This is a genomic window from Chromobacterium indicum (genome assembly GCF_039708975.1).
GTDB classification, from domain to species: domain Bacteria; phylum Pseudomonadota; class Gammaproteobacteria; order Burkholderiales; family Chromobacteriaceae; genus Chromobacterium; species Chromobacterium piscinae.
This window is the reverse complement of the sequence record NZ_JAYFSJ010000002.1, coordinates 389,260-446,930: the sequence shown is the minus strand read 5'-3', so window position 1 is coordinate 446,930 and position 57,671 is coordinate 389,260. Positions and strand designations below refer to the sequence as shown.

Genomic DNA, 57,671 nt, shown 5'->3' with positions numbered 1-57,671 from the left:
GTCCGCCTGATTCCACTACGCAATCCAGCCGACGGCCCGCCGAGAAGCGGGCCGTTGTCGTTGGCGCGCTCAGGCGGGCATCGGCGCGATGCGCTGGCGCAGCGCGCGCAAGGCCGGCGCCACGCGCTCGCGCATCGCCGGCTCGTCGAAGGCGAAGGCCGGGCCGCTGGCATTGAGCGCCATCGCCGGTTGGCCGGGCAGCAGCGCCGGCAGATGGATGCCCACCGCCATCACGTCGGGCTCGTATTCGCCGAAGGACGCGGTGTAGCCGTGGACGCCGTAGTCGGCGCAGGCCTGCAGCAGCCGCGAGTGCAGCGCCGGCCAGTCGCCGCGGTAGCGCTCGGCCAGGAGCGGCAGCAGCGCCTCGCGCTCCTGCGGCGGCAGGCCGGCGAAGTAGGCGCGGCCGATCGCCGTGGTGGCCAGCGGCACCCGAGAGCCGGTGGACAGCTGCACCGACACCCGGGCCTGGCTGCGGCAGGTTTCCAGATACACCATGTCGCTGCCGTCGCGCAGCGCCAGGCTGACCGACACATTGTTGGCCAGCGCGAACTCGCGCATCAGCGGCGCGGCCGCCGCGCGCGCGTCGTAGCCGGCCAGCGCCGCCGATCCCAGCGCCAGCAGCGCCAGCCCCAGCTTGTATTGGCCGCCTTCCCCTTCCTGTTGCAGATAGCCCAGCTTAGTCAGGGTGTAGCTCAGTCTCGACACGGTGGACTTGGGCAGCCCGGTGCGGCGCGCCAGTTCCTGGTTGGACAGCGCGCCCTCGCCGGGGCGGAACGCCGCCAGCACCTCCAGGCCGCGCGCCAGCGCGGTGACGAATTGGCGGTCTTCTTCCTGTTGCATCCTGTTCCCCATTGCGGCAAAGAATTTGCCGCATGACAGGTAAATCGCTTTACAAGCGCGCGGCAGAGTGTTTAGTCTATTCTGCATGGTGAAATCTAATTCCGCAATGCGGAACTAAGTGGGAGAAAGCAGATGGCAGCATCCACGCAGCGCGCCTCGTTCGCTTGGGAAGATCCCTTGCTGTTGCAGAACCAGTTGACCGATGAGGAGCGGCTGGTGCAGCAGAGCGCGCACGAGTATTGCCAGGAGCGGCTGCTGCCGCGGGTGCTGACCGCCAACCGCGAAGAGCGCTTCGATCGCGAAATCATCAACGAGATGGGCGAGCTGGGCTTCCTCGGCTGCACGATAGAAGGCTACGGCTGCGCCGGCCTGTCGCATGTCGCCTACGGCCTGGTGGCGCGCGAGGTGGAGCGGGTGGATTCCGGCTACCGCTCGGCGATGAGCGTGCAGTCGTCCTTGGTGATGCACCCGATCTGGGCCTACGGCTCCGACGCGCAGAAGGACAAGTATCTGCCCAAGCTCGCCAGCGGCGAATGGCTGGGCTGTTTCGGCCTGACCGAGCCGGATTCCGGCTCCGACCCCGCCAGCATGAAGGCCCGCGCCCGCAAGGTGGATGGCGGCTATCTGCTGTCCGGCAGCAAGATGTGGATCACCAACAGCCCGGCCGCCGACGTGTTCGTGGTCTGGGCCAAGGATGACGACGACGAGATTCGCGGCTTCATCCTGGAGAAGGGCATGAAGGGCCTGTCCGCTCCGGCTATCCACGGCAAGTTTTCCCTGCGCGCGTCCATCACCGGCGAAATCGTGATGGACGACGTGCTGGTGGCGGACGAGCAGCAGCTGCCCGGCGTCAAGGGACTGAAGGGACCGTTCGGCTGCCTGAACAAGGCGCGCTACGGCATCGCCTGGGGCGCGATGGGCGCAGCGGAGTTCTGCTGGCACGCCGCCCGCCAGTACACGCTGGACCGCCGGCAGTTCGGCCGGCCGCTGGCAGCCAACCAGCTGATCCAGCTGAAGCTGGCGAATATGCAGACCGAGATCGCGCTGGGCCTGCAGGCCGCGCTGCAGGTGGGCAGGCTGATGGACGAAGGCCGCGCCGCGCCGGAAATGATCTCGCTGATCAAGCGCAACAACTGCGGCAAGGCGCTGGATATCGCCCGCGTTGCCCGCGACATGCATGGCGGCAACGGCATCAGCGACGAATTCCATGTGATCCGCCATGTGATGAATCTGGAGGCGGTCAACACTTACGAGGGCACGCATGACGTGCATGCCCTGATTCTGGGCCGAGCCCAGACCGGTATTCAGGCATTTGCCTGATAAGCCGGTGCGGCCGGAGGGCCGGCCGCGCCGTTGATTCCTGTCTGTCCTTTGTTGGCCCGGCCTCGCCGGGCCACTTTTTTTGCCGGAACGCATTGCGAGCCGGATAAGGGACGGTGTCTGGAATATCAGCGATTGCTACACTGAAAGCGCCGTGCGGCGGCGAGCGCCGCGAACGGGCGGCATCATCGACATCCGAGCGGGGGAGGGAAGCGCGATGGCAGGAGCGTTGTCGGGTATCAAGGTGGTGGATCTGAGCCGGGTGCTGGCGGGGCCGTGGGCGAGCCAGCTGTTGGCCGATCTGGGCGCGGAAGTGATCAAGATAGAGAAGCCGGGCAGCGGCGACGACACCCGGCAATGGGCGCCGCCCAGCCTGCCGGACGGCAAGGCCGCCTATTTCCTGTGCACCAACCGCGGCAAGCGCTCGCTGACGGTGGACATCTCCCAGCCGGCCGGCCAGGATATCGTGCGCAAGCTGGTGGCCGACGCCGACGTGGTGCTGGAGAACTACAAGGTGGGCGGGCTGAAGAAGTACCGGCTGGATTACGACAGCCTGAAGACCGTCAATCCCAAGCTGGTGTACTGCTCGATCACCGGTTTCGGCCAGACCGGTCCTTACGCCAGCCTGGCCGGCTACGACTACATCGTGCAGGGCATGTCCGGCCTGATGAGCATCACCGGCCCGGCCGACGGCGAGCCGCACAAGGTGGGCGTGGCGGTGTCGGACCTGTTCACCGGCCTGTACGCCGCCAACGCGGTGCAGGCGGCGCTGATCGCCCGCGAGCGCAGCGGCGCCGGCCAGCACATCGACATGGCCTTGTTCGACTGCTCGCTGGCGATGCTGGCCAATGTCGCCTCCAACTGGCTGGTCGGGCATAATGTGCCGCCTCGGCTGGGCAACGCCCACGCCAACATCGTGCCCTACCAGGTGTTCGCCGCCTCCGACGGCCACTTCATCCTGGCCTGCGGCAACGACAAGCAGTTCGCCGAAGTCTGCCGGCTGGTCGGCCAGGCGCAGTGGGCGCGCGATCCGCGCTACGCGACCAATCCGCAGCGCGTGGCCCATCGCGTGCAACTGGTGCCGTTGTTGGCTCAGGCCTTCCGCCACCATGGACGCGACTACTGGCTGTCGGCGCTGGACAAGGCCGGCGTGCCCTGCGGCCCGATCAACAACGTGGCCGAGGCATTCGCCGACCCGCAGGCGCAGGCGCGGGAAATGGAACTGGAAATGCGCGACGCCGCCGGACAGCAAGTGCCGCTGGTAGGGTGTCCGATCAAACTTTCCGGCACGCCGGTCGAGTACAATCTAGCCCCTCCCGCTCTGGGAGAACATACTGAGCAGATCTTGCGCGCGCTGGGTTATGTGGATTCGGACATTGTCGCATTGCGCAACAATGGCACCGTTTAAACGCTTGTTTGATTTTGACGACGTGACATCTTCATAGCATGATGTCCGGAAAATCAAACCCGTCCCAGCGGGCGCAAAGGAGAAACGGTGCAACGCGAATACATGGAATACGACGTGGTGATCGTCGGCGGCGGCCCTTCCGGCCTGTCCGCGGCGATCCGTCTGAAACAACTGGCGGCCGAGCAGGGCCGCGACATCAGCGTCTGTCTGCTGGAGAAGGGTTCCGAGATCGGCGCCCACATCCTGTCCGGCGCGGTGATCGAAACCGGCGCGCTGGCCGAACTGCTGCCCAACTGGAAGGAACTGGACGCGCCGCTGAACACGCCGGCGCTGTCGGACCGTTTCCTCTACCTGACCGAGACCGAGTCCATCCAGCTGCCCACCCCGCCGCAGATGCACAACAAGGGCAACTACATCGTCAGCCTGGGCAACTTCTGCCGCTGGCTGGGCCAGCAGGCCGAGAGCCTGGGCGTGGAGATCTACCCGGGCTTCGCCGCCGCCGAAGTGCTGTACCACGCGGACGGCTCGGTCAAGGGCGTGGCCACCGGCAATGTCGGTACCGGCAAGAACGGCGACCAGGAAGGCGAGCCGGGCATGGAGCTGTGGGCCAAGCAGACCATCTTCGCCGAAGGCTGTAGAGGCTCGCTGACCAAGGGGCTGTTGTCGCGCTTCCGTCTGACCGACGGAGCCGATCCGCAGACTTTCGGCATCGGCATCAAGGAATTGTGGGAAGTGAAGCCGGAAAACCACCAGCCCGGCCACATCACCCACACCGTCGGCTGGCCGATGGATACCGCCACCTACGGCGGCTCCTTCCTCTACCATCTGGAAGACAATCTGGTGGCGGTCGGCTTCGTCGTCGGCCTGGATTACCAGAATCCCTATCTGTCGCCGTTCGAGGAGTTCCAGCGCTTCAAGACTCATCCGGCGATCAAGAAGACCTTCGAAGGCGGCCGCCGCGTGTCCTACGGCGCGCGAGCGCTGACCGAGGGCGGCCTGCAGAGCCTGCCCAAGCTGACCTTCCCCGGCGGCGTGCTGGTCGGCGACACCGCCGGCTTCCTCAATGTGCCCAAGATCAAGGGCACCCACACCGCGATGAAGTCGGCGATGCTGGCGGCGGAGGCGGTGTTCGAGTTGCTGGGCGACGACGCGCAGGCGCAGGGCGGCGAGGCCAAGGCCTACTCGGCCAAGTTCCAGAAGAGCTGGGTCCGCGACGAGTTGCACAAGGTGCGCAATATCCGCCCGTCGTTCCGCTGGGGCCTGTGGCCGGCGATGATCTACTCGGCTCTGGACACCTTCCTGTTCCGCGGCCGCGCGCCGTGGACGCTGCATCACAAGCACGCCGACAACGAGGCGCTGCGCCCGGCCTACGAATTCAGCCCGATCGCCTATCCCAAGCCGGACGGCGTGCTGACCTTCGACCGCCTGTCGTCGGTGTTCATCTCCAACGCCAATCACAGCGAAGACCAGCCGGCGCACTTGACGCTGAAGGACGCGTCGGTGCCGATCGCGGTCAACCTGGCCAAGTACGACGCCCCAGAACAGCGCTACTGCCCGGCCGGCGTGTACGAGATTGTCGGTCAGGACGAAGGCGCGCCGCGGCTGCAGATCAACGCGCAGAACTGCGTGCACTGCAAGACTTGCGACATCAAGGACCCGACCCAGAACATCAACTGGGTGACGCCGGAAGGCGGCGGCGGGCCGAACTACCCGAACATGTGATCGGGCGTTTGATGCCGCCAGGGGCCGGGTTTTCCGTCGGGAAACCCGGCTTTTTGTTTTGATCGCCGCCAAGTCTTGCGAAACAACGGCTTGACGGCGGCGGCCATCGTTGGCAGCATGGACGGCATGCTAGAAAAAACCGTGTTTTTCGCCCACGCCTATTATTGGTACCGCCCCTCCCGGCGGCGCCAGGGATAGGCTCGGCAGCGAGATACGCGAAGCCGTCGAGCAGATTACCGACCATGCCGCCGAATACCGGCGGCATTTGTCATTTCAGTCTCAAACAGCAAATGGTCTCCGGAGCGGCGGCAAGCTTTTATCCAGGAGACAGTGCCATGAACGAAGTCAGCGACGCCCTTTCACTCGCCACCAGCCGCAGCCTGACCCAGGCGGACCTGCCGCTGTACCCGGTCGCCCTGGCGACCGACGGCGAGGCGCTGGCTTATCGTCCCGGACCGCCGCCGCGGCTGCCGGCCGGCGGCTGCCTGTCCGAAGCGCTGCTGCCGGAAATCCGCGAGCTGGCATTGCGCCTGGCGCTGGCGCGAGGCTGGCCGCAAGGGCGGACGCCGGACCGCGTCGCCGAGCCCGCCGACTGGCTGGCGGCGCGCATTCTGCTGCTGGAGTGGCAGCAGGTGGAGCTGGCGCTGGACGAGCTGGCGCTGCTGGACGAAGCCAACCGCCGCGCGGGCGGGCTGGCCAAGGCGCGGAGCGTGGCGTTTTCCCCGGCGCTGCCGGTGCTGTTACCGGCGGGCCGCGAGCCTGGCGCGCTGCGCGGCTGGCGCGCGCATCCGTTGCCGCGGGGCGGGGTGGCCGAAGCCAGCCGGCGTTGCCGCGAACGATTGGCGGCGCGGTTTGCCGAACTGTCTGAACAATGAACAGGAGCATGCCCATGGAGCTGGAGCTTCACGACGAGAATGAACGCAAGCTGAACAATCTGACGTTGGCGGTGTACATCCTGCAGGCGGTCAGCCTGCTGGTCGGCGTCACCGCGCTGGTCGGCGTCATCATCAACTACGTGAAGCGCGACGATGTGCGCGGCACGCTGTATGAAAGCCATTTCGAATGGCAGATCCGCACCTTCTGGCTGGCTTTGCTGGGCTATGTGGTCGGTTTCGCCACGCTGTGGATGCTGGTGGGCGGCGTGGTGCTGTTCGCGGTGTGGGTGTGGTACATCTACCGCGTGGTGAAGGGATTCTTGTACTTCAACGACCGCAAGGTCATGCCGGCGAAATGAAAAGGCGGGCGCCGAAGCGCCCGCAAACGGCTCTGCGCGAACCGGGAAAAGCGGCCGATGATCGGCGCGGATTGCTGTGACGCCATGCTAAACCGCCGGCGACGGCGGCGCAGCGAAACCCGGCGGCTGCTTGTCCCCGGTCAAGCCTGGCAGCAAGCCGCCGTCTTTGGCACAATGCCCAACCTCATCTATACCTGCCATCATGCAAGCCGAAGACCTGCTCTCCCTGACCACCCGCTCGATGCCCTTCGGCAAACACAAGGGCATGCTGATCTGCGATCTGCCGGGTAACTACCTGAACTGGTTCGCCCGCGAGGGTTTCCCGCCGGGCGAGATCGGCCGCTTGCTGCAACTGATGCACGAACTGGACCACAATGGTCTGACTTTTCTGCTGGACCCGATTAGAAAGCGTTGAACAATGGCAATCCAATGGTTCCCCGGCCATATGAACAAGGCGCGCAAGGATGTCACCGAGCGCCTGAAGGATATCGACGTCGTCATCGAGCTGCTGGATGCCCGCCTGCCGGCGTCCAGCGCCAACCCGATGCTGGCGCGCATGGCCAAGGGCAAGCCCAGGCTGATGATACTGAACAAGCAGGATCTGGCCGACCCGGCCATCACCGAGCAGTGGCTGGCCTGGTACCGCGCCAAGAAGCAGACCGAAGCGCTGGGCATGGATGCCGGCGAGCGCGCGCCGGCGCAGCGGCTGATCGCCGCCTGCCGCGCGCTGGCGCCCAACCGCAGCGGGTTGGAGAAGCCGTTGCGGGTGCTGATCTGCGGCATTCCCAACGTCGGCAAGTCCACGCTGATCAACAGCATGTCCAGCCGCAAGATCGCCAAGACCGGCAATATGCCGGGGGTCACCAAGAACGAGCAGCGCATCATCCTGGCCGACGACTTCGAGCTGTACGACACCCCCGGCATGTTGTGGCCGAAGATCGAAGTGGAAGAAGGCGGCTACAACCTGGCCGCCAGCGGCGCGGTCGGCCGCAACGCGATGGATGAGGAAGAAGTGGCGCTGGAGCTGCTGAAATACCTGCTGCTCCATTACCGCGCCGAACTGGCCGCCCGCTACAAGTTCGATGTCGAGGCGCTGGACGGCATGCAGGACTGGCAGGCGCTGGAGCTGATCGGCAAGCGCCGCGGCGCGGTGCTGTCCGGCGGCCGCATCAATATGCAGAAGGCGGCCGAGATCGTGCTGACCGATTTCCGCGACGGCCAGACCGGCCGCATCACGCTGGAGCGGCCGGCGGAATGGTTGGAGTGGGAGAAGCGCGCCAAGGTGCTTGCCGCCGAGCGGGCCATTCTGCGGGAAGAGAAGCTGAAAGAGAAAGAAGGCCGCAAGCAAGGCAGCCGCTGATGTTGAAAAGCCCGGAGCATCCGGGCTTTTTTATTGGCGGCGCGATGGGTCAGGCGATGGTGTCGACGATGCTGCCGTTGGCGCTGTCGGCCACCGCTTCGCCGGCCAGCGCCGGATTGCTCTGCAGGATCGTCGCCCAGTTGCCGTTCAGGCTGGAGCCGGCGCTGCCGGCGGCGCCCAGCGTTTGCGACACGATCTGCTGATCGGTGCTGTCCTGCGCCGACTCCCCGTCGCTTGGACTCAGAAGGCTGCCCTGCAGCGTGCCGGCGGCGGCGAAGCCGTTGAGCAGGCCGGCTGCGTCGTAGGTGGAGACGTCGCTGCCGCTGCCGCCGCCCAGCAGCACGATGGCGCTGGAGTCCTGGGACAGCTGGGCCGCTTCGCTGGCGAGCGCGGGCGTGGCATTGCCGTTTTGCACCACGGGGGATGGCACGACGCCGCCGTTGAGCAGCGCGGCGCTGGCCAGGGAAATCTGCGCGGTTTGACTGATGCTCATGGCGGGGCCTCCGGTGAATCTGCCTTCGCTGTCAGTATCGGCAGTTTGTTTCCGGGACTCAATGGCGCTTAATAGCTTCTAACAAAACAAAGACTTGCAGGGAACTTCAGCGGGAATGAGGGCGGAGGCGCCCAGGCTGGGGAAGGGGTTCACCCCCGGATCAGCAGGGCGATGCCGGCGGCGGCGAACAGCAGCGTCAGCAGCTGGCCAGCTCGCACGCTCCAGTGCGCGCCGGCTTCCAGGCAGGCCTGCCGAGGGTTGGCCGGGTTGTAGCGCACCTGCACCGCGGCGCCCGTGGGGTAGCGGTTGGCGGTGTCCTGCGCCAGCGTCTGGCTGCCGCCGAAGCCGGCGTCGGGAATGCGGATGTTGCCGGCGCGATAGGTCTGGCCGTTTGCTTGATAGCGGTAGACGACGTCGGCGCGGTATTCGCGCTGGTCGCTGTGATCGCCGCCGCGGCGCTGCCGCCATTCCACTTCGCTGCGCTCGACCGCGCCGGTCGCGATCGGCCAGTCCTGCGCCGCGTTGGCCAGCTGCGCCTGGCGCCACAGCCAGCAGAAGCCGGCGATGCCGATGGCGATCAACAGCAAGGAGATGAGCTTTAACGGCATCAGACGGCAGTGCCCGGCTGTTCGAACCAGCCGGCGAGAATGGCCTGGGCGGCCACCTGGTCCAGCGCCGGTTTCTGCTTGCGGCCTTTCTTGACGCCGGCCTCTTCCAGCAGCTGCTCGGCGATTACAGAAGTGTAGCGCTCGTCCACCAGCCATACCGGCAGGCCGAAGCGGCCCTTCAGACGGTTGGCGAAGCGGCGCGACAGCGCGGACAGCTGATGCTCTTCGCCGTCCGGGTGCATGGGCAGGCCCACCACCAGCTGCTTGGGCTGCCACTCTTCTATCAGCTTGGCGATGGCGGCGAAGCGCTCGTCGGTGACGGCGGTGTCTATCGTGGCCAGGGGATGGGGAATGCCGAGAATCGTATCGCCGACGGCGACGCCGATGCGGCGCTCGCCGAAATCGAAAGCCAATGCGCAACCTTCAGGCATGGCCGACATCCGACGACAGCAGGGAGGGGTCGAAGCCCAGCAGCGCCATGGCGGCGTCGTAGCGTTCTTCGTAGGGCAGGTCGAACACGATGGACGGCTCGGCCGGCACCGTCAGCCAGCCGTTGTCGGCGATTTCCTTTTCCAGCTGCCCCGCCGACCAGCCGGCGTAGCCGAGCGAGATCAGCAGCTTTTCCGGCTTCTTGCCCTCGGACACCGCCACCAGCACGTCCTTGGACGTGGTCAGCGCGATGTCGTCGGTGACCATCAGGCTGGACTGCCAGTTGTCGGCCGGCTGATGCAGCACGAAGCCGCGGTCCGGCTGCACCGGGCCGCCGAAGTAGACCAGGCCGGTGCGGGTGTCTTCGTCGTCCAGCGGCAGGTCGATCTGATCAAACAGCTGGGCCATGGCGATGCCGGATGGCTTGTTGATGATCAGGCCCATGGCGCCGTGCTCGCCGTGCTCGCACAGATAGACCAGCGACTTGGCGAACAGCGGGTCGCCCATGCCGGGCATGGCGATCAGGAAATGATGGGACAGCGATAAGGATTCCATACGGCCATTATGGCACAACTGCCATGCCGGCTGGCTAGCGGCATTTTGCCGTTTTCTCCGGCGCGAGCGTCGCCGGCGGCGGCCTGATAAAATGAACAATTCGCCCTAATCTCGCAGCGAGGATGTTTTGCGCCTGACCCATATCAAGCTCGCCGGCTTCAAGTCGTTTGTCGATCCCACCAGCATCGCGGTGCCGGGCCAACTGGTGGCGGTGATCGGCCCCAACGGCTGCGGCAAGTCGAACGTGATCGACGCGGTGCGCTGGGTGTTGGGCGAGTCGTCGGCCAAGCAACTGCGCGGCGAATCCATGCAGGACGTGATTTTCAACGGTTCGTCCAGCCGCAAGCCGGTGTCGCGCGCCTCGGTGGAGCTGGTGTTCGACAACGGCGACGGCCAGCTGACCGGGCCCTGGGGCCAGTACGCCGAAGTGGCGATCAAGCGGGTGCTGACGCGGCAGGGCGAATCCAGCTACTACATCAACAATCAGCAGGTGCGGCGGCGCGACATCACCGACCTGTTCCTCGGCACCGGCGTCGGCGCGCGCGGCTACGCGGTGATCGAGCAGGGCATGATCTCGCGCATCATCGAGGCGCGGCCGGAAGAGCTGCGCGCCTATCTGGAAGAGGCGGCCGGCGTGTCCAAGTACAAGGAGCGCCGCCGCGAGACCGAAAACCGCTTGGGCGACACCCGCGCCAACCTGGAACGCATCGCCGACCTGCGGCAGGAGCTGGAGCGCCAGGTGGAGCGGTTGTCCGAGCAGGCCGAGGTGGCCTCGCAATACCACGACATGCGCGGCGCGCTGACCCACAAGCAGAATCTGCTGGCGCTGGCGCGGCGCGAGGAGGCGGCCCGCAACGAGGCGAATGCCCGCGGCGAACTGGCGCGGATCGAAACCGAAGAGGCCGCTTTCGAGGCGGCGGTCACCCATCTGGAAACCGAGCAGGAAACGGTGCGCGAGCAGCATTTCGCCGCCAGCGACGCGGTGCACGAGGCGCAGCAGCGGCTGTTCGAGGCCAACGCGCAGCTGGCGCGGCTGGAAGAGGCGCAGCGCCACCGCGAGCAGAGCCGGCAGCGGCTGGAGCGCGACCTGTTGGCCGCCCGCGGCGAGCGCCAGCAACTGGCCGACAACCGCCAGCAGGTGGAGGCCGAGCTGGATGACTGGCTGCCCAGGCTGGAGGAGGCGCAGCTGCGGCAGGAAGAGGCGCAGATGGCGCTGGAGGACGGCGCCGACGAGCTGCCGACCGCCGAGGCCGCGTTCCGCCAGCTGGACCAGCGGCAGTCGCAGCTGGTCGCGCAGCAAGCCAACCTGACCCGCGAGCGCGACCTGTCGCGGCAAAAGATCGAGCATTGGCAGCGCGGCATGCAGCAATTGGACGGCCGCGACGCCGCGTTGACGCGCGAATTGTCCGATCTGAACCTGCCCGAGCACCATGCGCTGGAGGCGGCGCAACAGGAGGTCGGCAAGGCCAAGGCAGCGTTGGACGCGGTGCGCGCGCGGCTGGTGGCCGACGAGGCCAAGCAGGCGGACCTGGCTTCTGAACGCGAGAAACTGGACCAGCAGCTGGCCGCCAAGCGCACCGAGCTGGCGCGCGCCGAGGCCGAAGCCGCCGCGCTGGCGGCGCTGCTGCAGCGCGAAGCGGCGGACGAGCAGCTGGCTGGCTGGCTGGACAAGCATGGCCTGGCCGACGCGCCGCAGCTATGGCAATCGCTGCAGGTGGACGCGCGTTGGCAGCAGGCGCTGGAAGCGGCGCTGGGCGAGCGCCTGTCCGCCCGCGCGGCGAGCCTGCCGAATGCGCAGCCGCCGGCGGCGCTGGCCCTGGTGGATGGCCGTCGCGCCGCGGCGGCCGGACTGCCCGCGCGCGGCTGGCCGGCGCTGCTGGCCGAGGTGAAGGCGCAAGCGCCGTTCGACGCGGCCCTGGCCGACTGGCTGTCGGGCGTGTATCTGGCTGATACGCTGGATGTCGCCCTGGCCCACCGCGGCGAGCTGGCCGCCGGCGAGTGCTGGCTGACGCCGGAAGGCCACCGCGTCGACGCCGCCAGCGTGCGTTACCACGCCGAGGCCAGCGGCGACGGCCTGATGGCCCGCAAGCGGCAATTGGACGAGGCTTCGGCCCGCGCCGACGCCTTGCGGCCGGAAATCGACGCCATGCAAAAGAAGCGCGACAGCCTGCAGAGCATGGGCAATATGCTGGCCGAGGCGGTGCGCGGCCAGAAGGGTTCGCTGACCCGGCTGGAGGCGGAGCTGAACGCCGCCACGCTGGAGCACGTCAAGCTCGACCAGGCGGCGCGCCAGGGCGCGGCGCGGCTGTCGGCGATCGAGGCCGAGCGTAGCCGCATCGCTGAGGAACGCCAGCATGCCGATGACGGCATCGCCGAGGCCGAGCTGATGGGCGAAGAGGCGGCGCTGACCCTGGAAGAGCTGGCGCTGCAATTGGAAGAGGCGAGGCTGGAGCGGCTGAACGCCGAAACCCGGCTGGAGCTGACGCGCAATAAGGCGCGCGACGCCGAGCGCGTGCTGCACGAGATCAAGCTGGCCTTGCACAGCGCCGAGCAGAAGGTGGCCGAGCTGTCTCGCCGCGGCCGCGAGCTGGCCGATCGCGACGAGCAATTGCAGGAGCGGCTGGAAACGCTGGCGGTCGAGTCCGAGACGGTGGATGAGGCGGTGCCGGAGGAGGCGCTGCAGCAGGCGCTGGCCGAGCGCGAGGCGCGCGAGGGCGAGCTGTCCGCCGCGCGCGACCGGCTCAACCAACTGACCGAGCGGATGCGCGAAATCAGCCAGCGCCAGCACGAGGCCAACGCCGCGCTGCCGGCGCTGCGCGAGGCGCGCTCCGATTGGCTGCTCAAGCATCAGGAAGCCAGGCTGGCGATGGAGCGTTTCGCCGAGGAGCTGGCCCAGGCCGAGGCCGACGAAACCGCCTTGTTGGCCGATCTGAACGAAGGCGTGAAGCCGAACGCGCTGGCGGCGGAAATCGCCCGGTTGGCGCGCGCGCTGGAAGGCCTGGGCGCGGTCAACCTGGCGGCGCTGCAGGAGCTGGAAGAGGCGAAGAAGCGCGGCGAATACTTGCAGACCCAGTCCGATGACCTGAACCAGGCGATGGCGACGCTGGAAGAGGCGATCGCCAAGATAGACGGCGAAACCCGCGAGATGCTGCAGGCCACCTACGACGCGGTCAACGCCAAGATGCGCGAATTCTTCCCCACCTTGTTTGGCGGCGGCCGCGCCGAACTGGTGCTGACCGGCGAGGACCTGCTGGATGCCGGCGTGCAGATCATCGCCCAGCCGCCGGGCAAGAAGAACAGCACCATCCATCTGCTGTCCGGCGGCGAGAAGGCGCTGACGGCGATGAGCCTGGTGTTCTCGCTATTCAGCCTGAATCCGGCGCCGTTCTGCCTGCTTGACGAGGTGGACGCGCCGCTGGACGACGCCAATACCAGCCGCTTCTGCGATCTGGTCAAGCAAATGTCCGAGCGCACCCAGTTCCTCTATATTTCCCATAACCGGCTGACGATGGAGATGGCCGAGCAACTGGTGGGGGTGACGATGCAGGAGCAGGGCGTCAGCCGCATTGTCGCGGTGGACATCGTCGAAGCGCTGAAGATGCGCGAGACCGCCTAGGCTTGTTTTCGGCAGCCTGCGCGCGGCTTTCCCGCAGCGGATGCGCTGCAGCGCAGGCAAGGCTGGTTTCTCGCAAGCCCGGCTCAAAAGCCCTGAAAAGATCGTGGACAGGCGCATTGGCCGGTATTGACGCGGAGCAAGGCCGGGCTGGAACGGCGGATGGCATACTGCGTCGCCGGCCTGTCGGACTGATCGAAATTGTTCGGCCGCGCCGTTCCGTCACCGTGGAATCCGTTCATGACCGTAAGCATCAAACGTTGGGAGCCGGAGAACGTCATTTTCTGGCTGAGCCGCGGCCGCGGCATCGCCCGGCGCAATCTGTGGCTGTCCATCTTTTCACTGCATCTGAACTTCAACATCTGGATGATGTGGAGCATGGTGGTGGTCAACCTGCCGGCGGTCGGTTTCCTGATTTCCGGCCAGCAGCAGTTCCTGCTGGTGTCGATTCCGCCGCTGGTCGGCGCGCTGATGCGTTTGATCTACTCGTGGATCTGGAGCTGGGTGGGCGGAGGCCTGTGGCTTGGGTTGTCGACCTTGCTGCTGTTGCTGCCGGCCTGGGGCGTGGGCCGGGTGGTGCAGGATATTTCCTCGCCGTTTTGGCAATTGCTGCTGGTGGCAGGCTTGTGCGGCATCGGCGGCGGAGCCAGCGCCTCGCATTTGTCCAATACCAGCTTCTTCTTTCCCAAGTCGGAGAAGGGCCTGGCGATGGGCCTCAATGCCGGCCTCGGCAATCTGGGCGTGTCGGTGGCGCAGTTGCTGATTCCGCTGTGCATCCTGTATCCGTTGTTCGGCGCGAGGGCCGGCGAGCCGCAGGTGTGGGGGCGGGGCGGGGAGGTGCATTTCGTCTGGCTGCAGAACGCCGCCTACATCTGGCTGCCGCTGGTCGTGCTGATCGCGCTGGCCTGCCTGCTGTATGCGCACGATCTGCCCAAGCTGAGGATCACGCCGCGCGACCAGCTGGACGCGATGCGCGACGCCCACACCTGGTATATCTGCTTGCTGTACATGGGCAGCTACGGCACCTTCCTCGGCTTCTCAGCCGCCTTTCCGCTGCTGGCCCGCGCGATGTTCCCCCTGGTGGACGCCAGTCCCTATCTGTTCGTCGGGCCGATGGTTTGCGCGTTGTCGCGGCCGCTGGGCGGCTGGATGGGAGACCGCATCGGCGGGGGCATTGCCACGGTGGCCAGCAATCTGCTGATGGCGCTGGGCACCGTCGGCGTTTATCTGAGCCTGCCGTCGGCGGCCAGCGGCGGTTCGTTCTGGCTGTTTCTGGCGATGTTCCAGCTGATTTTCTTCGCCGCCGGAGTCGGCAACGGCTCTTCCTACCAGCTGGCGCCCAAGGTTTTCCTGATCCAGGCCGGCCGCGACGCGCAGCGCGATGGCGAGAGTCTGGCGCAGACCTATGCGCGGGGAGGCCGGCGCGGGGCGTCGGCGATGAATGTCAGCTCGGTGATGGCGGCGTTCGGCGGTTTCGTGATTCCCAAGGCCTTCGGCTCGGCCTTGAGCTGGTTCGGCAGCTTTCTGCCGGCGTTCGCGATGTTCTTCCTGTTCTATCTGCTGTGCTGCGCGGTGGCGTGGTGGCAGTACAGCCGCACTGGGGCGGCGATGCGTTGCTGAGCGGGGAAGACAAGCGCTTGTGCCGGATGCTGCTGTTGTCCGCGGCCATCCATTTGTCGGCCTTGGCCGCCTGGTGGGCGCTGGACGGCGGATCCGTCCCTCTGCCGGCGCGCGCGTCGGCGTTGGCGCTTGAATTGCAACCGGCCAGTCCGGCGGCACGGAGCGGTGCGGCAGTCGCAGGTCGGCGGTCCGGGATGGACGATGGCGCTGCGAGGCAGGATCGGACGGTTGAAACCAGAGAGCGACCGCAGTCCGGCGGAAAGGTCGCGACAGATGCGCCAAGCAAGACACCTGCGTTGCGGGAAGCGATTGGATCGGAAATGGCAGAACGGCAGCCAGTGGAGCAGGCGATTGCAAGCATTGGCGGAGCTGCGGTTTCAGGCGGAGCGAGCGGAGCCGGCAAAGTCGATGGTTCGGGAAAAAGCCAAGTTCAGTCCGAGGGCGACAGCGAGGCCTTGTATGCGCCGTCGTATTTGCGGAATCCCAAGCCGGTTTATCCGGAACGTTCGCGCCAACTGGGAGAAGAGGGCGTTGCGACGCTAAGCGTCAGGGTCGGCGCGGATGGGCGCGCGCTGGAGGTGTCCGTGGCGCGCGGCAGCGGCTACCGACGCTTGGACCAAGCCGCGGTGGACGCGGTTTCGCGCTGGCGTTTCGTTCCCGCGAAGCGCAACGGCAAACCGGTGGAGTCGGATCTGACTGTGCCGGTGCGCTTCGAGGGGGAAGGGCGCTAGCGGCCCTGCCGGCACGGCGGCTCAGGCCGGCGTGTTTTCCTGCTGTTCCAGCGCTTGGCTGAAGCTGGCGCGCAGGCGTCCCAGCTCGCTGCAGAATCCTGAGAGGTCCTGCTCGCCGAATTGCTGGAAGGCGTTGTGCATATAGTCCAGATGCGCAGGGAAGGCGTCATTGAACAATTGCTGTCCGTAAGGAGTCAAAGCGACGAAGACGCTGCGGCGGTCGTTGGGCTGCATGCTGCGGGTGACGATGCCCTTGTCTTCCAGACGGTCCAGCACGCCGGTCAGCGTGCCCTTGGTGATCAGCGTGTGATCGGACAGCTCCTTGCAGTTCATCCCCTGGCTGTTGCCCAGCGTGGTGACGACGTCGAATTGAGGTGGTGTCAGTCCCAGCCGGCGAATATTGTAGCTGGCGAACTGTTCAAAGGCCTGATAGGTGCGCGACAGTTCGCGCACGACAGGGAGGAAACTGGCTTGATCGGATTTTTTCATCGAAAGAGTCCCCGTGCTGTTCTAGCAAAAAGTGGTACAGAAGAAGGCCCTATGACAGAGTCACCTACAATTCTGACACGCGCTTTGGATAAATTCGCCTGTCTGAAATGTCATGTTCATCCTGACAAAATTTTCTAGATCGGCCTGTCCTGACTGACAGTAAATCGAGCGGTTGGGACGACGGGGGCAGGGGAGGGACTGGAATCCGGCATGACGCCAGTCTGGGATCGGTTTTTGTCAAGCCTTAAAGCATTGCCAAATGGTGCGCCGGGGCGGGCTTTCGTTATAATGAGCGTGAAATGCCCGCGAAGAGCGGGCCGGCCGAGAAAGGAAACGGCGGCCGGGCGGGAACAGGACAATAGCGGGAAGCTGCCTGAAGAGCATTGCCGCAAAAGTGGCCGGCGGTCGAGGCGCGTGGCGCGGATTCAAGGAGGCGCGGCGTCGGGACGTGAACGGCTCTTGAAGGTTTTTGGAATAGGCGGCTTCGATTATTCGCCTTAATGCGGACTGGCTAATGAGCGAATTGCAGATTGGTGTATTGATATTGGGCGGCGGCGTGATCGCCCTGGTTGTCGGTTTCAACGTGTTCCAGGAATGGCGTTTCCGCAAGCGGACGCAGCAGGCGTTCGCGCGCGCCCATGACGACGTTTTGCTCGGCGTCCCCAAGAACAATGTTCGCGACGGCGTTCGCGCGGACCGGATGGAGCCGGTGCTGGTGGACGCGGAGCTGGAGCCGGAGGATGACGAGCCGATGTTCGAGCCGCAACTGCCCGAGCAGACGCCCTTTGTCCGCGAGCAGGCGCTTCCGCCGCGGCAGGAGCCGGCCGCGCAGCAGCTGGATGTGCCGGTGATAGACGAAGAGGACGAGGCCGAGCTGGCGATGGACTCCGCCGACCACCAGGCGCTGGTGGTGGCGATGCTGGACCCCTCGCTCGACTTCATCGCCGAGGTGGTGTTCCACGAGCCGCACGAACTGGCGGCGATGCCGCGCTTCAATGTCGGCAAGCGCACCCAGCTGATCGGCCGCACCGAGCGCGGCCTGTGGAAGGTGGCCGAGGCGCTGCCCGGCACCCGCTACAAGCAGATCAACATCAGCATGCAGATGGTGGACCGCTCCGGCGCGGTGACCGAACAGGAACTGGCCGCTTTCTGCCAGCAAGTGTCGCGCTTCGCCGAAGACCACGACGCTGCGGTCAGCTTCCCGCAGCGCCAGCAGAAGCTGGTGGCCGCGCGCGAGCTGGACCGTTTCTGCGCCGACGTCGACGTGCTGATCGGCATCAACATCGTGCCCAAGTCGTCGATCGAAGGCGCGCGGCTGCGCAGCTTCGTAGAGGCCGCCGGCCTGCAGCTGGAGCCGGACGGCGCCTTCCATTATCTGGCCGATTCCGGCAACACCCTTTATTCGCTGGTGGCGGCGGACCAGATGCCGTTCACCTTCCATACGCTGCTGGACAAATCCTTCCCGGCGCTGACGCTGCTGTTCGACGTGCCGCGCGTGGCCGGCGGCGTCGACGTGTTCGACCGCGCCGTGTATTTCGCGCGCCAGCTGGCGCAGGAGTTCGACGCGCAGCTGGTGGACGACAACCGCCGCGTGCTGAGCGAAACCGGCCTGACCCGCATCCGCGACCAGCTGCTGCATATTTACGGCAGCATGGACGACCGCGGCATCGCGCCGGGCAGCGTGGCTGCCTTGCGCCTGTTCGCCTGAGCGATGAATTTATGATGACAGGGCCGGCCTTGCCGGCCCTTTTGCCGTTCGAGAGTTTCCGATGACCGCAAACCAACTGCGCGCAGCCGAGCTGCGCGAGCTGCTGAACCGCTACGGCCACGAATACTACGTGCTGGACGCGCCGACGGTGCCCGACGCCGAATACGACCGCCTGTTCCGCGAACTGCAGGCGCTGGAGGAGGCAAGCCCCGAACTGGCCGTCCCCGACTCCCCGACCCGCCGCGTCGGCGGCGCGCCGCTGGCCGAGTTCGACAGCGTCGTGCACGCGGTGCCGATGCTGTCCTTGTCCAACGCCTTTTCCGACATGCAGCTGGCCGACCCGGCCGAGCGCCACGCCGAGCTGATCCAGTTCGACGAGCGGGTGCGCAAGGGATTGGATCTGGCCGAGGTGGAGTACGCCACCGAGCCCAAGTTCGACGGTCTGGCCATTTCGCTGGTGTATGAGCATGGCGTCCTGGCTCGCGCCGCCACCCGCGGCGACGGCGTGGCCGGCGAGCAGGTGACCGAGAATGTGCGCACCATACGCGCCATTCCGCTGAAGCTGGATGGCGCGAATCCGCCGGCGCTGCTGGAGGTGCGAGGCGAGGTGCTGATGCTGAAGCGCGACTTCGAGCGCCTGAACGCCGACCAGATCGAACGCGGCGACAAGACCTTCGCCAATCCGCGCAATGCCGCCGCCGGCAGCCTGCGTCAGCTCGATTCGCGCATCACCGCGCAGCGCCGGCTGTCGTTCTTCGCATATTCCATCGCCCGGGTAGAGGGCGCCGACTGGCCGGCCACCCATGCCGGCGAGATGGTATGGCTGAAGACGCTGGGCTTCCCGGTGGTGGAGGAAAGCCTGCGGCCGGTAGTGAGCGGCGTGGCGGGCTTGTCCGGCTATTACGAGGGCGTGCAGGCCAGGCGCGCCGGCCTGCCGTTCGAGATCGACGGCGTGGTGTACAAGGTGAACCGGCGAGACCTGCAGGACGCGCTGGGCTTTGTGTCTCGCGCGCCGCGCTGGGCCATCGCCCACAAGTTCCCGGCCGAGGAGGCGCTGACGGTGGTCGAGGCCATCGAGGAGCAGGTGGGCCGCACCGGCGCCATCACGCCGGTGGCGCGGCTCAAGCCGGTCTTCGTCGGCGGCGTCACCGTCACCAACGCCACGCTGCACAACGAGGACGAGGTGCGGCGCAAGGATGTGCGCGTCGGCGATACCGTGATCGTGCGCCGCGCGGGCGACGTGATTCCCGAGGTGGTGTCGGTGGTGCTGGCGCAGCGGCCGATGCAGCCGGCCGAGGGCGGCGATCTGTTCAGCGCCGGCGAAGAGCCGCGATACCCGGCTTATAGCTTGCCGACAGCCTGCCCGGTGTGCGGCAGCCACGTGGTGCGCGAGGAGGGCGAGGCGATCGCCCGCTGCTCGGGCGGGCTGTCCTGCCGCGCCCAGCGCAGCCAGGCGATCCAGCATTTCGCCGGCCGGCGGATGATGGACATCGACGGCCTGGGCGAGCGCTACATCGACAAGCTGGTCGAGTACGGTTACGTCAAGAGCGTGGCCGACCTGTACCGGCTGAAGCTGGAAGACCTGCTGGAGATGAAACGCCGCGCCGACGAGGATGAGGGCGCGACGCCGGAGACGGTCAAGGCCGGCAAGGTGGCCAGCAAGTGGGCGGAAAACCTGATCGAGGCGATAGACGCCAGCCGGACGCCGCCGCTGGCCCGGCTCCTGTTCGCGCTGGGTATCCGCCATGTCGGCGAATCCACCGCCAAGACGCTGGCCGACTGGCTGGGCGCCATGGCGCTGACCCGCCGTTGCCCGGCGGCGCTGTTCGCCGCGCTGCCGGACATCGGCGGCGTGGTGGCCGATTCGCTGGCCGACTTTTTCGCCGAAGACAACAATGAAAAAGCGCTGGACGCCTTGCTGGCCGAAGTGAGGCCGGCAGACGAACATGCGCCGTCTCCCAAGCTGCGCGAGCGGCTGGACGACGCGTCGCTGCTGGCGCGGCTGGCCATCCCCCGGCTGACCGAGGTGCGCAGCCAGCAACTGGCCGCGCAGCGCAGCCTGGCCTGGCTGGCCCAGAGCGAGCGTCGCGCGCTGCTGGAGCTGGAACTGCCGGCCGAAGTCGTCAACGCGCTGGCCGACTGGCTGGACGAGCCGGACCGCCGCGCGGCGCTGGGCCGCCTGGCCGGCCTGAGGGACGAGATCCTGTCCAGCCTGCCGGCCGCAGCCGAGCTGGCGGCGCTGCCGCTGGACGGCAAGACGCTGGTGCTGACCGGCACGCTGCCCACGCTGAGCCGCGACCAGGCCAAGGCCATGATCGAGGCGGCCGGCGGCAAGGTGTCCGGCAGCGTGTCCAAGAAGACGCATTACGTGGTGGCGGGCGAGGAGGCGGGCAGCAAGCTCGCCAAGGCGCAGGAGCTGGGCGTCGAAATACTGGACGAAGCCGGTCTGCAGGCGCTGCTGGCGGCAAGTTGACGGAGATTCTCATGGCCTTGAAGACAGTGGTGACGGCGGATTTCGACGAAGGCAACCGCCGGGTGGCGGCCGGGGACTGGCAAGGCGCGATCGCGGCGTTCGATCGCTGCCTGCTCGTCAATCCGCGCGATTGGCAGGCGCTGGCCAACAGGGCGAGCGCCCGTCTGCAAGCCGGAGACAGCTCGCGCGCGCTGGACGATTACATGGCCGCGGCGGCGCTGAATCCGGCCTCGGCCAACATCAAGAGCAATCTGGCGGTATTGTTGAAGGAACTGGGCGAACTGGAGCTGGCCGGCAAGCTGCTGGAAGAAGCGCTGGCGTCGGAACCCGGCCACGTGGACGCCTGGAGCAATCTGGGCGTGGTGCGCCAGCATCAATTGCGCTACCAGGACGCCATCGCATGCTTTTTGAAGGCGATCGAGCTGGACGGTTTGACGCCGGCCCGCTGCAACAACCTGGGCAACGTCTGCACCAGCGCGCTGTTGCTGGACGACGCCATCGCCGTGCTGCAGGGCGGGCTGGGGCTGGCGCCGAACGACGCCAACCTGCAGTTTAGCCTGTCCATCGCGCTGTTGCTGGCTGGCCATTATGCGGAGGCCTGGCCGTTGTACGAGGCGCGCTGGCGCAGCATCCTCAAGCCGCGCCATGCCGGCCGTCTCTGGGACGGCGGGCCGCTGGGCGGCCGCGCGCTGCTGCTGTGGGCCGAGCAAGGCTTGGGCGACAGCCTGCAGATGGCGCGCTTTCTGCCGCGCCTGCGCGCCGAGCATCCGGATGCCCGGCTGCTGCTGGCGTGCCCGGAAACCTTCCACCGCCTGTTTGCCCAATTCGACGGCGTTGAATTGTTGCCGCTGGACGCCGCGCCGGCGTTCGACTGCCAGCTGCCGCTGATGTCGCTGCCGGGCCTGCTCGGCGCGACGCTGGATAATCTGCCTGTAGAGCCGTACCTGCATCCTGTGGCCGCGGATACGCCGCCGCTGCCGGACGCCGGGCGCCTGAAGGTGGGGGTGGTATGGGAGAGCGGCCGCTGGGGCGTCGGCATCGCCGATGCCTGGCGCCAGCATAAATCGGTGCCGCCGGAGCTGTTCGCCGAAATCTGCCGCGTGCCGGACATCGACTTCTTCGCCCTGCAGCCGGGAGAATTGCCGGAGCCACTGCGGGGATTGGTGGCGCAGCCGGCGATAGGCGATTTCGCCGATACCGCCGCGCTGGCGGCGCAGATGAATCTGGTGATCTGCGTCGACACCGCCATCCTGCATCTGGCCGGCGCGATGGGCCGGCCGGTGTGGGCGCTGCTGCGGGCCGAGAGCGCGCCGTTTTTCCTCTCGGACGCGGAAACCGCGCCGTGGTATCCATCGGTGAAATTATGGCGGCAGCCGTCGCCAGGCGCCTGGGAGCCGGTGCTGCGGGACGTGGCGCAGGCGCTGGCGGGGCAACAGACATTTTGACCTTGAGCGAAGTCGGGCTAGAATGCGGCGCTGTTATCGAGCCTGATCGACATTGATTTCGGAGTGGATATGAAGAAAATCACCAAGGCGGTATTCCCGGTCGCGGGTCTGGGCACCCGTTTTCTGCCGGCCACCAAGGCCAGCCCCAAGGAAATGCTGCCCGTTGTCGACAAGCCGCTGATCCAGTACGCGGTGGAAGAGGCGATCGCCGCCGGCATGACCGAGCTGATCTTCATCACCGGCCGTAACAAGCGCTCGATCGAGGATCATTTCGACAAGGCCTACGAGCTGGAGACCGAGCTCGAGTACAAGAACAAGCAGAAGTTGCTGCAACTGGTGCAGGAAATCATCCCGCCGTCGGTCAGCTGCATCTACATCCGCCAGACTGAGGCCCTGGGTCTGGGCCACGCCGTGCTGTGCGCGCGGCCGGTGGTGGGCGACGAGCCGTTCGCCGTCATCCTGGCCGACGACCTGATCGAAGGCGCGCCGGGCGCGATGGAGCAGATGGTGCGCCTGTTCGATGAGACGCACTCGTCCATCCTGGGGGTGGAGACGGTGGCACCGGAAGAGACCGGCTCCTACGGCATCGTAAAAGTGGCGCAAAACGCGCAGGGCCACCAGAGCGTGGAGCACATCGTCGAGAAGCCACGTCCGGAAGAGGCGCCGTCCAATCTGGCCGTCGTCGGCCGCTATATCCTCACCCCGCGCATTTTCGACAAGCTGGTCAACACCGCCGCCGGCGCCGGCGGCGAGATCCAGCTGACCGACGGCATCGCCGCGCTGATGAAGAGCGAGCCGGTGCTGGCGCTGCCGTTCCAGGGCACCCGCTACGATTGCGGCTCCAAGCTGGGATATCTGAAGGCCACGGTCAACTATGGTCTGAAGCACAATGAGGTGGCTGGAGAATTCGCCGCCTTCCTGCGCGAGCTGAAGCTCGACTGACAGTTTTTTCATTCGCGCCGCTTTCCGGCGGCGCAACCTGTTCTGTTCAAGGAGTCATCATGCCTAATATTGCCGAAGCCCGCGGCCTGATCAACAGCGCCGACGTGCTGTTCAGCGCGGAGGAAGTCAGCGCCGCCGTCGACCGCATGGCGGTGGAGATCACCGCAAAGCTGGGCGAGGAATACCCGCTGGTGCTGTCCGTGATGGGCGGAGCCGTGGTGTTCACCGGCCAACTGTTGCCGCGACTGGAGTTCCCGCTGGACTTCGACTACGTCCACGTTTCCCGCTACGGCGACAAGACCCACGGCGGCGAGCTGGTGTGGAAGCAAGCGCCGAAGGAAGACGTGCGCGACCGCGTGGTGCTGGTGCTGGACGACATCCTGGACGAAGGCCACACCATGGCCGCGATCCGCGACAAGGTGATGGCCATGGGCGCCAAGGCTTTCTACAGCGGCGTGTTCGCCAACAAGCTGATCAGCAAGGAAAAACCGATGCAGGCGGACTTCGTCGGCCTGGATGTGCCGGACCGCTACGTATTCGGCTACGGCATGGACGTGCGCGGCGCCTGGCGCAATCTGCCGGCGATCTACGCGCTGAAGTAACACGGCGAGCCGTCGATGAAAAAGCCGCCCCCGGCATCCGGGAGGCGGCTTTTGTTTTTCAGGCGGCCTGCCTGTCCGGGGCGGGGTGGTTGAGCCGCACCGGCCAGCGGTAGACCTCGAGCAGGCGCTCCGGCGTCAGCACCGCGCGCGGCGAGCCTTCCGCCACCAGCCGGCCGCCTTCCAGCAGCGCCGCTCGGTCGGCGTATTCGGCGGCCAGTTGCAGATCGTGCAGCACCTGGACGACGGTTTTGCCCCGGGCCGCGAGCTCGCGCAGCAGCAACTGCAGCTTGTGCTGGTGGCGCAGGTCCAGGTGGTTGGTCGGCTCGTCCAGCAGGATCACCGGCGCTTGCTGCGCCAGCGCGCGGGCGATGGCCACCCGCTGCCGCTCGCCGCCGGACAGCATGTCCAGCCGCTTGGACGCGTAGCCGCCCATCTCCACGATGGCCAGCGCTTCGGCCACCGCGGCGCGGTCCTGGGGAGAGGGGCGGGTAAAGGCGCCCAGATAGGGCATGCGGCCCAGCGCGGCGAATTCGGCCACCGTCAGCGGAATGTCGGCCGGCAGATGCTGCGGCACCCAGGCGATGCGGCGGGCGCGCTGCAGCGCATCCATCCTGCACACGCACTGGCCGGCCAGGCGCACCGCGCCATGGCTGGGAACGGCCAGGCCGGCCAGCAGGCGCAGCAGCGTGGTCTTGCCGGCGCCGTTGGGGCCGAGCAGCGCGCTGACCTGTCCGGCCGGGAGATCCAGGCGGATGTCGCGCAGCAGCGCGCGGCCGGCTATGTCGTAGCCGAGCTCGCGCGCTTTCAGGGTGTGGGTGTCAGGCATCGCGGGGACTCCCTTGTTGACGGCGGAAAAGCCAGATGAAGAAGGGCGGACCGGCGAAGGCGGCCATCAGGCCCACTGGCAGGTCCAGCGGCCAGGCGATATTGCGCGCCAGGGTGTCGACCGCCAGCAGGAACAGCGCGCCGGCCCAGGCCGACGTCAGGATCAGCTTGCGGCGGCAGCCGCCGATCAGCAGCGACAGCGCGTTGGGGATCATCATGCCGACGAAGCCGATCACGCCGGACATCGCCACCGCGCCGCCGGTGGCCAGCGCCGCGCCGACGGCGGCGAGCCGGCGGGTGCGCCGGGTATCGATGCCCAGCGAGCGCGCGGTTTCCTCGCCCAGCAGCAGGCAATCCAGATCGCGGCCTATCGCGCACAGCAACGCGACGCCGAGACCGGCCGCCAGCAGGCACGCCCATTGGCTTCCGGGCAGCGACGCGCCCAGATTGCCGGCCAGCCAGCTGCTGGCCGCGCGCAGCGTCAGGTCGTCGGATAGAAACAGGATCAGGCTGGAGACGGCGCCGCAGAAGGCGCCCACCACCAGCCCCATCAGCAGCAGGCCGGCCAGGCCGCCCTTGGCCAGCCGCGCCAGCGCCAGGATCAGCCAGGTGGCGGCCAGGCCGCCGCCGAAGGCCGCCAGCGGCAGCGACAGGCCGGACAGGCCCAATGCCAGCACCGCGATCACCGCCAGGGCGGCGCCGCCAGAGGTGCCGATCAGGCCAGGGTCGGCCAGCGGATTGCGGAACAGCGCTTGCAGCGCCGCGCCGCTGGCGGACAGCGCCGCGCCGACGCCCAGCGCGGCGATCACGCGCGGCAGGCGCAGCTCGGCGACCAGCGGATCGGCCAGGTTCGGCCATGACATCTGGCCGGCGGAACTGGACAGCGCCAGCAATGGCAGCGCCACGCTGGCGACGGCCAGACCGGGCCATAGCAGTCGAGCCCCGCTCACATCTTCACCATCCGTTCGACCACCTCCGGGCTGCCCAGGCCGATCAGCATGCCTTGCTGCGGCGGCAGCAGATAGATGCGTCCCTGTTTGCCTGCCGGCGTGGCGGCGATCTCGGGGCGTTTGGCGAAGGCATCCTTGCCGCCGTAAGCGGCGGCGGTGTGGCTGCCCAGGATGATCACGTCCGGCTTCAGCGCCAGCCAGGCGTCGCGGGCCAACGGTTTGAAGCCGTTCAGCCCGGCCGCGGCGTTGACGCCGCCGGCGGCGCGGATCAGCGTGTCGGACGCGGTTTCGCTGCCGGCGACCAGGCTGCCGTCGTAGCTGACCAGGTAACGCAGCGCGCGGCCGGCGCGCGGCTGCATGCCGCGCTGCCAGTCGGACGCCAGCTTGGCGGCGGCGGCGTCGCGGCCCAGCAGCGAGCCCACCTTGCGGATGGCCTCGGCGAAGTCGCGGCCATCCTCGCGGGCGCTGACTTCCTCGGCGCGCAGCTTCAGCTTCTTCAGCTGCGGCCAAAGCGTAGGCGGCTGGGCGGCGGCGCTGCCCAGCACCAGGGAGGGCTTGAGCTTGGCGATGGCTTCGGCGTTCAGCGCGCGCGAGAAGCCCACTACCTGGGCGTGGGCCAGTTCGGCCTCCTTGCTGCCGCGGTCGCGGCCCACCACCTCGCCGGCCGCGCCCAGCGCGACGACGATTTCGGCGATGTCGGGCGTCACCACCACCAGCCGCTCGGCGGCGGAGGCGATCAGCGGCAGCGCCGCCAGCAGCAGGCCGGCCAGCAGGGGCTTACGCGACATCGGCTTTCTCCAGCGGCGGCAGTTCTCCCAGCAGCTTCACCCATTCGGCGCGCTCCGGGCGGCCCGGCTTGCGCTCGCCGAAGAAGGTGGCCAGCGATTCTCCCCGCTCGTCGAACAGCTCCAGCGAACTGACTACGCCGTTGTCGCCCGGCTTGCGGGTGACCCAGGCTTCGGCGATCAGGTCGGTGCGCAGGTGCAGGTTGAAGTCGGGGTCGAGCACGTTCAGCCAATCGCCGACTACCTGGATGTTGCGCACCGGGCCGGTGTGGATCTGGATCATGCCGCCGTTGCCGGCGAACACCATGATGGGCGCCTCGATGGCGGCGGCGCGGCGCAGCAGCTGCTCCACCGCGTCTTCGCGCACGCGCCAGGCTTGTCCCTGCGGCGCCAGGCGGAAGCCCTGACGGCGCGACACCTGCCAGCGGCGCAGGAAGGGGTGGAAGGCGTGCACGTCGCTGAGGCTATGCCACTCGGCCTGGAAGGCGTCGCGGTCGATGGACTCGTCGGGCTGCTCGGCGGCCGGCGCGGCGGCAGGCTCCAGCTCCAGCGCGGCGGCGGGCGCGGAGAAGCGCGCCGCCAGTTCGTCGTAGGCGGCGACGTCGCTGTCGGCGGTCAGGTACACCTTGTGCACCGCTTCGCCGTGGTGGTCGAAGAACTGCAGGCTGCGCTGCGTGCCGCGCGGCGTCTCGCTGCGCACCGCGAAGGCATGGCGCCAGTGGAACAGGAAGATGCGCAGGTCGATCACCGGGTTGATGGCGAGGCCGACCTTGCCGTTGAACTCGACATTGGCGTAGTCGCCCTTGGTCTCGTGGACGCAGGCATGGTTGCGCGTCAGCGCCATCACCCGGCCCAGCGGGGCGAGGGCGGCGAGAATGGCCTGCCATTCCGGCTGCAGCGGGGTGGAAGCCGGATCGGCGGCCACCAGCTCGCATTCGCTGATGTCCAGCGCGATGGCGGCGTCTCGGGCGCGCAGCTTGGGCTGGCTGGCTTTGAGGGCTTGGTAGCGGTCCCATAGCTGGCTCATGGTGTTCTCCTGTCGGTGGGTGCGGCGGGCGGCGCGGCCGCCCGCGTGGTGGATCAGAATTGGTATTCGACGCTGGCGCTGAAGTTGCGGCCGGGCTGGGTGTACAGATCGATCGGGTCGCTGCCGGACACATTCCGCACGTCGGCGTCTTTCCAGTACTTCTTGTCGAACAGGTTGAAGACGCCGGCGCGGATAACGGTCTGTTTCGCCGGCTTCCAGTAGGCGGTCAGGTCCAGGGTGCCGTAGCCCGGCGCGCCGAACTGGCCCGGCTGGTCGGTCTTTTTGGCGGCAGCCGCCCGCAGCAGCGCTTCGCCGCCGAAGCGGTCCGAGTCATAGCGGGCTCCCCAAACCGCAGTCAGCGGGGCCACTTCGCGCAGATGGGTGTTGTCCTGCAGATTGCGGCCATGAGCGTAGGCCAGCGAGGCGTTGGTGCTCCAGCCCGGGGCGAAGCGCCAGTTGATCCTGCCCTCCACCCCCTTGATGTCGGTTCGGCCGATGTTCTGGTATTGGCTAGTCATCAGGCCGTTGGCGGGGGGCAGGGTGACCAGGGAGATGAAGTCGCGATAGCGGTTGTAGAACGTGGTCGCGGCAAAGTCGAAGCTGTTCCACTTGCCTTTCAGACCAAGTTCGATGCCGCGGCTGGTTTCCGATTTCAGGTTCGGGTTGGCTATCACTTGGTAGCCATAGCCCATGCCGCGATTGACGAAGACCATATTGGCCTGGTCGAACGGCGGCGCGCGGAAACCGGAGCTGAGCTGGGCGAAAGCGGTGTAGTTGTCGGCCAGCGGCAGGCTGATGCCGAGCTTGGGCGAGAACGCCTGGTCGCTGAACGACGGCACGGCTTGCGGATTGGGGTTGTTCAGCAGGTAGGCGGCGTCCATCTCCGGACGCATCTTGTAGCGGTCCCAGCGCAAGGACGGCGAAACCACGATGCCGTTGGCGAACTTGATATCGTCGCTGACGAACAAGCCCAGGCGGTCGGATTTGCTGTCCGGGAACAGCTTGCTCGGATAGCCCGGCATCAGCGAGGACGCGTTGTTCGCAGTGATCGCGTATTTGCTGCGCGGGCGCGAGGTGTCGCTGCTGCTGAGATCGACGCCCCACAGCAGCTGATGTTGCGCGTTCAGAGCCTGGAAGCTCTGCACCGCGTCCAGGCTCAGGCCCACGGTTTTCTGCTCGAAGCTGTAGTCGTTGAAGGTGCGGTTGCCGTTGGCGACGCCGCTGATGTCGGTATCGCTGTTTTCCAGACGCTGTCCATAAACCTTGAGCGTCAGCTCATCCAGCGGCCCCAGTTGCTTGGCTTTCCAGGCGACGGTTCCGCGGGTGCGCTTGGTGTGGTCCTGGGCCTGGCTGTAAGGCGCGCGCGCGGTGATCTGGTTCAATAGATCGGCATCGGCGGAGCGCTGGTATTGCTCCAGCGTGAATTCCAGCCGGTTGCTCGCACTGGCGTTGGCGCCGAATTTGGCGAGGAAATTGTCGCTGTGCCAGTCTTTGGGATTGGGTTCGGTCCGGCCGGGACCCTGAATGGCGTTTTGGCCCTGGTTTTGCGTTTCGTGGCCATTGCGGCGGGTGTAGTGCAGCAGCAGGTCGCCGCGCTCCGACTTGGCGGCGACGGCGCCTGCCGCGCCCCAGCTGTGGTCTGCGGACGCGCCGAAGGTTTTGATGCTGCCGCCCACGCCTTTCTCTTCCGGGACAAAATCATCTGCCGTCAGGGTGCGGTAGCCGATCACGCCGCCAATGGCGTCCGAGCCGTAAAGGCTGGAAGTCGGGCCTTTGACGATGTCGATCGCGCGCAGGGTTTCCAGTTCGACGGCGTCGCGTCCCGATTCGTATATGCCTGGCCGGCCGCTGTAGCCCTCTGGCAGGCGCACGCCGTCGATCAGCATCAGGATGCGGTTGCCGTCGATGCCGCGTATGGTCCAGCCGGCGTTGCCGCGGCGGCTGGGATCCGTCGCCACGTCGACGCCCGGTTCGTATTTCGCCACGTCGGCGATGTCGCGTATCAGGCGGTCGTCCAGCTTGTGCCGCGATACCACGGTGGCGTTGGGCGCGGTTTCCGCCAGCGGCTTCTCGCTGCGGTGGGCGGTGACCTGAACGGTCTCCATCGTCGATGCGGTGTCGGCGAAAGCGGGCCAGGCGGCAGCCAGGCTCAATACCAGCGGGGTGGCTCGGAACAGGGCCATGGAAACTCCAATGTCGTTGTTGTTTCCGCTGGCTGGCTGTCGGCTGGCTTGCGGTTGTTTATTTGATCAGTATCAGTTTGCCGTTGCGGGTGAGCTGCAGGCGGTAGATCTCGCCTTGATGCTCGATCAGCACTTCGCGGCCGTCGCCGAACAGCTGGCGGCTGTGCAGCAACGGCGGTGACGCGGGAGGAGCCGCTTTCACCGGGATGGTCTGAGGAGGATATGTGTTCATTTGCTAATGATAACTATTATCATTCTTATCGGCAAGGCGTGACTTATGTATTCTTCATGGATTGGATTTGCTGTTTAAAATGCCGATTGGCATGGGGCATGGGTGGCGCGCGCCGATAATATTCCGCGCCAGATGCGGGATTCCGTGGCGGTGATCCTGCCCGCGCTTGCAATGGGAGCATGCGCTTAGGCGGGGGCATCGTCTTTTATCGGTCTGTTTGCGATGGCGATGAAAGCCCGGCTGAGCGCGCGCCGCGCACTATCCTGAAACAGCGGGATTCAGACATAATCAAGCAGACGGCAAGTGAAAGAAAGCGGGTGAAACCGTCTCTCGATCTGGAGCGATCCAGTCGATGCCCGCGCGGGAAAACAAGGGGAACGAATATGTTGGCTATCATCGGCGGCAGCGGGTTGGCCCAGCTGCCGGTATTGGACGTCACGCATCGCCAGGTAGTGCGCACACCGTACGGCGATCCTTCCTGCGCGCTGACCTTCGGCAAATTGTCCGGTCAGAATGTGGTTTTCATCGCCCGCCACGGCTATGGCCATTCGCTGGCGCCGCATGAAATCAATTACCGGGCCAATCTCTGGGCGCTGCACAATCAGGGCGCCAAAGGCGTGATCGCCATCGGCACGGTTGGCGGCATTCGCCCGGACATGGCGCCGGGCCGCCTGGTGGTGCCCCACGACATCATCGATTACAGCTCGGGGCGCAAGCATACTTTCTTCGAAGGCCCGGAGCGTCCGGTGGTGCACGCCGAGTTCACCAGCCCCTATGACGCCGACCTGCGTCGCCGGCTGCGCGAGGCGATTCAGCGTTCCGGCATCAGCGGCGTGCATGACGGCGTTTATGCCTGCACCCAGGGGCCGAGGCTGGAGAGCGCGGCGGAAGTCCTCAAGCTGGAACGGGACGGCGCGGACATCGTCGGCATGACCGGCATGCCGGAGGCGGCGCTGGCGCGCGAGCTGGAGCTGCCTTACGCCCACTTGTGCCTGGTCAGCAACTGGGCGGCCGGCAAGGGCCACCAGCGCAAGGTTGAGTTCGACCCGGCCGTGGCCGCCAAGAGCGTGCAGGATATGATGAATACGCTGCAATCCCTTTTTTCCAACTGAGCTTAACGGCGATCGTGGGGCGGGCGTGTCAACCGCGGCTGTCCAGATGGCGTTTAGAAGCGGCACTCCGCTCCGCGAGGCCGCGGGGCGGCAGCAGGGCTGGCGGCGGCGCTTGCCCTCAAGCCCTGCGAGATTTGCGCCGATAGATAAATGGGAGCAGCCCGCGCAGTCGGGGCGGATTGCTGTAGGCAGGAAAACCAAATAACGGCGCTGCCTTCTCCCGACAGGGAGAGGGAATCGTGCAATCCATGCTTGTGCCTGGGAAGTCGTTGGGCGCGATAAGAGAGACGATGTATGAAAGCTGTGATTTTGGCCGGTGGTCTTGGCACGCGCATCAGCGAAGAGTCCCATCTTCGTCCCAAGCCGATGATAGAGATCGGCGGCAAGCCCATCATCTGGCATATCCTGAAGATCTACTCCGCGCATGGCATCAATGATTTCATCATCTGCCTGGGGTACAAGGGATATGTGATCAAAGAGTATTTCGCCAACTACTTCCTCCACACCTCAGACGTCACGCTGGATCTGAGCAACAACCAGATGTTCGTGCACGAGCGCCACGCCGAGCCGTGGCGGGTGACGCTGGTCGATACCGGCGAGAGCACGCAAACCGGCGGCCGGCTGGGCCGCGTGCGCAAGCATCTGGAAAACGAGCAGGATTTCTGCTTCACCTACGGCGACGGGGTCAGCGACATCGACATCACCGCCGCCATCGAATACCACCGCAGCCAGGGCGTGGAAGCCACCGTGACGGCCGTGCATCCGCCCGGCCGTTTCGGCGCGCTGGAGATCCGCAACGATAGGGTCGAGTTTTTCAAGGAAAAGCCGCGCGGCGACGGCGGCATGATCAACGGCGGCTTCTTCGTGCTGAAGCCGTCGGTGCTGGATCTGATAGACAACGACGATTGCGTGTGGGAGTCGGAGCCGCTGGAGACGCTGGCCAGCAAAGGCCAATTGGCCGCCTACGAGCATAATGGCTTCTGGCAGCCGATGGACACGCTGCGCGACAAGACCCAGCTCGAAGAGCTGTGGCTGAGCGGGGAAGCGCCGTGGAAACTGTGGTGAACCCGGCTTTCTGGCGCGGGCGGCGCGTTTTCCTGACTGGCCATACCGGCTTCAAGGGCAGTTGGCTCAGCCTGTGGCTCGCTTCCATGGGGGCCGAGGTGCATGGCTATTCGCTGGCGCCGGAGCAGTCGCCGGCTTTGTTCGACATCGCCAAGGTCGGCGGCCGGACCGCGACGGCGCTGGCCGATATCCGCGACGCGGCGGCGCTGGCCGACGCCGTCCGCTCCTGTCGACCCTCCATCGTGTTCCACCTTGCCGCCCAGCCTCTGGTGCGGCACAGCTACGCCGACCCGCTGGGCACCTTCTCCACCAATGTGATGGGCACCGCCAACCTGCTGGAAGCCGTGCGCGGCTGCCCGGGCGTCGAGGCGGTGGTGGCCGTCACCACCGACAAGTGCTACGAAAACCACGAATGGCCGTGGGCCTACCGCGAGAGCGACGCGCTGGGCGGCCACGATCCCTACAGCAGCAGCAAGGCCTGCGCCGAGCTGGCGTGCGCGGCGTATCGCCGCTCCTACCCCGGCATCGCCCCCATCGCCACCGCCCGCGCCGGCAATGTGATCGGCGGCGGCGACTGGTCGGCCAACCGCTTGGTGCCCGACCTGCTGCAGGCTTTCGCCGAGGGCCGCTCCCTCGCCATCCGCAGCCCCGAAGCCATCCGCCCCTGGCAGCACGTGCTGGAGTCGCTGGCTGGCTACCTGAGGCTGGCCGAGCGGCTGGCCGCGGGGCAGGAGGACGCCGCGTCGGCTTGGAATTTCGGCCCGGCCGACGACAGCAACCGCCCGGTGGCCTGGATCGCCGACACGCTGGCCCGCCAATGGGGCGGCGACGCCGGTTGGCATCGCGACGGCGGCGGCCATCCGCATGAGGCCCAGACTTTGAGGCTGGACAGCGCCAAAGCCCGCCAGCGGTTGGGATGGACTCCGCGCTGGAGCCTGGAGCAGGCCTTGTCCGCCACCCTGGACTGGCACCGCGCCTGGTTGCGCGGCGAGGACATGCAGGCCTTCACCTTAGAGCAGATCTCAGCCTATGCGCGCGGCTGAGCAGAGAGAGCAAGACATGACTGACACAAGCCGAGAGGCCATCCTCGCCCTGGTGCGTCAATACGCCGAAGCGCGTCTGGCCCAGGCCGATTTCATCCCCGGCCAGACCGCGGTGCCGCCGTCCGGCAAAGTGGTCGGCGCCGCCGAGGTGGCCAATATGGTGGACGCGGCGCTGGACGCCTGGCTGACCACCGGCCGTTTCAACGCTTCCTTCGAAACCCGGCTGGGCGAATTCATCGGCCTGCCGCATGTGCTGACCGTCAATTCCGGCTCGTCGGCCAATCTGGTGGCTTTCACCGCGCTGACTTCGCCCAAGCTGGGAGCGCGCGCGATCAAGCCGGGCGACGAAGTGATCACCGTGGCGGCGGGCTTCCCCACCACGGTCAATCCCATCATCCAGAATGGCGCGGTGCCGGTGTTCGTCGACGTGCAGCTGCCGACTTACAACATCGACGCCGATCTGCTGGAGGCCGCGCTGTCGCCGCGCACCAAGGCCATCATGATCGCCCACACGCTGGGCAACCCGTTCGATCTGGACAAGGTGGCCGCCTTCGCCCGCAAGCACGGCCTGTGGCTGGTGGAGGACTGCTGCGATGCGTTGGGCTCCACCTTCAACGGCCAGAAAGTCGGCACCTTCGGCGACATCGGCACGCTCAGCTTCTATCCGGCCCACCACATCACCATGGGCGAGGGCGGCGCGGTGTTCACCCGCGATCCGCAGCTGCGGCTGATCATGGAGTCGGTGCGCGACTGGGGCCGCGACTGCTACTGCGCGCCGGGCAAGGACAATACCTGCGGCAAGCGTTTTGGATGGCAATTAGGTCAATTGCCCTGTGGCTATGACCACAAGTACACCTATTCCCACATGGGGTACAACCTGAAGATCAGCGATATGCAGGCGGCCTGCGGCCTGGCCCAGCTGGACCGGCTGGAAGGCTTCATCGCCGCGCGCAAGCAGAACTTCGCCTACTTGAGCGAGCGGCTGCGAAGCTGCGCCGAATTCCTGGTGCTGCCGGAGGCGACGCCGGGCTCTGACCCGTCCTGGTTCGGTTTCCCGCTGACGCTGAAGCCGGAGGCGCAGGTCAGCCGCGTCGATCTGCTGCATTACCTGGACCAGCACCGGATCGGCACCCGGCTGCTGTTCGCCGGCAACCTGACCCGGCAGCCTTATATGCAGGGCCGGAACTACCGCTGCGCGACGCCGCTGCCGGTGACCGACCGCATCATGAACGACACCTTCTGGATCGGCCTCTATCCGGGCCTGAGCCGGGAAATGCTGGATTTCACCGTCGAGAAGCTGGAAACCTTCCTCGGCGCCAACTTCGACTAGGGAGAGGCCCATCATGAGCAAGCCGCTATTCATCTTCGAGATGGCCAACAACCACATGGGCAACGTCGAGCACGGCGTCGCGCTGATCCGCGCCATCCGCGAGTCCTGCCTGGGCTTTGATTTCGACTTCGGCTTCAAGCTGCAGTACCGCAACCTGGACACCTTCATCCATTCCAGCTTCAAGGGCCGCGACGACGTCAAATACGTCAAGCGCTTCGAGGAGACCCGGCTGCAGCCGGAGCAGATGCAGAAGCTGGTGGCGGAAATGAAGGCCAACGGCTTCAAGGCGATCTGCACGCCGTTCGACGAGGAGTCGGTGGATCTGATCGAAGAACACGGCATCGAGATCATCAAGATCGCCAGCTGCTCGTTCACCGACTGGCCGCTGTTGGAGCGCATCGCCCGCAGCGACAAGCCGGTGGTCGCCTCCACCGCCGGCGCGCGGCGCGAGGACATCGACAAGGTGGTCAGTTTCATGCTGCATCGCGGCAAGGACCTGACCATCATGCACTGCGTGGCCGAGTACCCGACGCCGGACGACCATCTGCACCTGTCGCGGATCAAGGCGCTGCGCCAGCAATACGCCGGCGTGCGCATCGGCTACTCCACCCATGAAGACCCGGACTTGATGGAGCCCATCATGCTGGCGGTCGCCCAGGGCGCGACGGTGTTCGAGAAGCATGTGGGCCTGCCGACCGACCAGTACGGCATCAACAATTACTCCGCGAATCCGGAGCAGGTCCGCCGCTGGCTGGCCGCCGCCGCGCGCGCGCTGGCGATGCTGGGCGACGGCGAGGACGACGCGGTGTCGGAAACCGAGCAGGCCAGCCTGCGTTCGCTGCGTCGTGGCGTGTTCGCCACCCGCCCGGTCGCGGCCGGCGAGGCGCTGACCGCCGACAACGTCACCTTCGCCTTCCCGCCGGTGGAAGGCCAGCTGACCGCCAACGAATGGTCCAAATATGTCCGCTACACCGCCAAGACGCCGATCGCGGCCGACGCGCCCATCATGGCCGCCGACATGGAGCCGGTGAACCTGCGCGACAAGGTGCAGAAGGCGGTGGAGGCGGTGAAGGCATTGTTCAAGCGCGGCAAGATCGTGGTGCCGGGCCGTTCCGAGCTGGAAATCTCCCACCATTACGGCATGGAGCATTTCCACGAATACGGCCTGACCATGGTGACCGTGGTCAACCGCGAGTACTGCAAGAAGCTGATCGTGATGCTGCCGGGCCAGACCCATCCGGAGCAGTACCACCACAAGAAGGAAGAGACCTTCATCGTGCTGTACGGCGAGATGACCATCTGGCTGGACGACGAGGAGCGCCAGGCTCAGGCCGGCGACGTCATCACCGTGCAGCGCGGCGTGCGCCACCGCTTCCATAGCCGCAACGGCGTGGTGTTCGAGGAAATTTCGTCCACCCATTATGTCGACGATTCCTACTATACCGACGAGCGGGTCAGCGCCAACAAGGACCGCAAGACCCGCCTGACCTACTGGATGTAAGCATGACAGCAAAGCTTGTCCGCCTGGCGGACTACGTGATGGATTTCCTGGCCGCGCGCGGCGTGCGCCATGTGTTCCTGCTGCCCGGCGGCGGCGCGATGCACCTGAACGACGCGCTGGCGCAGCAGCCCGATATCCGCGCGGTGCACTGCCACCACGAGCAGGCCTGCGGCATCGCCGCCGAAGCCTACGGCCGGCTGGCCGAGCGCACCGGCGTGGCCATGGTGACCACCGGCCCCGGTGCCACCAACATCCTGACGCCGGTGGCCGGCGCCTGGATCGAATCGTTGCCCATGTTGGTGATTTCCGGCCAGGTCAAGCGCGCCGACCTGCTGCAAGGCAGCGGCCTGCGCCAGAAGGGCGTGCAGGAAGTGGACGTGGTGTCCATGGCTCGCCCGGTGACCAAGTACGCCGTCACCGTCACCGATCCGCAATCGATACGCCAGCATCTGGAACAGGCGCTGCATCTGGCGCATAGCGGCCGTCCCGGCCCGGTGTGGCTGGATATTCCGCTGGACGTGCAGGCCGCGCCCATCGACCCGGCCAGCCTGCCCGGCTGGCTGCCGGAGGCGGAGGCCGCGCCGGTCAAGCAAGACTATGTCGCGGCTATCGCCGATCTGCTGAAGCAGGCCGAGCGGCCGTTGATCCTGGCCGGCCACGGCGTGCGCATCGCCGGCGGCGCCGACGCGCTGAGGCAGTTGAGCGAGAAGCTGCAAGTGCCGGTGGCTGCTACCTGGAACGCGATGGACCTGGTGCCGTGGGATAGCCCGCTGTGCGCCGGCCGCCCCGGCGTGGTGGCGTTGCGGCCCGGCAACTTCGCGGTGCAGAACTGCGATCTGTTGATCGCCATCGGCAGCCGGCTGGACAACATCATCACCGCCTACAACCCCAAGGGCTTCGCCCGCGCGGCGCGCAAGGTAGTGGTGGACGTGGACGCCGCCGAGATCGCCAAGCTGGACATGGAGATCGACCTGCCGCTGGCGATGGACGCCAAGGCCTGCCTGGAGGGCTTGTTGGCGGCCGGCGACAGCTTGCCCAAGGCCCGGTGGCAGCCGTGGCTGGACCGCTGCGCCGACTGGAAGCGCCGTTATCCGGTGCAGGACGGCGCGCCGTTCCCGTCTAGCGGCCAGATCAGCCATTATCATTTCGTCGACGCGCTGTCCGACGCCGCGCCGGAGAACACGCTGATCTCCACCGGCAGCTCCGGCCTCGCGGTCGAGGTGTTCTACACCGTGTTCCGCAACAAGCCGGGACAGCGCGTGTTTCTGACTTCGGGCCTGGGCTCGATGGGTTACGGCCTGCCGGCGGCGATAGGCGCCTGCCTAGGCAACGGCGGAAAGCCGATGATCGCGGTCGAGAGCGACGGCAGCCTGCAGCTGAACCTGCAGGAGCTGGCCACGCTGAAAGCGCTGCAGCTGCCTATCCGCCTGTTCATCATGAACAACAACGGCTACGCCTCCATCCGCAACACCCAGCGCAATTATTTCGACAGCCGCTACGTCGGCACCGGGCCGGAAGCCGGCGTGCTGATTCCGGACGCGCTGGAGTTGGCCGAGGCCTACGGCCTGCCGGCGGTGCGCATCGAGCGCGTCGAGGATCTGGCGGCGGGCCTCGCCAAGGTGATGGCCCATCCCGGCCCGATACTGTGCGATGTGCGGCTGAACGAGAACGAAACGCTGCAACCCAAGGCCGCGGCGCTGCCGCAGCCGGACGGCTCGATGCTGTCGATGCCGCTGGAGGACATGTCGCCGTTGCTGCCGCTGGAGACGCTGCGCGCGGAAATGCTGATCCCCTTGCTGCCGGCGTCGGAAGCCGCTAAGCGGGGCGTTTGAGCGATGGCCGCCGTCGACCACTGCCGCATCTGCGCGCAGCCGCTGTTTGCCGAGCCCTTGCTGGTCCAGCATGGCATGCCGGCCGCGGCCCAGGGCCTGCCGACCGCCGAACAACTGTCCGCCGACCGCGGCGTGGAACTGGCGCTGCGCCAATGCGGCGGCTGCGGCCTGGTTCAGCTGGACGCCGAGCCGGTGCCGTACTGGCGCGACGTGATCCGCGCCGCCGGCATCTCGCCGGAGATGCGCGCTTTCCGGCTTGAGCAGTTCGGCGGCTGGCTGGACCAATATGGCCTGATGGGGCGCAAGGTGCTGGAAGTCGGCTGCGGCCGCGGCGAGTACCTGTCGCTGCTGGCGGAAGCCGGCGCGGACGGCTATGGCGTCGAGCATTTGCCGGCGTCGGTGGACGCCTGCCATCAGGCCGGCCTGCGGGTGGAGCGAGGCTTTGTCGACGGCCCGGACACGCGGTTGGCGGCCGGCCCGTTCGACGGCTTCATGATTCTGAATTTCCTCGAGCACATCCCCGCCGCCCATCAGACGCTGCAAGGCATCGCCGCCAATCTGGCCGACGGCGCCGTCGGCATGGTGGAAGTGCCCAACTTCGACATGATCATCGAAAAGGGCTTGTTCGCCGAGTTCATCCCGGATCACCTGTTCTATTTCACCGAGCGCACGCTGGCCCGGTTGCTGGAGGCCAACGGTTTCGAGGTGCTGGAGTGCCGCGCTGAATGGCACGACTACGTGCTGTCCGCCATCGTCAGGAAACGCGCGCCGCTGGACCTATCCGCGCTGGCCGCCTGCCAGAGCGGGCTGTGCGCGTCGTTCGACGACTTCCTGGGCCGTTTCGAGCCCGGCAGAGTGGCGATCTGGGGCGCGGGCCACCAGGCGCTGGCGCTGATCAGCCTGATGGGCATCGCCGGACGCATACGCTATGTGTTGGATTCCGCGCCGTTCAAGCAGGGGCGCTATACGCCTGCCACCCATCTGCCCATCGTGCCGCCGGAGAGGCTAAACGACGGCGAGGTGGACGCGGTGATCGTGCTGGCGGCCAGCTATTCGGCCGAAGTGGCGCGGCTGATCCGGGAGCGGCACGGCCAGCGCTTCGCGGTGGCGGTGATGGGCGAGGGCGGTTTGTTGACGGAGCCGGACCGATGCTGAACCCAGAGGAAAAGGACGGCGAGGCTATCCGCCAGGCGATCGCCACCTTGAGCGAGGCGGTGGGATCGGCGCGCCATGGCCTGCCGGAGGAGGTGTTCCTGTTCGTCAGCAGCCTGACGCCGATGGTCAACGTCGATCTGCTGATCCGCGACGACGAGGGCCGGACTTTGCTGACCTGGCGGCACGACCGGTTCTATGGGCCGGGCTGGCATGTGCCCGGCGGCATTCTGCGCTTCAAGGAAAGCTCGGCGGCGCGGATCGCCGCCGTGGCTGCGCACGAACTGGGGGCGGAAGTGGATTTCGCGCCGAATCCCTTGTGCCGCCATGAGCTGGTGAACGCCAACCGCGATGTGCGCGGACACTTCATTTCGCTGCTGCACGCCTGCCGTTTGAAGTCGACGCCGGACCCTGCCCGGCGCTTTGATCCCGCGTCGCCCAGGCATGGCGACTGGGCCTGGCATGCGGGCTGTCCGGAGCCGTTGATTCCTGTCCATGAGGTGTACCGGGCGTTCATAAACGGAGATCCGGCGGCTCGGGGGTGCTCGTTGACTCAAGTTTCTGGTAAAAATACCGAAAAACCGTAGTGGAAATGCACAAACCAATAAACAGACAGAAGCGACATTCTGCAAAGCCTCTCTGACATACTGAAATAGCTGAAGGCATTTCGATGGACCCGCGCAAAGCGCAAGTCGAAATGATCTGGAGAAACACATGAATGCTCCGCTGGAAACCGCCAACCTGGCCCTGAGCCAGGCAGAGCAGACGAAACGCAATGATCTCGCTCAGCGCAAGCCGTATATCGCCGCCAAGCTGGCGCGCATCGCTGAAATGGAAGAGCGCGGAGAGATCAGCCCCATCATTCGGCTGGAAAAGAGCTATCTGTGCAACTTCAAGTGCACGCATTGCTCCGCCGAATACTATATGGACCGCCATCTGAAGAATGTGATCAAGGTGGTGGATACCCGCAGCAAGATGGAATTCGAGGACATCCGCAATCTGTCGCGCCAGGCGGACGAGCTGGGCCTTGCCCGCTTCGTGATCACCGGCGGCGAGCCGCTGGTGATGAAAGATCTGGACGACGTCGTCGCCGCCATCGATCCAGACAAGCATTACGTGATCGTCGACAGCAACGGCTGGTTCCTCGATCTGGAGCGCGCCAAGCACCTGAAGTCGATCGGAGTGGAAAAGATCCAGCTGTCGCTGGACAGCTTCGTCGAGAAGGACCATGACAACTTCCGCAACAAGCCCGGCTCGTACAAGCGGGTGATCCGCGCGGTGGACGCCTGTCTGGACGCCGGCCTCAACTTGATCTTGTCGACTGTGCTGGTCAAGGGCAGGGCCAAGAGCAAGGAATTCCGCCAGATGTGCGAATACGCGACCCAGCGCGGTTTCGGCCTCTATGTGTCTTACGCCAAGCCCACCGGCTCGTGCACCGAGCACCCGGAATTCGTCATCGACAAGGAAGACGCCGACATCCTTCGCCAGATGGAGAAGGAGTACAACGTTTTCACCCACATGACGCCTTCCTATGGCTCCCACAAGGGCTGCATCACGGTCAAGGGCATCATCACCGTCACCTCCACCATGGAAGTGACGCCGTGCCCGTACATCGATTTCTCCATCGGCAACCTGCGCGAAACGCCGCTGAAGGAAGTGCTGGCGCGCGGCATGCGCAACCCGTGGCTGGGGCCGCATCGCCCCGACTGCCTGATCGGCGAAGACCCCAAGTTCATCAAGATCCACACGGAAAAGACCGCGGGCGCCAAGTTCCTGCCGTTGCCGTGGGGACAGGGCTTCTCCGACGAAGACTCGCTGCACGACTGACGCCGGCACGCCCCACAGAACCACGGTAAAGGCTTTACCCGATGAACGCACCAGACATGATCCAAACCGGGCAGCGTTTCGATGCCCATGGCCGCTGCCTGCCGCATGAGGCGACCCAGGCCGCCTGCCATCGCCAGACCCGGCGTTATTTCCTGCCGGCCCAGCCGGCGCTCGACTACGCCGCCATCCATCAGCGCATCGTCGGCCAGTTGGGCGACGCCGGCGTGGATGCGGCCGAGTTCGAGCGCCGCGCGCGCGCCATCCTGGCCCGCCTGGCCGGCGACGACGCCGCCCGCGGCGTGTTGAACGGCCCGCACGCGCCCTTCCTGCTGCCCGCCGCCAGCCACGATGACATCGGCGCGGCGCTGGAGAGCCGCTATCTGCCGGCGGTGGAGCGGGCGTACGCCCAGGCGCTGCCGGATTACAGCTTCTCCAACCATCACAAGGCGGGTCTCGCGGGCAAGCTGACCCCGGCCGAAGGCTCGCGCCACCAGCGCCTGATCGAGGCGATGGCGAGCGGTCCGGTGGTCGGCGTCTACTTCCCCTGCCTGCTGGAGTATTCGATTCCGGCGGCGATCGAACAGATGGCCAGCCTGCCCGGGGATTTCCTGCTGGCCGGCGGCTACGATACCGCGGCGGCCTTCATCGGCTCGCCCGACCTGCTGCTGCGCAAGGACGGCTATCCGCCGCTGTTGTGGCTGGCGGGGCTGGACAGCGAGAAAGAGGGCATCGGCTATCATTTCGAGGCTTACGGCTACGACCTCACCTTCAACCGCCGCGTTCACCAGAACATGGCGGCCGAGTACTGGGCCGGCGGCCTGGTAGTCCTGGCCGAGTAGGCGGGCCGGATGGCAGCCGTCAGTCCGGCCGCCCGGCCGCGCCGCACGCTGAACGACGATCTGGACGCCATCCTCGCGCGCAAGCCCGAGGTGTGGGAAAACCTGCGCGGCGCGTCGCTGTTCATCAGCGGCGGCACCGGTTGGTTCGGCCGCTGGCTGCTGGAGGCCATCGTCCACGCCAATGCCCGGCTGAAGACCGATATCCGCGTGCTGGCGCTCAGCCGCGATCCGGACGCGTTCGCGCGGCAAGCGCCGCATCTGGCCGCGAACCCGGCTATCCGCTTCCATGTCGGCGACGTGCGCGACTTCGCGTTTCCCGCGCAGCGCTTCACCCACGTCCTTCACGCCGCCACCACCTCGGCCCATGAAACCTTCAATGGCGAAAGCCCGCTGAACAAGTTCGACACGCTGGTGTCCGGCACCCGGCGGGTGCTGGATTTCGCGGCGGAAGCCGGCGTCGAGCATTTCCTGTTCACCAGCTCCGGCGCCGCCTACGGTCCGTCGCCGCGTGGCCTGCCGCTGCGAGAGGATGATCCGGTCGCGCCGGACACGATGGATCCGAACACGGCGTTGGGCCAGGCCAAGCGCGCGGCGGAGTTCCTGTGCGCCGCCTACGCGCAGCGGCATGGCTGGAGTCTGAGCGTCGCGCGCTGTTTCGCCTTCGTCGGCCCCTTCATGCCGCTGGACATCCATTATGCGATCGGCAATTTCATCCGGTGCGCGTTGCGGGGAGAGCCTATCATCATCAATGGGGACGGCTCTCCGGCCCGCTCCTATTTGTATATGGGCGATCTGGCGGCATGGCTGATGACGCTGCTGCAGCGCAAGGGGGAGGCGGCGGTCTTCAATGTCGGATCGGATCGCATCGTCACCATCGCGGAGCTGGCGCATCTGGTGCGCGACCGTCTGAATCCGGGCATCGAGGTGCGGATCCTCGGCCGGCCGGACGCCAGCGTCGGCAACCCGGTGCGCAGCCTGTATGTGCCGGACATCGACCGGGCCCGGATGGAATTGGGCCTTGAGGCATGGACATCGCTGGATGACGCCATCCGATTTTCGGCGGATGCGTTTCTACAAGCATGACCCCGTGAGTCCGGCGGCTTTTTCCGGCTAGCGTTCTGGAGCCAGGCGGCCGCGGCGGGGCTCGGCGCAAGGAATACACGAAAGCAAGAAAATATGCAGATCGAGAAAAAATTCTACAACGAGAAGCACCGGCCTTATTACATCTGCGCGCCAGGCTATACGCGGACTTCCAACGGCGTCCGCGCCATGCACCTGCTGTGCCATTACTTGAACAAGCTGGGCGAGGAGGCGTATGTCTTTTCGCCGGAGACCAATCCCAAGCTCAGGACGCCCTACCTGACCCCCGACATCGTCGAGCGCCACAAGACGACCAAACTGTCTCCCATCGTGGTCTATCCCGAGGTGGTGCACGGCAACCCGCTCAACGCCAGCGCGGTGGTGCGCTACATCCTCAACCATCCCGGCTTGCTGGGCGGCCCCAAGGATTACCCGTCGTCGGACATGCTGGTTTTCTGGCATCAGGACTATGTCGATTTTGCCAAGTACTCCGATCCGTCCTACGTTTTCATCCCCTCCATCGATACCGGCATCTTCAATAACGACGACAACCATCACGATGCCGATCGACACCTGACGCTGGTTTATCCCGGCCGCTACAAGAATGCGGAGCGGGAATTCCCCGAGCTGTTCAAAGACTCCACCGTCATCACCTACGACTGGCCGCAAAGCCATGAGGAGCTGGCGGCGCTGCTGAGGCAGGGCAAGGTGGTGTATACCTTCGCCAACTCCGCGATCATTTCCGAGGCGCTGCTGTGCGGTTGCCCGGTGGTGATCAAGGAGACGGTGTATTCCAAGAAGCCGGAGGAGCGCGCCGGCGTGGCCCTGGGCCTGGCCTTGCCGGGGGTGACCTTCGAGGATACGCCGGAAGCCATTGCCGCTGCGCACGCCAAGACGCTGGAATACCAGCAGGTCTATCACCAATACCAGCTCGACCTGCTGAATCAGCTCGAAATCTTCATCGACAGATCGCAGAAGCTGCCGCAAAGCGCGATGAACGAGGTGGTGTGCCCTTCGTTCCAGGCGGCCGCGGCGCCGAGCGCGGAAGAGGCGAGCTACGATGCCTGGATCGCCAGGCATGCGTTGAAGCCTGCCGCCGCCCAACTGCACGCGGAGCGGATGGTCCACAGCTGGGGCGGCCAGCCGCACTTCATCATCCTGATGCCGGTGACGTCGGATCGCTGGCCGGACGCGATCAAGTCGATCAACTCGCTGAACCAGCAGCTGTACAAGCATTGGCAGTTGATTTTCGTCGCGGATTTCGACGAACCCAGCGCGGTGTTCCAGTATTCCGACGTATTGGGCTGGCTGCGCATTGACAATGCGCGCGACGCCAACCAGCTGACCCAGGCGTACGCGGCGGTGCTGGGCGCGCTGCCGTGCGACTGGATAGGCATCCTGCCGGTAGGGGCGGTGCTGGAGCCTCAGGCTCTGTTGTCGCTGGGCGACCATGCCGCCTTGTATCCGGAGTGGCAGGCGATCTACAGCGACAGCGATGTCATCGCTGCCGACGGCAAGCGCAGCCAGCCGGCGTTCAAGCCTGACTTCAATCTGGATCTGCTGCGCGGCTTCGACTATGTCGGCCCTGGCGTCTGGCTCCGGAGCGAGGCGCTGCAGGATGTCGGCGCCTTCGCCGAGTCTCCCGGCGCGGATGGCTACGATGCCCTGCTGCGGGTGCATGATCGTTATGGCGCGGCGGTCATCGGCCATATTGCTGACATGCTGCTGCATGCGCCGGCGGCGTCCGCGTCCGAGCCCGCCGAGATGGCTGCGCTGGAGCGCGCGCTGGCGGCCCATCTGGCGCGCCAGGGGCTCGACGCCGGCATTCAGCCGGGCCCGATTCCCGGCACGCGCCGCATCCGCTATGCGGCGCCGGAGCAGGCCAAGCTTTCCATCGTCGCGGCGGATGCCGGCGACGGCTTTCTTCTTGGCCCCTGCGTCGAGGCGCTGCTGGCCGGCCTGAATGGTGTCCCATGCGAGATCCTCGCCGTGGCGCCCGCGGCGGATCTGCCGGATTCCGCCAGGCTGTTGCCCTGCGATCCGTCGCTGAGCCTGGCCGCGCGCTACCAGTTGGGCGCGGCGGCGGCGAGCGGCGATTACCTGCTGTTCCTGGACAGCCGGGTGGAGATCGCGCAACCGGGCGCGATCGCGGCGCTGCTTGGCCTAGCGGCGCGGCCCGAAGTCGGCGCGGTCGCGCCGCGGCTGTTGCGGCCGAACGGCGCGGAAATCTGGCGTGGCCCGCTGTTGCTGGGGGCGGAGGACGGCGCGGCCACGGTGTTCGATGGCGCCGCCGAGTCGGGAGCGGGCCATCTGAACCGGCAGGCGGTGGAGCACAATCCGGGCGGCCTGCTGCTGGATTGCTTGATGATAGGCCGGTCGTTCTACCTGCAGATCGGCGGCATCGACGCCTCGCTGCCGGATGTTTTCAACGCGGCCGTCGATCTGGGGCTCAAAGTCCGGGCGGCGGGCAAGTGGCTGGTGTGGACGCCTTTCGTTTCCGCGGGCCGGCAGGCGGATGTCGACGCGTCGGCGCCCGCCGTGTGCGACGCGGATGCCATTTCCCGGCGCTGGCAAGGCTGGCTGGCACAGGATTCTTCCCATAATCGCCACCTGGCCCTGATCGGCGGGCAGGCTTTTCAGCTGGATAACGTGTTTTCCCCGGAGTGGGACGCCGACTTCCATGAGCGGACGCGAGTGCTGGCGCTGCCGGGAGAGTCGCAGGCCGGCGCGAGGCGTCTCTGCGCGCCGTTGGGACGTCTGGAGGAGGACAACCAGTGCCTGGCGACGCGGCTTCCCGCCGCGCAGCGCATGCCGGGGCCAGGGGAGATGGAGAGGCTGGCGCCGGATGTGCTGTTGCAGACCGTGCGCTTCGATCCGGCTTTCCTGGCGTGGCAGCGCCGGCAGAGGCGGAGCCGGCCCGGCATGCTGTCGATTCTGGCGCTGGATGGCCTGGATTGCGGGCCAGACATGACGGTCCGCTATGGCCTGGCCCATCTGCGGGCGCTGGCGGCAGAGGTGGACAGGATCATCGTACCCACCGAGTCGTTGCGCGAGATGGTCGGCGTCTTCGCCCAGGACGTGCGTCTGGTGCCGGATGGGTTGGACGAGGCGCGTTGGGACAATCTGCAGTCGTTGCGCCGCATCGGCAAGAAGCCCAGGGTCGGCTGGACCGGAACCCATGGCGAAGCCGCGGATCTGCTGCTGCTCAGCGGCCTCATCCTGGCGACGGCCGGGGAGATCGACTGGGTCGTATTGGGCGACTGCCCCGATGTGCTCAAGTCTTGCCTGGCGGAACACCATTCGTTTGATCTGTCCGGCGACGATTATCCGGCCAAGCTGGCCAGCCTGAGCCTGGACTTGGCGGTGCTGCCCAAGACCGCGGTGCTGGTCAATGAGGTGGCCAGCCCCTTGCGTCTGCTCGAGTACGGCGCGCTCGGCATACCGGTGATCTGCAGCGCGGTGGGTGAATGGAGCCGCACGCAGGCGCCGGTGGTTAAGGTGGAGAATGACACCGCGTGCTGGGGCCGCGCGCTGCGCGAATTGGCGGGCGATCCAGAGGCGTCGGCCAGGGCGGGAGACGAATTGCGGGCCTGGGTGCGGGAAAATGGCCTGCTGGGTCGATATTTGTCCTCATGGCAGCAGGCCATCGGCCGATAAAGCGTTATGCGGCATCGTTCCATCCCGCTCAGCGCGGGCAAGTGGATGACGGTGCGATGGTTCGGATAGATGAGGCGGGGCCCGCGAGATGGGGGCCCGCGGCCGGTTTTCGTGAAATCGTTAGCGTTGCAGATGAATGGCGGATCCGGCGCAGGGTGCCAGGACCAGACCGTTGATCGGGGAGGGTGGGATGAAGAAACTGCTGTTTGTCGTGCCCATGCACATTTCCTGGGACTCGTTTACCAAACCCGAGTACTACAATGTGCAGCTGGCCAAAGGCGATGGGAAGGTTTACAACATTCCCCGCACCGATTTGCCCTTGGGACCGCTGTCCATCTCCGCGTACTTGAAGAAATTCCTGTCGCTGGACGTGAAGCTGATCGATTTCAACGCCGAGGTGAACGCGCTCGACGCGGTGCCCTTCGATTGTTTCGAGGCCTTGTGCCGGCACTTTTTCCAGCAGATCAAGGATTTCGAGCCCGATTTCGTCGGCATCTCCTCGCTGTTCAGCCCGTCCTTTCCCAATTTCATGGATTGCGGCCGGGTGGCGAAGGAGGTCTGGCCGGACAGCATCGTGGTCGGAGGCGGCAACATCCCCACCAACAGCTACGAGCAGATCTACCGCGACATGGGCTGCACCTTCTTCGACGGCCTGTGTTTCGGCGAGGGCGAGAAGCCGATGTTGCATTTGCTGGAGTCGGACGATCCGCGCGGCTTCCTGGCCAACTCGGATACCTGGATCACCCGGGGCAAGGTGATGGGCGAGGAGCTGTTCGCGCCCAAGCACGACTTCATCGACGATCTGGATGAAATCCCGTTCTTCGATTACGACCTGTGCGATATCGACAAGCACGAGATCAATCAGGTGGTGGCGTCCTATCACAATCTGGACAAGACCCGCGGCTTCCACGTGATGACCTCGCGCGGCTGCCCCTTCCTGTGCACCTTCTGCGCCTCGCACCGCACCCATGGCCGCTCGATGCGCTACCACTCGCTGGCGCGCGTGCAGGAGGACTTCACCCGTCTGGTGGAGAAGTACGACGCGGCGACGGTCATCTTCCAGGACGACCACCTGATGGCCGATTCGGACCGGGTGTACAAGATCCTGGAGATCGTGAAATCGCTGAAGCTGCATTCGGTGTACCAGAATGGCCTGACGCTGTATGCGCTGGACCGTCCGATGCTGGAGGCCTTCTGGGACGCCGGCGTCCGCCACCTGGTGCTGCCGGTGGAGAGCGGCAGCGAGAAGGTGCTGAAGAAACAGATGAGAAAGCCCTTGAAGATGAAGATTTCCGAGAGGGTGGCCAGGGACTGCCGCGACCTCGGAATCTACACCAACACCAATATCCTGATCGGCATGCCGGGCGAGACCAAGGAAGACCTGGAGGAGGCGCGGCATAATCTGCGCGAGATCGCCTCCAACTGGTTCAACATCGCTTGCGCCAGCCCCATCGTCGGCAGCGAGATCCACGACATCTCAAAGGAAAAGGGTTACATCAAGATCAACGATCTGGGCTCCGACTACCGGACGGCGGTCATCAATACCGAAGACTTCAGCGCCGAGTTCATTCAGGAATACCAGTACTTCATGAACCTGGATCTCAACTTCGTCCACAACTACGACATCCGCTGCGGCAATTACGCCTGGGCCGAGCGCGGGCTGAAGAACGTATTGCGGCTGAAGAGCGATCATGCGCTCGCGCACTATTATCTGGCGAAGTGCTACCGCGAGTGGGGACGGGCGGATGAGGCCGAGCTCCACTACGCCAGCTATCTGGAGTCGATCAAGAATCCGTTCTGGGGGCGCTGGGCCTGGATCTTCGGCCTGGAAGGCATCAATCCGGCCGATTGGTCGGAGGAGCATTACGGCCTGTTGGCGGAAGTCCTGGTCTCTCCGGCCATGGCCGACGTCGACGACGCCCAGATCATCGCGGCTTCCGCTTGAGCCATCCCGGTCTGCTGACCGGGCCCATGGAGCGAAACTGCTGGAAATGAGCGGTTTCGCTCCATGTTTTGCCTTATGGTCCGCAAGGAGGGATGGCCGCTCCCAGTGGCTGACGGCGCGGTCCGGCCGCGATCTGTTATGCTGTTTGGAGTGGCCGGATTCATCCATTTCCTAGCGAGCCTCAGTCATGAAATCACAGGAAAATAACGTGGAACAACAACCCCGCAAGCCGCGCATTGGCGTTCTGACCCGAGACCTGCAGGACGCAGCCTGCTTCAAGCTGCGGCTGGGCGATCCGCTCCGCCTGATGTCGCCGGTGCTGGATGCCTATCTTTTCCGCAATCAAGTCGAGTACAGCTTCGAGGGTGATTATCCATTCAAGGATGATCAGGATTTTGTGGACTCGATGGACATGTTTATCGTCCAGCGGCTGTTCCCCTACCCGGAATTTCGGCCGGTGCTGGAGATGATCGTAGAGTCCGGGAAGCCCTTGGTCTACGAAACGGACGACTGGCTGCTGGACACGCCCGAGCAGCACGTGATGTACAGCTTGTGCCAGCCGGCGTTCGACGGCATTGAATGGCTGTTGCCCAAGTGCTCGCTGGTGACCGTGTCGACCGAGGCGCTGGTCGAGAAGGTGAAGCCCTACAACGACAAGATTTTCGTCTTCCAGAATTGCCTGGCGTCGGAACGCCTGGTGGAGCCGATGCCGCACAGCGGCCAGATCACTATCGGCTTCGCCGGCACCAGCACCCACGGCAAGGACGTGGAAATGGTGTCCGCTGCGTTGAAGCGGATTTATCACGAGTACGCCGGCCAGGTGAAATTCGTGTTCTGGGGCGATGTGCCCCCGGACTTCGTCGGCATCAAGGATGTGCGCAAGGTGGCGGAATTCGTCACTTACAACGAATACCTGGCGGAGCTGGCCAAGCTCAAGATCGATATCGGCATCGCCCCGCTGGTGCGCAGCGAGTTCAACGACTTCAAATCCGACATCAAGTGGCTGGAGTACGCGGTGGTCGGCGCGGCGGCGGTCGTGTCCGAGGTCCCGCCGTATGCGGATCTGAAGGACAGCGGCCTGGCGGTGGTGGCGGAGAATACCGAAGACGGGTGGGTGACCGGGGTCAGCAAGCTGATCGACGACCCGGAGTTGCGCGTCCGCCAGGCGGAGGCCGCCCGCCGCCATGTGCTGGACAAGCGCTTGCTGGAACAGCGGGTCGGCGATCTGCTGGCCCAGTACGCCGAATTGTTGCCGGATGGCCTCAAAGTCCAGATGCCGGCCCAGTTCGGCCATATCATCCAATACGATCTGGGCGAAAACGACATCGACGGTTCGAAGGCCTACCGGCGCTTGGTGAAGCGCCGCCAACTGCGGGAAGTGCACGCGGAGCAGCTTGCCGAGCGCATGATGCTGGCCTGGAAGCAGGTGCCGATGTTCAACCTGATCGTTCTGGCGCCTGGCAACCGCCTGGCGCGGCTGTCGGAAACGTTCTCCGCGATGGAGGACGTGTTGTACCGCAACTGGCGGTTGATCGTGATTTCCGATACGCCGGAACCCGACCCGATCTTCAGCAGCAACCCCCAGCTCGCCTGGTTGCAGCTGGATAGCCTGGAGAATGACCAGCAGGTGGCGGATGTCATCAACAGCGTGATCGCCGACGTGCCGTCAGACTGGGTGATGCTGCTGCCGGCCGGCGCGCGCCTGCAGCCCAACGCGCTCGCGCGCCTGGGCGAGGAAATTCACGTCCATCCGGAATACGGCGCCATTTACTGCGACCATGACGTGGTCTCGCCGATGGGCAGGCGCTTCCGTCCGGCTTTCCTGCCGGACTTCTCGCCCGATTACCTGCGCTCCATGGACTACACCAGCTACGCGGTGGCGTTCAACCGGGAAGTCCTGGCCAAGCTCGGCGGCATGCAAGCCTATCCGCGCGCGCATTGCTACGATGCGCTGCTGCGCGTGTACGAGCGCTGGGACCGCGGCGCGATCGGCCATGTCGACGACGTGCTGGTATCCCTGCCCTGGGTGGACCCCAAGAGCGACCGCCTGGGCAACGCCTCCCGGCGGGTGGCGCTTGAGAGCCATATCAATCGCTGCGGCTTGCCGGCGTCGGTGGATGAGGGGCTGGTACCGGGCACCTTCTATTACCAGTACCAGTTGCTGGCCTCGCCGCTGGTGTCGGTGATCATCCCGAGCAAGGACAAGCTGGAATGCCTGGAGCCCTGCCTGGCCGGCTTGTTCGGCACCACGGCGTACCAGAATTTCGAAGTGCTGATCGTCGACAACGGCTCGGAAGACCAGGAAACCTTCGAGTTCTATGACCGAATCCAGGCTAGCCATCCGGGCCGTATCCGCATCCTGGCCTACGATGCGCCGTTCAACTTCTCCGCCCAGTGCAATCTCGGCGCGCGCGAGGCGCGCGGCGAATACCTGCTGCTGCTGAACAATGACACCGAAGTGGTGTTTCCGCATTGGTTGGAGCGCTTGCTGGCGACCGCGCAGCAGCCGGGCGTCGGCGCGGTGGGCGCGCGTCTGTTGTATCCGGAGATCGGCCGCGTGCAGCATGCCGGCATCGTGCTGGGCATGCCCGGCGGGATGTATTCGGTGGCCGACCATATCTTCGAAGACATGGATTACCTGTTCCCGGGCTACCTGAACCGCAGCCTGACCATGCAGAACTATTCCGCCGTCACCGCCGCCTGCCTGCTGGTGGAGAAGCAGATCTACGAGCTGGTGGGCGGAATGGACGAGGAGAAGCTGCAGGTCTGCTTTAACGATGTCGATTTCTGCCTGAAGGTCCAGGCGGCCGGTCTTCGCAACGTCTACAACCCGTTCGTGGTGCTGTACCACCACCACGCCAAGAGCATAGGCCGCGTCACCACCGATCCGCGCCCCGCCCTGAAGGCGGCGGTGCGCGAGCGCGAGGAGATGGAGGTGATGCTGGCGCGCTGGCTGCCGGTGCTGGCGAACGATCCCGGCTTCAACCGCCACCTGTCGCTGCGCAACAAACGCGGCTTGATCGAATCTGACCGCATCGTCGCCTGGGACGCGAAGCTGCCGGGCCGCAAGCGGGTGCTGGGCGTGCCGGTGCCGGGCGGCAGCGGCGAATACCGTTTGAGCCAGCCGCTGTCGGTGCTGCAGGAAAAAGGCAAGCTGGATGGCGAGATCCACCAGCCGTCCGCAGGTATTCCCACCGTAGTGGAACTGGCCCGCCAGGCGCCGAATACGGTATTGCTGCATACCGGCATCAGCGATTATCTCTATGAGACGATGGATGCCTACCGCAAGTACATCCCGGATCTGCGCATCGTGTTCGGCCTGGACGACCTGGTGGGCGGCGTGCCGGAAAAGAGCAGCCTGTACGACCATTGGTCCCGCCACTATCCCGACGCGAAGCAGCGCCTTCGCCGGGTATTGAAGTTGTGCGACGCGGCGGTGGTGTCCACCCAGCCGCTGGCCGATTTCATCCAGAATATGGTGGGCGAAGTGGCGATCGCGCCGAACCGGCTGCGCAGAAGCGTGTGGGGCGAGCTGAAATCCGAGCGCCGCGCCGGCAAGAAGCCCAGGGTGGGCTGGGTGGGCGCCGGCCAGCACCGCGGCGACCTGGAACTGATCCACGAAGTGATCCTCGCCACTTACAAGGAAGTGGACTGGGTGTTCATGGGCATGTGCCTGCCGCAGTTCCGCCCCTATGTGGTCGAGATGCACCATGCGGTGCCCTTCGCCGACTATGCCGCGAAAGTGGCCAGCCTGAATCTGGATCTGGCGGTGGCGCCGCTGGAGCTCAATCCTTTCAACGAGGCGAAGAGCAATCTCCGGCTCTTGGAGTACGGCGTGCTGGGCTGGCCGGTGGTGTGCACCGATATTTATCCGTATCAGACCAATGACGCGCCGGTATGCCGCGTGCCCAATCGGGCGGACGTCTGGATCGAGGCCATCCGCGCGCGGGTGCATGATCTGGACGCGCTGGCGAAGGAAGGCGATGCGCTGAAGGCCTGGTTTGATAAAGACTACTGGCTGGAGGACCATTACGAGGAATGGTTCCGGGTGCTGCATGGTTAGGTCAAGCCGCTGTCTATTCAATGGCCCTTCGGGGCCATTTTCTTTTCCAATTTCCATCTTTAATGGAATTGTTTGGTAATAATACCATTTTCATAAGCATTTCCCTTGTTCGACCGATCTCTGGGACATCGGGCACGAATTTATTCCGGCCGTTGGGCCGACAAGGGGAATCAAATGGCAATCACCGTCAATACCAACCTGTCCTCGTTGCAGGCGCAACTGAACCTGAACAATTCCAGCATGTCGCTGAACCAGTCGCTGCAGCGCCTGTCCTCCGGCTTCCGCATCAACAGCGGCAAGGACGACGCCGCCGGTCTGGCCATCTCCCAGACCCTGACCTCCGCCATCCGCGGCAACAACCAGGCGATGCGCAACGCCAACGACGGCGTGTCCGTCGGGCAGACTGCCGAAGGCGCGATGGGCCAGATCGCCAACAACCTGCAGCGCATCCGTGAAATCGCGGTGCAGGCGTCCAACGGCGGCGTCAGCGACACTAACCGTTCGCAGCTGCAAAACGAAGTGGACCAGCTGACCCAGGAAATCTCCCGCACCATCCAGACCACCCAGTTCAACGGCACCAAGCTTTTGTCCGGCGGCGCTAATCTGACCTTTCAGGTCGGCTCTGAGGGCTCGGCGGATAACCAGATCAGCATCCAGACCGTGGATCTGACCCAGTCGACCCCGAACACTCTTTCTGGCTCTACGGCGGACCTGACAAAGGCTGCGACAGATGCCAAGACCGCGTGGGATGCCGCAAAGACGGCATACGGAGCTGTTGCCAATGCCACTACTGGCGCGCCTAACCCCGGGGTGACACAGGCTGCTGCCGATGAAATGAAGCGCAAGTCGTTGAATGCGGAGAAATCCTATCTGGATATTGACCTCGCGGCCAAGAGCAAGGCGGTGGAAGATGCCGACAAGGCTTGGCAGGCTGCGGATCCTACGGTAGGTACTGCGAAAGCTGATGCAAAAACGGCGTTGGATGCTGCTAGGACAAAAATGGATGCCGCCAAGGATGCCCAGACCACATTCAGCAACGCCAATCCGACTATTGGTGCCAGCGGCGGCCTGCACTCCTTTAATGCCAATCTGGCGGCGGTGAAAACTATTGATGTGACCTCGCAGGACGGCGCGGCCAAGGCGCTGAACCTGCTGTCTCAGGACATCGCCAAGATTTCCGACCTGCGCTCCACCTTCGGCTCGGTGATGAACCGTTTCGACGCTGTGGTGGCCAACCTGGGCAACTACACCCAGAACCTGACCGCGGCCAACAGCCGCATCATGGATGTGGACTTCGCTTCGGAAACCGCCAACCTGACCAAGGGCCAGATTCTGCAACAGGCTGGCGGCTCCATCCTGAAGCAGGCCAACTCGCTGCCGCAGGCCGCGCTGGCGCTGCTGCAATAAAGCTGATGCTTGCTGGCCGCCTGGCCGGGTTTCCGGCCAGGCGGCCAGAACGCTAGGTGTTGAGGATGAAGGGAAAAGGGATGAAATAGGTGTAATGTGGTAGTTGCTATTGCGTCAAGTGTGAAAATTCACACTTTGGCCATAAAGTTCAGAACTCCTCGGTCGATAAGTTGTGTAAGCAAGCAGTTTTGCCCACACAAAGCACCAGGAGAGTCACCATGGCTATTACCGTCAACACCAACGTATCGTCGCTGCAGGCGCAGCTGAATTTGAACAACTCGCAGATGTCGCTGACCAAGTCGCTGCAACGTCTGTCTTCCGGCCTGCGCGTCAACAGCGCGAAGGACGACGCCGCCGGTCTGGCGATTTCGCAGACCCTGACTTCGGCCATCCGCGGCAACAACCAAGCGATCAGCAACGCCAACGACGGTATTTCCGTAGGTCAGACCGCTGAAGGCGCGCTGGGTCAGATCGCCAACAACCTGCAGCGTATCCGTGAAATCGCGGTGCAGTCGTCCAACGCCTCGGTGAGCAACACCAACCGTTCGCAGCTGCAAAACGAAGTGGACCAGCTGACTCAGGAAATCTCGCGTATCGTGCAGACCACCCAGTTCAACGGCACTCAGCTGTTGTCGGGTAGCGCGGTGCTGACTTTCCAAGTGGGTTCGTCCGGCGCCAGCAGCAACCAGGTTTCGATTTCGTCGCAGGATATGACCTCCGCGGGCGTGCTGTGTAGCTACAGCTCGGCGCTGACGGCCACCGGCACGATCAACATCACCACGCAGTCGGGCGCCTCGGCCATTCTGTCGTCGCTGGATTCGGACATCGCGGAAATTTCGACGGTGCGTTCCACCTGGGGTTCGGTGCAAAACCGGTTTGACGCGGTAGTGGCCAACCTGCAGAACTACGTGCAAAACCTGACTGCGGCCAATAGCCGGATCGTGGATGTGGACTTTGCTTCGGAAACGGCTAACCTGACTAAGAACCAGATTCTGCAACAGGCTGGCGCGTCTATCCTGAAGCAAGCGAATACTCTGCCCCAGTCGGCTCTGACGCTGCTGCAATAACAGTAGTACACTGATGGTAAAGCCAGTCACAGCTCCGGTTGGGCAACCGGAGCTGTGGCCATGAGGAGCGTAATCATGCAAATCCCTTCCATATTATCGCCAGCCGCGCCGACGACGGCCGCTCCGGTACCCCGTCAGCAGTTGGTAGAGTTGAACCAGGCATCGTCCAATGACCAGAGCCAGCCTGTTCTGGCCGATACGACGCAAGCTGTTGCCGCGGCTGGGCAGAGCCAGCAGCAGCAGTCCACCGCCGATTCGCAGCAGAAGCAGCAGTCGTTGAGCAAGCAGCTGCAGGATTCCGTCAGCCAGCTCAACAACACGGCGGCGCTTTACAGCAGTTCCTTGCAGTTTTCCGTCGACAAAGACACCGGGTCTACGGTGGTGAAGGTGGTCGACAAGGAGAACAACAAGGTCATTCGTCAGATTCCGTCCGAAGAGGCGTTGCGCATCGCCAAGGCGATCGGCGACTTCAAGGGCCTATTGCTGAAGGACAAAGCCTGATCTATTTGTCCCGATGCGGCGATAACATGGGGATAACATGACAGCCATTACCAGTTCCGTGGGCGCATTGGATGTACAGGGCATCGTCAGCCAGTTGATGATGATCGAGCGGCAGCCTCTGAACGCGAGTCAGAAGCGGGCCGACCAATACAACACCCAGCTCAGTACGGTAGGCAAGCTAAGCTCCTCCCTGTCTGCATTGCAGACGGCGTTGTCCAGCCTGTCTTCCGGCCGTTTCCTGCAGGTATTCAAGGCGTCGGTCAGCGATGCCTCGATGGGCGCCGTGACCGCGACCAGCGGCGGCAGCCCCGGCACCTACCAGATCAAGGTCGACAATCTGGCCACCAGCCGGCAACTGGTGTTCGACCAGTCGGGCGGCGCCACGATCAGCGATCCCAAAGCGGCTGTCAGCGGCGCGCCGGACACGATTTCGTTCCAGATCAACGGCAAGACGCAGACCGTCAAATTGCGCGACAATCCGGGCGACGTGGTTTCCCTGCAGACGATCAACGACAAGATCAATGCGGCCGGCATCGGCGTCAACGCCACTGTCGTCCAGAACGGTAGCACATACAAGCTGGTGCTGAATTCCGCGTCATCCGGCACCGATAACCAGTTCAAGATCGTCTCCGGCACCGGCAGCAGCGACTCAAACTCCACGACGGGCTCGACGCTGGCGGGGTTGTCGCAGAGCCCTGCCGCAGGGACTGAATCCCGCGATGCGGGCAATGCCAAGCTGACGGTGAATGGCGTCGCGATCACGGCGGGCAGCAACAAGGTGTCCAGCGCAGTGCCTGGGGTCGACATCGATTTGTACAAGGCCGGCGAATTCACGGTTTCGATGTCGCCGGATAGCGCCGGGGTGGGCAAGAACCTGCAGTCTTTCGTCGACGCTTACAATCAGGTGGTTGGCGACGTGAAGGCCGCCCGCGGCGGCGCGTTGAAAGGCAGCGCGTCGGTGCTGGATATACAGAGCCGGCTGCAGCAGGTATTGAGTACGCCGGTGGCGGGCGTGGACCCGGTCAAATCCTACGCTTTCTTGGCTCAGGTCGGCATTTCCTTGCAGAAGGATGGCACGCTGAAATTGGATCAGACGGCGTTCAACGATGCGCTGCAGAAAGACAAGCAGGCGGTGACCAATCTGTTCGGCAACAGCGCGAATACCGGTTTTGCCCAACGTTTCAATAACGAAATCAACAGCATGCTCGGACCGAGCGGCGTGATTGAAACCAGTAAATCGACCATCAGGTCGAAGGTCAGCACGGAAACCCAGTTGCAGAGTTCATTGCAGGCGCGCCTGGATACCAAGCAATCGCAGTTGCTGCAGCAGTACACGAATTTGAACAAGACTTTGGCGCAAATGCAGTCGGGCTCCAACAGCCTGTTCAATATGATTTCCAGCAGATAAGTTGAAAATGGGCGGACGTCTTTGCGGATCGTCCGCCCGCAATATTTGAAGGTGACCCATGCTGAATTCTCGGATGCTTAAGCAGTTCAATCAGGCGTACGCCAACGACGCCTTGAAGACTGCCGTGTATGGGGCGAGTCCGGTCGGAATCGTTGTGATGCTGTACGAGGGTGCGATCAAGGCCCTGGCTTCGGCGGCCGTGGCGATTGACGGCGGTCGTTTTGAGGAAAAGGCCCGGATGATCGGTAAGACGGTTGATATTCTGGAAGGCCTGCGCGTCGCGTTGGAGTTGGATCAGGCTTCCGATGCCGCATCCAATCTGAACGATCTGTACCTGTATATGAAACTCAGGTTGGCCAAGGCCAGCCTTAAGAATGACAAGGAAATTCTGGCCGAGGTGAAAGGCTTGCTGGAAACCATTCTTCCGGCTTGGCAGCAAGTGGACCGGAGCGGCGCGGCGCAACAGCAGGCGGCCGGCCAGAGCGGGGAATGACGGCGATGGCGGGACCCAGGGCAAAGCGCGGCCTGCCGGCTTTGATCGACGAGCTGGAGCCTTTGAGCAGGCAGATGCTGGAGGCGGCGTCCAAGCGTGATCATCCGCGGTTCACGGAGCTGCACGGCCGGAGCGAGTCCGGCGTGCAGCAATTGCTGAAGCAGCTGGAGTCGGAGGAAGCGCGTAGCAGTCTGAGCGAAGAGCAGCGCGAGACCTTGCGCAGGGTTCTCATCGTGCGTGAAGAAACCCAGCGCCAGCTAGCCAACTGGGCTGGCCAGGTCAAGAGCGAGCTGCGCACGCTCAGCCAGAGTTCCAAGCTTCGCCGCCAGTACAAGGGATGACGCGGGCGCATTCAAGCGCCGGGTTTTGGCTTGGGTTGCGCCGCATTTCGCCATACACTTAAGTCAGTGCGGATCTCACCCTAGGGGCAATCTCCATGTCCGGTGCCTTCTTTCCTTATCTGATGGTCTTATTGTGGCTCGCGTTGGCGGCGGCGGTCGCCTATTTGTACAGCCGGCTGCAGAGACTGGAAAGCAAGCGCGACAGTGTCACTTCTCTGTATCTGGATCAATTGCAGCAGCAGATCAGCGCTTTGCAGCGCGATGTTTCCCGCCTGCAGTCGAGAGCGGAGAACCGCAATCACAGCGATCCGGGATTGAGCCCGTACAATCAGGCGATCGAAATGATCCGGCAAGGGCTGACCGCTTCCGAAGTAGCGTCGCGTTGCGGCATTTCCCGCAGCGAGGCGGAGTTGA

At 65.1% G+C, this 57,671-nt stretch carries 49 protein-coding genes (2 of these 49 only partly in view); 37 read left to right on the top strand and 12 right to left on the bottom strand.

The window, feature by feature from the left end; genetic code table 11:
* Window positions 1-10, top strand: partial view of a CBS domain-containing protein gene (locus VA599_RS04735; RefSeq protein WP_021474919.1) — the 3' end only. The gene continues 425 nt to the left of window position 1, outside the view; 10 of the gene's 435 nt are visible here — the last part of the coding sequence; the start codon falls outside the window, past its left edge; its stop codon occupies window positions 8-10.
* Between the two features lie 59 nt (window positions 11-69).
* Here the strand turns inward: VA599_RS04735 and VA599_RS04730 are convergent, their stop codons facing one another.
* Entirely contained in the window at window positions 70-840 is a 771-nt protein-coding gene (locus VA599_RS04730; protein ID WP_346787795.1) for an IclR family transcriptional regulator, read from the bottom strand.
* 132 nt (window positions 841-972) lie between these two features.
* On the opposite strand from VA599_RS04730, the gene VA599_RS04725 reads away from it, so the two are divergent.
* The 7 genes from VA599_RS04725 (at window position 973) to ylqF (ending at window position 7,884) form a co-directional block, all read left to right on the top strand.
* Window positions 973-2,160 (top strand): acyl-CoA dehydrogenase, encoded by a 1,188-nt coding sequence (locus VA599_RS04725; RefSeq protein ID WP_346787794.1) that lies wholly within the window; start codon window positions 973-975, stop codon window positions 2,158-2,160.
* A 217-nt stretch (window positions 2,161-2,377) separates the two neighbouring features.
* Window positions 2,378-3,568 (top strand): CaiB/BaiF CoA transferase family protein, encoded by a 1,191-nt coding sequence (locus VA599_RS04720; RefSeq protein WP_021475080.1) that lies wholly within the window; start codon window positions 2,378-2,380, stop codon window positions 3,566-3,568.
* A 102-nt stretch (window positions 3,569-3,670) separates the two neighbouring features.
* Complete coding sequence (locus VA599_RS04715) at window positions 3,671-5,290, top strand: electron transfer flavoprotein-ubiquinone oxidoreductase (RefSeq protein WP_031295318.1); 1,620 nt, start codon at window positions 3,671-3,673, stop codon at window positions 5,288-5,290.
* Between the two features lie 335 nt (window positions 5,291-5,625).
* Window positions 5,626-6,165, top strand: a complete 540-nt coding sequence (locus tag VA599_RS04710; protein ID WP_346787793.1) for a hypothetical protein — start codon at window positions 5,626-5,628, stop codon at window positions 6,163-6,165.
* A gap of 14 nt (window positions 6,166-6,179) precedes the next feature.
* A complete protein-coding gene (locus tag VA599_RS04705; RefSeq protein WP_046158823.1) occupies window positions 6,180-6,524 on the top strand; it encodes a DUF4870 family protein in 345 nt (114 codons plus the stop codon).
* Window positions 6,525-6,726: 202 nt separating this feature from the next.
* The gene (locus VA599_RS04700) at window positions 6,727-6,939 is read left to right on the top strand and encodes a DUF3820 family protein (protein WP_021476098.1); all 213 of its coding nucleotides are present in this window, start codon (window positions 6,727-6,729) and stop codon (window positions 6,937-6,939) included.
* Window positions 6,940-6,942: 3 nt separating this feature from the next.
* Window positions 6,943-7,884, top strand: coding sequence for a ribosome biogenesis GTPase YlqF (gene ylqF, locus VA599_RS04695; RefSeq protein ID WP_021476099.1), 942 nt, complete (start codon window positions 6,943-6,945; stop codon window positions 7,882-7,884).
* Between the two features lie 49 nt (window positions 7,885-7,933).
* Here ylqF and VA599_RS04690 read toward each other — a convergent pair whose 3' ends face one another.
* The 4 genes from VA599_RS04690 to VA599_RS04675 form a co-directional block, all read right to left on the bottom strand.
* On the bottom strand, window positions 7,934-8,377 hold the full coding sequence (locus tag VA599_RS04690; protein ID WP_346787792.1) for a hypothetical protein: 444 nt from the start codon (window positions 8,375-8,377) through the stop codon (window positions 7,934-7,936).
* A 149-nt stretch (window positions 8,378-8,526) separates the two neighbouring features.
* Window positions 8,527-8,985: a DUF3592 domain-containing protein gene (locus VA599_RS04685; RefSeq protein WP_346787791.1), complete on the bottom strand. Its 459-nt coding sequence runs from the start codon at window positions 8,983-8,985 to the stop codon at window positions 8,527-8,529.
* The gene (ruvX, locus tag VA599_RS04680) at window positions 8,985-9,425 is read right to left on the bottom strand and encodes a Holliday junction resolvase RuvX (protein WP_166441219.1); all 441 of its coding nucleotides are present in this window, start codon (window positions 9,423-9,425) and stop codon (window positions 8,985-8,987) included. Before ruvX ends, VA599_RS04685 begins: the two co-directional genes overlap by 1 nt.
* The gene (locus VA599_RS04675) at window positions 9,409-9,969 is read right to left on the bottom strand and encodes a YqgE/AlgH family protein (RefSeq protein ID WP_021476103.1); all 561 of its coding nucleotides are present in this window, start codon (window positions 9,967-9,969) and stop codon (window positions 9,409-9,411) included. Before VA599_RS04675 ends, ruvX begins: the two co-directional genes overlap by 17 nt.
* A gap of 127 nt (window positions 9,970-10,096) precedes the next feature.
* Between VA599_RS04675 and smc the strand changes: the two genes are divergently transcribed.
* The 3 genes from smc (at window position 10,097) to VA599_RS04660 (ending at window position 15,933) form a co-directional block, all read left to right on the top strand.
* Window positions 10,097-13,585: a chromosome segregation protein SMC gene (gene smc / locus VA599_RS04670; protein ID WP_346787790.1), complete on the top strand. Its 3,489-nt coding sequence runs from the start codon at window positions 10,097-10,099 to the stop codon at window positions 13,583-13,585.
* Between the two features lie 237 nt (window positions 13,586-13,822).
* Window positions 13,823-15,202, top strand: coding sequence for an MFS transporter (locus VA599_RS04665; protein WP_346787789.1), 1,380 nt, complete (start codon window positions 13,823-13,825; stop codon window positions 15,200-15,202).
* 320 nt (window positions 15,203-15,522) lie between these two features.
* Window positions 15,523-15,933, top strand: coding sequence for an energy transducer TonB (locus VA599_RS04660; RefSeq protein ID WP_158677393.1), 411 nt, complete (start codon window positions 15,523-15,525; stop codon window positions 15,931-15,933).
* Window positions 15,934-15,954: 21 nt separating this feature from the next.
* Here the strand turns inward: VA599_RS04660 and VA599_RS04655 are convergent, their stop codons facing one another.
* The gene (locus VA599_RS04655) at window positions 15,955-16,422 is read right to left on the bottom strand and encodes a MarR family winged helix-turn-helix transcriptional regulator (protein ID WP_021475181.1); all 468 of its coding nucleotides are present in this window, start codon (window positions 16,420-16,422) and stop codon (window positions 15,955-15,957) included.
* 514 nt (window positions 16,423-16,936) lie between these two features.
* Between VA599_RS04655 and VA599_RS04650 the strand changes: the two genes are divergently transcribed.
* The 5 genes from VA599_RS04650 (at window position 16,937) to VA599_RS04630 (ending at window position 23,592) form a co-directional block, all read left to right on the top strand.
* Window positions 16,937-18,130 carry a cell division protein ZipA C-terminal FtsZ-binding domain-containing protein gene (locus VA599_RS04650; protein WP_104945319.1) on the top strand — a complete coding sequence of 398 codons (1,194 nt, stop codon included), beginning with the start codon at window positions 16,937-16,939 and terminating at the stop codon, window positions 18,128-18,130.
* A gap of 61 nt (window positions 18,131-18,191) precedes the next feature.
* A complete protein-coding gene (gene ligA, locus VA599_RS04645; protein ID WP_346787788.1) occupies window positions 18,192-20,603 on the top strand; it encodes an NAD-dependent DNA ligase LigA in 2,412 nt (803 codons plus the stop codon).
* 11 nt (window positions 20,604-20,614) lie between these two features.
* Complete coding sequence (locus tag VA599_RS04640) at window positions 20,615-22,048, top strand: tetratricopeptide repeat protein (protein ID WP_346787787.1); 1,434 nt, start codon at window positions 20,615-20,617, stop codon at window positions 22,046-22,048.
* Between the two features lie 69 nt (window positions 22,049-22,117).
* The gene (gene galU, locus VA599_RS04635) at window positions 22,118-22,990 is read left to right on the top strand and encodes a UTP--glucose-1-phosphate uridylyltransferase GalU (RefSeq protein WP_021475177.1); all 873 of its coding nucleotides are present in this window, start codon (window positions 22,118-22,120) and stop codon (window positions 22,988-22,990) included.
* Window positions 22,991-23,049: 59 nt separating this feature from the next.
* The gene (locus VA599_RS04630) at window positions 23,050-23,592 is read left to right on the top strand and encodes a hypoxanthine-guanine phosphoribosyltransferase (protein ID WP_166441225.1); all 543 of its coding nucleotides are present in this window, start codon (window positions 23,050-23,052) and stop codon (window positions 23,590-23,592) included.
* Between the two features lie 58 nt (window positions 23,593-23,650).
* Here VA599_RS04630 and VA599_RS04625 read toward each other — a convergent pair whose 3' ends face one another.
* From VA599_RS04625 to hemP, 6 genes are read right to left on the bottom strand one after another with little or no spacing between them, the layout of a single operon-like run.
* Window positions 23,651-24,418, bottom strand: coding sequence for an ABC transporter ATP-binding protein (locus tag VA599_RS04625; protein WP_346787786.1), 768 nt, complete (start codon window positions 24,416-24,418; stop codon window positions 23,651-23,653).
* Window positions 24,411-25,367: a FecCD family ABC transporter permease gene (locus VA599_RS04620; protein ID WP_051238368.1), complete on the bottom strand. Its 957-nt coding sequence runs from the start codon at window positions 25,365-25,367 to the stop codon at window positions 24,411-24,413. The genes VA599_RS04625 and VA599_RS04620 overlap by 8 nt, the downstream gene beginning before the upstream one ends.
* Window positions 25,364-26,155 (bottom strand): heme/hemin ABC transporter substrate-binding protein, encoded by a 792-nt coding sequence (locus VA599_RS04615; protein WP_021475173.1) that lies wholly within the window; start codon window positions 26,153-26,155, stop codon window positions 25,364-25,366. Before VA599_RS04615 ends, VA599_RS04620 begins: the two co-directional genes overlap by 4 nt.
* Entirely contained in the window at window positions 26,145-27,179 is a 1,035-nt protein-coding gene (locus VA599_RS04610) for a hemin-degrading factor (RefSeq protein WP_346787785.1), read from the bottom strand. Before VA599_RS04610 ends, VA599_RS04615 begins: the two co-directional genes overlap by 11 nt.
* A 53-nt stretch (window positions 27,180-27,232) precedes the next feature.
* Window positions 27,233-29,362: a TonB-dependent hemoglobin/transferrin/lactoferrin family receptor gene (locus VA599_RS04605; RefSeq protein ID WP_346787783.1), complete on the bottom strand. Its 2,130-nt coding sequence runs from the start codon at window positions 29,360-29,362 to the stop codon at window positions 27,233-27,235.
* 58 nt (window positions 29,363-29,420) lie between these two features.
* Window positions 29,421-29,594, bottom strand: coding sequence for a hemin uptake protein HemP (gene hemP / locus VA599_RS04600; protein WP_046158369.1), 174 nt, complete (start codon window positions 29,592-29,594; stop codon window positions 29,421-29,423).
* 383 nt (window positions 29,595-29,977) lie between these two features.
* On the opposite strand from hemP, the gene VA599_RS04595 reads away from it, so the two are divergent.
* The 21 genes from VA599_RS04595 to VA599_RS04495 form a co-directional block, all read left to right on the top strand.
* Window positions 29,978-30,706 (top strand): S-methyl-5'-thioinosine phosphorylase, encoded by a 729-nt coding sequence (locus tag VA599_RS04595; RefSeq protein ID WP_021475169.1) that lies wholly within the window; start codon window positions 29,978-29,980, stop codon window positions 30,704-30,706.
* 294 nt (window positions 30,707-31,000) lie between these two features.
* On the top strand, window positions 31,001-31,771 hold the full coding sequence (gene rfbF / locus VA599_RS04590) for a glucose-1-phosphate cytidylyltransferase (RefSeq protein WP_031295372.1): 771 nt from the start codon (window positions 31,001-31,003) through the stop codon (window positions 31,769-31,771).
* A complete protein-coding gene (gene rfbG, locus VA599_RS04585; protein ID WP_346787781.1) occupies window positions 31,756-32,814 on the top strand; it encodes a CDP-glucose 4,6-dehydratase in 1,059 nt (352 codons plus the stop codon). Before rfbF ends, rfbG begins: the two co-directional genes overlap by 16 nt.
* Window positions 32,815-32,830: 16 nt before the next feature.
* Window positions 32,831-34,144, top strand: a complete 1,314-nt coding sequence (gene rfbH, locus VA599_RS04580; protein WP_346787780.1) for a lipopolysaccharide biosynthesis protein RfbH — start codon at window positions 32,831-32,833, stop codon at window positions 34,142-34,144.
* Window positions 34,145-34,157: 13 nt separating this feature from the next.
* Window positions 34,158-35,645, top strand: coding sequence for an N-acetylneuraminate synthase family protein (locus tag VA599_RS04575; RefSeq protein WP_346787779.1), 1,488 nt, complete (start codon window positions 34,158-34,160; stop codon window positions 35,643-35,645).
* 2 nt (window positions 35,646-35,647) lie between these two features.
* Window positions 35,648-37,477 carry a thiamine pyrophosphate-binding protein gene (locus tag VA599_RS04570; protein WP_346787778.1) on the top strand — a complete coding sequence of 610 codons (1,830 nt, stop codon included), beginning with the start codon at window positions 35,648-35,650 and terminating at the stop codon, window positions 37,475-37,477.
* Between the two features lie 3 nt (window positions 37,478-37,480).
* The gene (locus VA599_RS04565) at window positions 37,481-38,632 is read left to right on the top strand and encodes a class I SAM-dependent methyltransferase (protein WP_346787777.1); all 1,152 of its coding nucleotides are present in this window, start codon (window positions 37,481-37,483) and stop codon (window positions 38,630-38,632) included.
* Window positions 38,626-39,216, top strand: a complete 591-nt coding sequence (locus tag VA599_RS04560; protein WP_021475162.1) for an NUDIX domain-containing protein — start codon at window positions 38,626-38,628, stop codon at window positions 39,214-39,216. The genes VA599_RS04565 and VA599_RS04560 overlap by 7 nt, the downstream gene beginning before the upstream one ends.
* Window positions 39,217-39,343: 127 nt before the next feature.
* The gene (locus tag VA599_RS04555; RefSeq protein WP_021475161.1) at window positions 39,344-40,456 is read left to right on the top strand and encodes a radical SAM/SPASM domain-containing protein; all 1,113 of its coding nucleotides are present in this window, start codon (window positions 39,344-39,346) and stop codon (window positions 40,454-40,456) included.
* Between the two features lie 41 nt (window positions 40,457-40,497).
* Entirely contained in the window at window positions 40,498-41,295 is a 798-nt protein-coding gene (locus VA599_RS04550) for a hypothetical protein (protein WP_081665743.1), read from the top strand.
* A gap of 9 nt (window positions 41,296-41,304) precedes the next feature.
* Window positions 41,305-42,378, top strand: coding sequence for an NAD-dependent epimerase/dehydratase family protein (locus tag VA599_RS04545; RefSeq protein ID WP_346787776.1), 1,074 nt, complete (start codon window positions 41,305-41,307; stop codon window positions 42,376-42,378).
* 93 nt (window positions 42,379-42,471) lie between these two features.
* A complete protein-coding gene (locus VA599_RS04540) occupies window positions 42,472-46,032 on the top strand; it encodes a glycosyltransferase (RefSeq protein WP_346787775.1) in 3,561 nt (1,186 codons plus the stop codon).
* 190 nt (window positions 46,033-46,222) lie between these two features.
* On the top strand, window positions 46,223-47,977 hold the full coding sequence (locus VA599_RS04535) for a B12-binding domain-containing radical SAM protein (protein WP_346787774.1): 1,755 nt from the start codon (window positions 46,223-46,225) through the stop codon (window positions 47,975-47,977).
* A gap of 208 nt (window positions 47,978-48,185) precedes the next feature.
* Complete coding sequence (locus VA599_RS04530) at window positions 48,186-52,040, top strand: glycosyltransferase (RefSeq protein WP_346787773.1); 3,855 nt, start codon at window positions 48,186-48,188, stop codon at window positions 52,038-52,040.
* Window positions 52,041-52,214: 174 nt separating this feature from the next.
* Window positions 52,215-53,447, top strand: coding sequence for a flagellin N-terminal helical domain-containing protein (locus VA599_RS04525; protein ID WP_346787772.1), 1,233 nt, complete (start codon window positions 52,215-52,217; stop codon window positions 53,445-53,447).
* A gap of 218 nt (window positions 53,448-53,665) precedes the next feature.
* Window positions 53,666-54,514, top strand: a complete 849-nt coding sequence (locus VA599_RS04520) for a flagellin N-terminal helical domain-containing protein (protein WP_021475332.1) — start codon at window positions 53,666-53,668, stop codon at window positions 54,512-54,514.
* Between the two features lie 75 nt (window positions 54,515-54,589).
* A complete protein-coding gene (locus VA599_RS04515) occupies window positions 54,590-55,015 on the top strand; it encodes a flagellar protein FlaG (RefSeq protein WP_031295495.1) in 426 nt (141 codons plus the stop codon).
* A 37-nt stretch (window positions 55,016-55,052) separates the two neighbouring features.
* Window positions 55,053-56,423 (top strand): flagellar filament capping protein FliD, encoded by a 1,371-nt coding sequence (fliD, locus tag VA599_RS04510; protein WP_021475330.1) that lies wholly within the window; start codon window positions 55,053-55,055, stop codon window positions 56,421-56,423.
* Between the two features lie 73 nt (window positions 56,424-56,496).
* Window positions 56,497-56,916 carry a flagellar export chaperone FliS gene (fliS, locus tag VA599_RS04505; RefSeq protein WP_235047790.1) on the top strand — a complete coding sequence of 140 codons (420 nt, stop codon included), beginning with the start codon at window positions 56,497-56,499 and terminating at the stop codon, window positions 56,914-56,916.
* Between the two features lie 5 nt (window positions 56,917-56,921).
* A complete protein-coding gene (locus tag VA599_RS04500; RefSeq protein ID WP_021475328.1) occupies window positions 56,922-57,257 on the top strand; it encodes a flagellar protein FliT in 336 nt (111 codons plus the stop codon).
* A 95-nt stretch (window positions 57,258-57,352) separates the two neighbouring features.
* Window positions 57,353-57,671: the 5' portion of a DUF2802 domain-containing protein gene (locus tag VA599_RS04495; RefSeq protein ID WP_021475327.1), read on the top strand. The gene runs 35 nt beyond the window's last position; the window shows 319 of its 354 coding nt (coding positions 1-319); it begins with the start codon at window positions 57,353-57,355; its stop codon lies off the right edge, out of view.

Excerpts from the sequence above, each read along its gene's own strand:
- VA599_RS04730 (WP_346787795.1), bottom strand. The coding sequence starts at position 840 with ATGCAACAGGAAGAAGACCGCCAATTCGTCACCGCGCTGGCGCGCGGC.
- VA599_RS04725 (WP_346787794.1), top strand. The coding sequence starts at position 973 with ATGGCAGCATCCACGCAGCGCGCCTCGTTCGCTTGGGAAGATCCCTTG.
- VA599_RS04720 (WP_021475080.1), top strand. The coding sequence starts at position 2,378 with ATGGCAGGAGCGTTGTCGGGTATCAAGGTGGTGGATCTGAGCCGGGTG.
- VA599_RS04715 (WP_031295318.1), top strand. The coding sequence starts at position 3,671 with ATGGAATACGACGTGGTGATCGTCGGCGGCGGCCCTTCCGGCCTGTCC.
- VA599_RS04710 (WP_346787793.1), top strand. The coding sequence starts at position 5,626 with ATGAACGAAGTCAGCGACGCCCTTTCACTCGCCACCAGCCGCAGCCTG.
- VA599_RS04705 (WP_046158823.1), top strand. The coding sequence starts at position 6,180 with ATGGAGCTGGAGCTTCACGACGAGAATGAACGCAAGCTGAACAATCTG.
- VA599_RS04700 (WP_021476098.1), top strand. The coding sequence starts at position 6,727 with ATGCAAGCCGAAGACCTGCTCTCCCTGACCACCCGCTCGATGCCCTTC.
- ylqF (WP_021476099.1), top strand. The coding sequence starts at position 6,943 with ATGGCAATCCAATGGTTCCCCGGCCATATGAACAAGGCGCGCAAGGAT.
- VA599_RS04690 (WP_346787792.1), bottom strand. The coding sequence starts at position 8,377 with ATGAGCATCAGTCAAACCGCGCAGATTTCCCTGGCCAGCGCCGCGCTG.
- VA599_RS04685 (WP_346787791.1), bottom strand. The coding sequence starts at position 8,985 with ATGCCGTTAAAGCTCATCTCCTTGCTGTTGATCGCCATCGGCATCGCC.
- ruvX (WP_166441219.1), bottom strand. The coding sequence starts at position 9,425 with ATGTCGGCCATGCCTGAAGGTTGCGCATTGGCTTTCGATTTCGGCGAG.
- VA599_RS04675 (WP_021476103.1), bottom strand. The coding sequence starts at position 9,969 with ATGGAATCCTTATCGCTGTCCCATCATTTCCTGATCGCCATGCCCGGC.
- VA599_RS04665 (WP_346787789.1), top strand. The coding sequence starts at position 13,823 with ATGACCGTAAGCATCAAACGTTGGGAGCCGGAGAACGTCATTTTCTGG.
- VA599_RS04660 (WP_158677393.1), top strand. The coding sequence starts at position 15,523 with ATGGCAGAACGGCAGCCAGTGGAGCAGGCGATTGCAAGCATTGGCGGA.
- VA599_RS04655 (WP_021475181.1), bottom strand. The coding sequence starts at position 16,422 with ATGAAAAAATCCGATCAAGCCAGTTTCCTCCCTGTCGTGCGCGAACTG.
- VA599_RS04650 (WP_104945319.1), top strand. The coding sequence starts at position 16,937 with ATGAGCGAATTGCAGATTGGTGTATTGATATTGGGCGGCGGCGTGATC.
- ligA (WP_346787788.1), top strand. The coding sequence starts at position 18,192 with ATGACCGCAAACCAACTGCGCGCAGCCGAGCTGCGCGAGCTGCTGAAC.
- VA599_RS04640 (WP_346787787.1), top strand. The coding sequence starts at position 20,615 with ATGGCCTTGAAGACAGTGGTGACGGCGGATTTCGACGAAGGCAACCGC.
- galU (WP_021475177.1), top strand. The coding sequence starts at position 22,118 with ATGAAGAAAATCACCAAGGCGGTATTCCCGGTCGCGGGTCTGGGCACC.
- VA599_RS04630 (WP_166441225.1), top strand. The coding sequence starts at position 23,050 with ATGCCTAATATTGCCGAAGCCCGCGGCCTGATCAACAGCGCCGACGTG.
- VA599_RS04625 (WP_346787786.1), bottom strand. The coding sequence starts at position 24,418 with ATGCCTGACACCCACACCCTGAAAGCGCGCGAGCTCGGCTACGACATA.
- VA599_RS04615 (WP_021475173.1), bottom strand. The coding sequence starts at position 26,155 with ATGTCGCGTAAGCCCCTGCTGGCCGGCCTGCTGCTGGCGGCGCTGCCG.
- VA599_RS04610 (WP_346787785.1), bottom strand. The coding sequence starts at position 27,179 with ATGAGCCAGCTATGGGACCGCTACCAAGCCCTCAAAGCCAGCCAGCCC.
- VA599_RS04605 (WP_346787783.1), bottom strand. The coding sequence starts at position 29,362 with ATGGCCCTGTTCCGAGCCACCCCGCTGGTATTGAGCCTGGCTGCCGCC.
- hemP (WP_046158369.1), bottom strand. The coding sequence starts at position 29,594 with ATGAACACATATCCTCCTCAGACCATCCCGGTGAAAGCGGCTCCTCCC.
- VA599_RS04595 (WP_021475169.1), top strand. The coding sequence starts at position 29,978 with ATGTTGGCTATCATCGGCGGCAGCGGGTTGGCCCAGCTGCCGGTATTG.
- rfbF (WP_031295372.1), top strand. The coding sequence starts at position 31,001 with ATGAAAGCTGTGATTTTGGCCGGTGGTCTTGGCACGCGCATCAGCGAA.
- rfbH (WP_346787780.1), top strand. The coding sequence starts at position 32,831 with ATGACTGACACAAGCCGAGAGGCCATCCTCGCCCTGGTGCGTCAATAC.
- VA599_RS04575 (WP_346787779.1), top strand. The coding sequence starts at position 34,158 with ATGAGCAAGCCGCTATTCATCTTCGAGATGGCCAACAACCACATGGGC.
- VA599_RS04570 (WP_346787778.1), top strand. The coding sequence starts at position 35,648 with ATGACAGCAAAGCTTGTCCGCCTGGCGGACTACGTGATGGATTTCCTG.
- VA599_RS04565 (WP_346787777.1), top strand. The coding sequence starts at position 37,481 with ATGGCCGCCGTCGACCACTGCCGCATCTGCGCGCAGCCGCTGTTTGCC.
- VA599_RS04560 (WP_021475162.1), top strand. The coding sequence starts at position 38,626 with ATGCTGAACCCAGAGGAAAAGGACGGCGAGGCTATCCGCCAGGCGATC.
- VA599_RS04555 (WP_021475161.1), top strand. The coding sequence starts at position 39,344 with ATGAATGCTCCGCTGGAAACCGCCAACCTGGCCCTGAGCCAGGCAGAG.
- VA599_RS04550 (WP_081665743.1), top strand. The coding sequence starts at position 40,498 with ATGAACGCACCAGACATGATCCAAACCGGGCAGCGTTTCGATGCCCAT.
- VA599_RS04545 (WP_346787776.1), top strand. The coding sequence starts at position 41,305 with ATGGCAGCCGTCAGTCCGGCCGCCCGGCCGCGCCGCACGCTGAACGAC.
- VA599_RS04540 (WP_346787775.1), top strand. The coding sequence starts at position 42,472 with ATGCAGATCGAGAAAAAATTCTACAACGAGAAGCACCGGCCTTATTAC.
- VA599_RS04535 (WP_346787774.1), top strand. The coding sequence starts at position 46,223 with ATGAAGAAACTGCTGTTTGTCGTGCCCATGCACATTTCCTGGGACTCG.
- VA599_RS04525 (WP_346787772.1), top strand. The coding sequence starts at position 52,215 with ATGGCAATCACCGTCAATACCAACCTGTCCTCGTTGCAGGCGCAACTG.
- VA599_RS04520 (WP_021475332.1), top strand. The coding sequence starts at position 53,666 with ATGGCTATTACCGTCAACACCAACGTATCGTCGCTGCAGGCGCAGCTG.
- VA599_RS04515 (WP_031295495.1), top strand. The coding sequence starts at position 54,590 with ATGCAAATCCCTTCCATATTATCGCCAGCCGCGCCGACGACGGCCGCT.
- fliD (WP_021475330.1), top strand. The coding sequence starts at position 55,053 with ATGACAGCCATTACCAGTTCCGTGGGCGCATTGGATGTACAGGGCATC.
- fliS (WP_235047790.1), top strand. The coding sequence starts at position 56,497 with ATGCTTAAGCAGTTCAATCAGGCGTACGCCAACGACGCCTTGAAGACT.
- VA599_RS04500 (WP_021475328.1), top strand. The coding sequence starts at position 56,922 with ATGGCGGGACCCAGGGCAAAGCGCGGCCTGCCGGCTTTGATCGACGAG.